At 70.6% G+C, this 57671-nt stretch carries 35 protein-coding genes and 3 pseudogenes (3 of these 38 only partly in view); 25 read left to right on the top strand and 13 right to left on the bottom strand.

Annotated elements, in window-relative coordinates; translation table 11 throughout:
* A protein-coding gene (locus ABD363_RS03740) for a helix-turn-helix domain-containing protein (RefSeq protein WP_344599893.1) crosses the window boundary here: on the top strand, position 1 shows a 1-nt sliver of it. Its footprint begins 845 nt before the window's first position; just 1 of its 846 coding nucleotides falls inside the window; its start codon lies off the left edge, out of view; its stop codon straddles the left edge of the window (only 1 of its three bases is visible, at position 1).
* A protein-coding gene (locus ABD363_RS03735; RefSeq protein WP_344599892.1) for a DUF397 domain-containing protein crosses the window boundary here: on the top strand, positions 1 to 201 show its 3' portion. The gene continues 3 nt to the left of window position 1, outside the view; only the last 201 of its 204 coding nucleotides appear in the window; the start codon falls outside the window, past its left edge; the stop codon is at positions 199 to 201. The genes ABD363_RS03740 and ABD363_RS03735 overlap by 4 nt, the downstream gene beginning before the upstream one ends.
* A 59-nt stretch (positions 202 to 260) precedes the next feature.
* Here the strand turns inward: ABD363_RS03735 and ABD363_RS03730 are convergent, their stop codons facing one another.
* The 4 genes from ABD363_RS03730 to ABD363_RS03715 all read right to left on the bottom strand — a co-directional run bounded on the left by ABD363_RS03730 (position 261) and on the right by ABD363_RS03715 (position 8942).
* The gene (locus ABD363_RS03730) at positions 261 to 3443 is read right to left on the bottom strand and encodes a type I restriction endonuclease subunit R (protein WP_344599891.1); all 3183 of its coding nucleotides are present in this window, start codon (positions 3441 to 3443) and stop codon (positions 261 to 263) included.
* Complete coding sequence (locus tag ABD363_RS03725) at positions 3440 to 4711, bottom strand: restriction endonuclease subunit S (protein WP_344599890.1); 1272 nt, start codon at positions 4709 to 4711, stop codon at positions 3440 to 3442. The genes ABD363_RS03730 and ABD363_RS03725 overlap by 4 nt, the downstream gene beginning before the upstream one ends.
* On the bottom strand, positions 4708 to 6699 hold the full coding sequence (locus ABD363_RS03720; protein ID WP_344599889.1) for a type I restriction-modification system subunit M: 1992 nt from the start codon (positions 6697 to 6699) through the stop codon (positions 4708 to 4710). The genes ABD363_RS03725 and ABD363_RS03720 overlap by 4 nt, the downstream gene beginning before the upstream one ends.
* Before the next feature lie 107 nt (positions 6700 to 6806).
* Positions 6807 to 8942: an N-6 DNA methylase gene (locus tag ABD363_RS03715; RefSeq protein WP_344599888.1), complete on the bottom strand. Its 2136-nt coding sequence runs from the start codon at positions 8940 to 8942 to the stop codon at positions 6807 to 6809.
* A gap of 277 nt (positions 8943 to 9219) precedes the next feature.
* Between ABD363_RS03715 and ABD363_RS03710 the strand changes: the two genes are divergently transcribed.
* From ABD363_RS03710 to ABD363_RS03670, 9 genes are all read left to right on the top strand, one after another.
* Positions 9220 to 10452 carry a DNA sulfur modification protein DndB gene (locus ABD363_RS03710; protein WP_344599887.1) on the top strand — a complete coding sequence of 411 codons (1233 nt, stop codon included), beginning with the start codon at positions 9220 to 9222 and terminating at the stop codon, positions 10450 to 10452.
* 306 nt (positions 10453 to 10758) lie between these two features.
* Entirely contained in the window at positions 10759 to 11592 is an 834-nt protein-coding gene (locus ABD363_RS03705) for a hypothetical protein (RefSeq protein WP_344599886.1), read from the top strand.
* Positions 11593 to 11752: 160 nt separating this feature from the next.
* Positions 11753 to 13402, top strand: a complete 1650-nt coding sequence (locus ABD363_RS03700) for an RNase H family protein (RefSeq protein ID WP_344599885.1) — start codon at positions 11753 to 11755, stop codon at positions 13400 to 13402.
* A gap of 1087 nt (positions 13403 to 14489) precedes the next feature.
* Positions 14490 to 16550 carry a hypothetical protein gene (locus ABD363_RS03695; RefSeq protein WP_344599884.1) on the top strand — a complete coding sequence of 687 codons (2061 nt, stop codon included), beginning with the start codon at positions 14490 to 14492 and terminating at the stop codon, positions 16548 to 16550.
* Positions 16547 to 17539 (top strand): hypothetical protein, encoded by a 993-nt coding sequence (locus tag ABD363_RS03690; RefSeq protein ID WP_344599883.1) that lies wholly within the window; start codon positions 16547 to 16549, stop codon positions 17537 to 17539. Before ABD363_RS03695 ends, ABD363_RS03690 begins: the two co-directional genes overlap by 4 nt.
* A 2-nt stretch (positions 17540 to 17541) precedes the next feature.
* Positions 17542 to 23001, top strand: coding sequence for a DEAD/DEAH box helicase (locus tag ABD363_RS03685; protein ID WP_344599882.1), 5460 nt, complete (start codon positions 17542 to 17544; stop codon positions 22999 to 23001).
* Positions 23001 to 24749, top strand: coding sequence for a hypothetical protein (locus ABD363_RS03680; RefSeq protein WP_344599881.1), 1749 nt, complete (start codon positions 23001 to 23003; stop codon positions 24747 to 24749). The genes ABD363_RS03685 and ABD363_RS03680 overlap by 1 nt, the downstream gene beginning before the upstream one ends.
* An 86-nt stretch (positions 24750 to 24835) precedes the next feature.
* Entirely contained in the window at positions 24836 to 25651 is an 816-nt protein-coding gene (locus ABD363_RS03675; RefSeq protein ID WP_344599880.1) for a hypothetical protein, read from the top strand.
* Positions 25648 to 27408, top strand: coding sequence for an Hsp70 family protein (locus ABD363_RS03670; protein WP_344599879.1), 1761 nt, complete (start codon positions 25648 to 25650; stop codon positions 27406 to 27408). Before ABD363_RS03675 ends, ABD363_RS03670 begins: the two co-directional genes overlap by 4 nt.
* 246 nt (positions 27409 to 27654) lie before the next feature.
* Here ABD363_RS03670 and ABD363_RS03665 read toward each other — a convergent pair whose 3' ends face one another.
* The gene (locus ABD363_RS03665) at positions 27655 to 29451 is read right to left on the bottom strand and encodes a coagulation factor 5/8 type domain-containing protein (protein ID WP_344599878.1); all 1797 of its coding nucleotides are present in this window, start codon (positions 29449 to 29451) and stop codon (positions 27655 to 27657) included.
* A 220-nt stretch (positions 29452 to 29671) separates the two neighbouring features.
* Here ABD363_RS03665 and ABD363_RS03660 point away from each other — a divergent pair, with 220 nt between their 5' ends.
* The 8 genes from ABD363_RS03660 (at position 29672) to ABD363_RS03625 (ending at position 38781) form a co-directional block, all read left to right on the top strand.
* Entirely contained in the window at positions 29672 to 30988 is a 1317-nt protein-coding gene (locus ABD363_RS03660; RefSeq protein WP_344599877.1) for an ABC transporter substrate-binding protein, read from the top strand.
* 5 nt (positions 30989 to 30993) lie between these two features.
* A complete protein-coding gene (locus ABD363_RS03655) occupies positions 30994 to 31983 on the top strand; it encodes a carbohydrate ABC transporter permease (protein ID WP_344599961.1) in 990 nt (329 codons plus the stop codon).
* Positions 31984 to 32000: 17 nt separating this feature from the next.
* Positions 32001 to 32840, top strand: a complete 840-nt coding sequence (locus ABD363_RS03650) for a carbohydrate ABC transporter permease (protein ID WP_344599960.1) — start codon at positions 32001 to 32003, stop codon at positions 32838 to 32840.
* A 29-nt stretch (positions 32841 to 32869) separates the two neighbouring features.
* Positions 32870 to 34228, top strand: coding sequence for a GH1 family beta-glucosidase (locus ABD363_RS03645; RefSeq protein ID WP_344599876.1), 1359 nt, complete (start codon positions 32870 to 32872; stop codon positions 34226 to 34228).
* 252 nt (positions 34229 to 34480) lie between these two features.
* Positions 34481 to 36373, top strand: a complete 1893-nt coding sequence (locus ABD363_RS03640; RefSeq protein ID WP_344599875.1) for a discoidin domain-containing protein — start codon at positions 34481 to 34483, stop codon at positions 36371 to 36373.
* Positions 36374 to 36565: 192 nt separating this feature from the next.
* Positions 36566 to 36964, top strand: a complete 399-nt coding sequence (locus tag ABD363_RS03635; protein WP_344599874.1) for a hypothetical protein — start codon at positions 36566 to 36568, stop codon at positions 36962 to 36964.
* 41 nt (positions 36965 to 37005) lie between these two features.
* Positions 37006 to 38127, top strand: coding sequence for an ADP-ribosylglycohydrolase family protein (locus ABD363_RS03630; protein ID WP_344599873.1), 1122 nt, complete (start codon positions 37006 to 37008; stop codon positions 38125 to 38127).
* 126 nt (positions 38128 to 38253) lie between these two features.
* A complete protein-coding gene (locus ABD363_RS03625) occupies positions 38254 to 38781 on the top strand; it encodes a DUF1648 domain-containing protein (protein ID WP_344599959.1) in 528 nt (175 codons plus the stop codon).
* A 113-nt stretch (positions 38782 to 38894) separates the two neighbouring features.
* On the opposite strand, the gene ABD363_RS03620 is transcribed toward ABD363_RS03625, so the two are convergent.
* On the bottom strand, positions 38895 to 39170 hold the full coding sequence (locus tag ABD363_RS03620; RefSeq protein ID WP_425577932.1) for a hypothetical protein: 276 nt from the start codon (positions 39168 to 39170) through the stop codon (positions 38895 to 38897).
* Positions 39171 to 39325: 155 nt separating this feature from the next.
* Positions 39326 to 40288, bottom strand: a complete 963-nt coding sequence (locus ABD363_RS03615) for a DUF2332 domain-containing protein (protein WP_344599872.1) — start codon at positions 40286 to 40288, stop codon at positions 39326 to 39328.
* Positions 40289 to 40486: 198 nt separating this feature from the next.
* Between ABD363_RS03615 and ABD363_RS03610 the strand changes: the two genes are divergently transcribed.
* Together ABD363_RS03610 and ABD363_RS03605 are read left to right on the top strand one after the other, a co-directional pair.
* Positions 40487 to 40870 (top strand): hypothetical protein, encoded by a 384-nt coding sequence (locus tag ABD363_RS03610; RefSeq protein WP_344599871.1) that lies wholly within the window; start codon positions 40487 to 40489, stop codon positions 40868 to 40870.
* A gap of 53 nt (positions 40871 to 40923) precedes the next feature.
* Positions 40924 to 41576, top strand: a pseudogene (locus tag ABD363_RS03605) (helix-turn-helix domain-containing protein); the annotation flags it as partial.
* Between the two features lie 163 nt (positions 41577 to 41739).
* Here the strand turns inward: ABD363_RS03605 and ABD363_RS03595 are convergent.
* Positions 41740 to 42063 (bottom strand): annotated as a pseudogene (locus ABD363_RS03595) (helix-turn-helix domain-containing protein); the annotation flags it as partial.
* Positions 42064 to 42238: 175 nt separating this feature from the next.
* On the opposite strand from ABD363_RS03595, the gene ABD363_RS03590 reads away from it, so the two are divergent.
* Positions 42239 to 42685: an ATP-binding protein gene (locus tag ABD363_RS03590; protein ID WP_344599870.1), complete on the top strand. Its 447-nt coding sequence runs from the start codon at positions 42239 to 42241 to the stop codon at positions 42683 to 42685.
* A 75-nt stretch (positions 42686 to 42760) separates the two neighbouring features.
* Here ABD363_RS03590 and ABD363_RS03585 read toward each other — a convergent pair whose 3' ends face one another.
* The 3 genes from ABD363_RS03585 to ABD363_RS03575 form a co-directional block, all read right to left on the bottom strand.
* On the bottom strand, positions 42761 to 43813 hold the full coding sequence (locus ABD363_RS03585) for a CBS domain-containing protein (protein ID WP_344599869.1): 1053 nt from the start codon (positions 43811 to 43813) through the stop codon (positions 42761 to 42763).
* Complete coding sequence (locus ABD363_RS03580) at positions 43810 to 45627, bottom strand: GmrSD restriction endonuclease domain-containing protein (protein WP_344599868.1); 1818 nt, start codon at positions 45625 to 45627, stop codon at positions 43810 to 43812. Before ABD363_RS03580 ends, ABD363_RS03585 begins: the two co-directional genes overlap by 4 nt.
* Before the next feature lie 451 nt (positions 45628 to 46078).
* Entirely contained in the window at positions 46079 to 48196 is a 2118-nt protein-coding gene (locus ABD363_RS03575) for a reverse transcriptase domain-containing protein (protein ID WP_344599867.1), read from the bottom strand.
* Between the two features lie 458 nt (positions 48197 to 48654).
* Between ABD363_RS03575 and brxD the strand changes: the two are divergent.
* From brxD to ABD363_RS03560, 3 genes and pseudogenes are all read left to right on the top strand, one after another.
* Positions 48655 to 50004 (top strand): annotated as a pseudogene (gene brxD / locus ABD363_RS03570) (BREX system ATP-binding protein BrxD).
* The gene (locus tag ABD363_RS03565) at positions 50004 to 52211 is read left to right on the top strand and encodes a DEAD/DEAH box helicase (protein WP_344599866.1); all 2208 of its coding nucleotides are present in this window, start codon (positions 50004 to 50006) and stop codon (positions 52209 to 52211) included. Before brxD ends, ABD363_RS03565 begins: the two are co-directional and overlap by 1 nt.
* Before the next feature lie 82 nt (positions 52212 to 52293).
* Complete coding sequence (locus ABD363_RS03560) at positions 52294 to 53907, top strand: competence protein CoiA family protein (protein ID WP_344599865.1); 1614 nt, start codon at positions 52294 to 52296, stop codon at positions 53905 to 53907.
* 202 nt (positions 53908 to 54109) lie between these two features.
* Here the strand turns inward: ABD363_RS03560 and ABD363_RS03555 are convergent, their stop codons facing one another.
* Entirely contained in the window at positions 54110 to 57106 is a 2997-nt protein-coding gene (locus ABD363_RS03555) for a hypothetical protein (protein WP_344599864.1), read from the bottom strand.
* 14 nt (positions 57107 to 57120) lie between these two features.
* Positions 57121 to 57671, bottom strand: the end of a protein-coding gene (locus ABD363_RS03550; RefSeq protein WP_344599863.1) for an ATP-binding protein. 571 nt of this gene lie beyond the right edge of the window; 551 of the gene's 1122 nt are visible here — the last part of the coding sequence; its start codon lies off the right edge, out of view; its stop codon occupies positions 57121 to 57123.

The following is a 57671-nucleotide window of genomic DNA, read 5'->3' as shown; positions in this document are numbered from 1 at the left end:
AGCGTCCGCACCGCGCACGCCCTGCCGGAAGCCGCCTGGTTCAAGAGCAGTTACAGCACGGGGGGTGGCGGTGAGTGTGTCGAGATAGCCGCTGCTCCTGAGACAGTCCTGGTCCGGGACTCGAAGCGGACCACCGGCCCTGTTCTGATGGTTGGCGTCGATGCTTGGTCGGCCTTCATCAGGCAGGCCGGGCGCGGCTGAGGCAGGCAGGCGCGTCCTGGGGCACCGGCACCGAGCGGGTGCCGGTGCCCCAGGTGCTGTCAGAAGTCGTCCAGCCCTTCCTCCCGGCGGATCATCCGCCAGGCCGCGCGGCGGGCGCTGCGGTCGAGGTTGGACTTGAAATCCCGGTCCGTTCCGAAGTACCGCTTGCCGAGCGTGTCGATCGTGGAGACGTGGTCCATCATGTTCTCCTCGAACTTCTTGTCGAAGACGACGCCGAAGTTCTCCTCGTCGTTGACGAGGGCGGCGGCCCGGACCTTCGGGTCCTTCTTCGTGGCGTTGAAGGCCGGGAGGACGTCCTCCTCGGTGAACTCCGTGCCGAACTTCGCGTTGAACTTCTCGATCAGCTCCGACAGCAACGACTTCTCGGCGTCCTTGCCGCCGCCGACCCCGTCGCCGAAGCCCTTGAGTTCGGCCGGGCCCTCGGACACGAGGGACTTGTCGTGCTCGCCGGTCTTCTCGACGCGCAGGTGGCTGAGGTCGACCTCGCCTATGTCGACGCCGCCGTCCGCGAGGCGGGGCAGCCGGTTGAGCAGGTAGCGCCCGTACAGGTACAGCCGTTCCAGGTCGGCGTCCTGATAGGGGACGATCTGCGCGAGGAAGCCGTACTTGCGGACGTAGTCGTTGAGGTGGGCCCGGAACTCCTCGGCGGCCTCGACGTCGTCCTCCTCCTCGCTCTCCAGGAGGGCGCTGAAGCGGGTGACGGCGGGGGAGAGGAGCCGGTACAGCTCGGCGTGCAGCTTCTCCCACTTGGCCTGGGAGCCGCCGGCCTTCTCCTGCGCCTCGAAGTACGCGGCGACGAACTCGTCCATGTCCTGCTCCGAGATGATCGGCGCGGACATGACCCGGCTCTGGGCCGTATAGAGGAGGTTCGGGTCGGAGGGCAGGGTGTGCGCCTCCTCGAAGTACGGGCGGAACGCGCCCTGGATGTCCTCGGCCTCGTTGACGAAGTCCAGGACGGCCAGGTCGGCCTGCGACTTGCGGTCGGCGGTGCGGTTGAGGCGGGAGAGCGTCTGCACGGCGGCGATGCCGGTCAGCGTCTTGTTGACGTACATCGTCGTGAGGAGCGGCTGGTCGAAGCCGGTCTGGTACTTCTCGGCGACGACGAGGATCCGGTACTCCTGCTGGCCCCTGCCGCCGGCCTTCGCGGCCTTGTCGTCGGCGCGGGTGTAGGCGAACGCCTTGGGCAGCGCGCTCTCCGGCAGACCGCCGTTCTCCTTGCTCTCGGTGGTCTCCTTGCCGTCGAGGGTGAGGGAGCCGGAGAAGGCGACCAGGACGCCGAGGTCCGGGTACTTCGTGTCGTACGCGCGGTCGGCGATGTAGCTCTTGATGGCGCGGGCCATCTGCACGGCGGACTGGCGGGACGCCGTGACCACCATGGCCTTGGCCCGGCCACCGAGCCGGCCGCGGGTGTGGGCGACGAAGTGCTCCACGATCACCTGGGCGTGCTGGGACACGGTGTGCTCGTGCAGGAGCGCGAACCGGGCGAGCAGGCTGTTCGCCTTGGAGGGGTCGACCTCCTTCTCGTCGCGGTTGAGGTTCGCGAGCTTCCAGTACGTCTTGTAGGTGACGTAGTTGCGCAGGGGGTCGAGGATGAAGCCCTCCTCGATGGCCTGGCGCATGGAGTAGGTGTGGAAGGGGCGGTAGACGGTCTTGCCGTTCTCCACCGCTTCCATGCCGAAGAGTTCGAGCGTCTTGGCCTTGGGGGTGGCCGTGAAGGCGAAGTAGGAGAGGTTGGCGGCCCGGGAGCGCTCGACGGCCTTCGCCTTCAGCTTGTCCTCGACGGTGACCTTGGTCGTGCCCTCGTCGTCCGAGTCGGCGTCCAGGCCGAGGTCACGGAGGGCGGACTTCACGGCGGTGGCGGCGTCGCCGGACTGGGAGGAGTGCGCCTCGTCGACGATGATCGCGAAGCGGGTGCCCTTGATCTCGGTCGGGTTGCTCTTGATGTAGTTCAGCAGCGCCGGGAACGAGTGCAGGGTGACCGTGACGATCTTCCCGGTGTCCCGGGAGAGCGCGCGGGCGAGCTGCTCGCTCTTCGCCCCGTGCTTCTCGTCGATCTTCACGACCAGGCCGTCGGTCTGCGAGAAGCCGCCGACCGTCTCCCGGAGCTGGGCGTCCAGGTTGCGGCGGTCGGTGATGACGATGACCTTGTCGAAGACGGGCTCGCCGGGCTTAATGCGGCCGGCGGCGACGGCCTCGGGGTCGAGGGCGGCCGGGTCGGTGTCGGCGTGCAGGTCGCTCAGGCGGTGGGAGAGCCAGCCGATCGTGTTCGACTTGCCGGAGCCGGCCGAGGCCATGACCAGGTAGTTCTGGCCGGCGCCGTGGGTGGCCGCGTGCGCGGTGAGCTTGCGGACCACGTCCCACTGATGGAAGCGGGGAAAGATCGTCGTCTTGGTGGTGCCGCCGCCGGGCGTCCTGTGCTTCTGCTGGTGCACGAAACGCTGGAGGAGGTCGAGCCAGTTGTCCCGCTGCCAGACCTCTTCCCAGAGGTAGGAGGTGGCGTACTTGCCGTGGGCGGTGGGCGCCGGGTTGCCGGCCCCGCCGGGCTGGCCGGGGCCGTTCGATCCGGTGTTGAACGGCAGGAACCGGGTGCTCTTGCCGCGGAGCTGGGTGGTGACGAAGACCAGGTCAGGGTCGACCGCGAAGTTCGCGATCACGCGGCGCGTGAAGATCAGCTCGGTCGGGTCGCGGTCCGTGCGGTACTGCTCCTTGGCCTGCTCGACGCCCTGACCGGTGAGCGGGTTCTTCAGCTCTGCCGTGGCGACGGGGATGCCGTTGAGGAACAGGGCCAGGTCGAGCCGGTGGCCCCAGTCGGCCTGCTTGGTGGCGTAGGGCAGCTCGCGGACGACGGTGAGGCGGTTGGCCCGGTAACCGTCGAGGACGGAGTCGGCGGAGATGAGGTTGGGCTTGAAGTAGGCGACGCGGAGACGGACTCCGCGGTCCTTCACGCCGTTGCGGAGGACGTGGAGTAACCCGTCGTCGGCGATGGCCCGGTCGAGGCGCTGGGCGAAGCCGCGCTGGGCCTCATTAGGGTTGCCGCCGTAGACGGTGAGCAGTTCGTCCCATTCGTCGGGTTGGGTCGCGCCGATGAAGGTGAACAGCTCGTTGGTGTCGAGGCCCAGGTCGGCTTGGTAGTCCTCGGGGTTCGCCTCGCGCCAGCCGCGCTCGCAGAGGGCGGCGACGATGGCGGAACCGAAGGAGGACTCGTCGTGCGCGGGGCTCATGCGGTGACTCCTTCGGTTACGTTGCGTCCGCTGGCGGTGGAGACGTCGAACTGGCCGGTTACGGCGGCGGTGATGAGGGATTGGCGACGTTCTTGGGTCAATTTCGAAGCCTGAGCTGCTGCTGCATGCAGCGCGCCTACCCGTTCAGCGACACAGTCCAGTTTCTGGACGACTGCTTGCTGAAAATCTGTGGGGGGCATGGCGATCGGGAACGACTTGAGGAAATCATTGTTGATGATCGGCAAAGTTGTGTACGGTGCTAGTTCACGGAGTTCCTGCGTGGCTGCCCACAACTGCCAGGCCAGAAATTTTCCGGAAACGCCACGCTCAGGCGTGAGTGCTGTGATCTGCTGGTTAGCTGAAGCGTCATGGTCGAGGTATGCAACCTTCCCGGCCGTGGCCCCGATCCCAATAATGAGCACCGACCCCTTGGCGAAGAATGGAACCACTCGCTCCTTTACAGCGGCACTTGGTAGATGCTTCACCGGAGTTCCCAAGTGCATGATGCCTTGGAAGCTGGATGGCCCGTACCATGGAATGGTGTCTGGATGTGTTCCTTCGGTCCAGGGTTCAGGCTCGGAACCTGGTGGGGTCGCACCGGTCTTGATGCCGCTTATAGCCCTACGTAGAGGGTAAGTCATCCATTCTCCGGAAGGCTCTTTGGCGCCCCGAATGAGAATTCGCCCCGTTTCCTGCTTGGCGAGTGATTCTAGGCGAGTGAAGGCAAGTTGAACTTGGCGCTCGCGCAAAGCGGAGAGGGAGTCGATACGGGCGGTCTCGGAGTCGAGGAAGTCGGCGATGCGACGCTGCTGGTTTAGGGGCGGCAAGGGGATCCTGAGAGAGCGGAAGTCATCCCGTGACAGGTACTGCTGGATAGCCCCCGTGGCATTTGCCTGAAGTTCCTCGCGCATTGCTCCCATGAGGTAGAAAAGGAAGCGAGGTTCGAGTTCCTTACCTGGCTTCAAGCCGATGAACGTCTGATTCGACACAAGTGGCTCGCGCACGATTGCCGTAGCGCCCATAGAGCAGCTGCAGCTGCACATAACCGTCCCGGGCTCAAAGACACGCAAGTTCATGGCGCGTACTTGTTCAGGCGTTACTCCCTGACCTGATTTAGATGCCCGAATATCCTGGCCATCGAAATCTTCGATCCGCACCCAAGGAATCGGTCCGGTCAACGGATCGGGCTTATCCCGTTGAGGTACCTGCGTCTCGACGAGGAATCCGAGGCGCGCTTCGCGCCAACTGGCCGGAAGTAGTCGCTTCATTTCGTGACCTCCCCGAGCAGCTCTTGAATCTTCGCCTCCAGCGCCTTCAATTCTGTGTCGATCTCCGCCAACGGCCGAGGCGGCTCATACACATAGAAGTGCCGAGTGAACGGAATCTCGTACCCGATCTTCGTCTTGCTGAGGTCGATCCACGCGTCCGGTACGTGCGGGTGGACCTCCCGTGCCAGGTACTCCTCGACGTTCTCGCCCAGCGGAACGTTCTCGTAGTCCCGCAGTTCCGCGTCCGGCTCGGGCTCGCCCTTGACGCGCTGGACCTCGCCCTCCGGGTCCCGCACGCCGACGACCTCACGCAGCGCCTTGTTGAACGGTGCCCCCGTCGGCCACGTCCCGCCGGCCTGGACCACCGCGTCCTTCAACGCGAGCCAAGCCTCCTGCTTCGTCGCCCACTTGGCGCCCAGCAGGGACTTGAACGCGTCCGCCAGGACCGCGGCCTGCGGCAGCTTCTGGATCGCCTTGGACGCCTCCAGCGCCGCCAGCGTCTCCTCCGTGATTTCGAACCGCAGCTTCAGCGGACGTTCCACCGTGATCCGCTGGTAGCCGAAGTCCTCGTTGCGGAAGACCTTCACCTTGCCGTGCAGCGGGTGCTCCGGGTCCTCCGCCACCGCCAAGGCCTCGCCGTACAGCTTGACGATCGTGGCGATGTGCTCCTTGCCCAGCTCCTTGCGCTTGTCGCCCAGCGACTTGCGCATCTTCTGCCACTGGTCGCGGGCGTCCAGCAGGACGACCTTGCCCTTGTGGTCCGGGCTCTTGCGGTTGGTCAGGATCCAGAAGTACGTCGAGATGCCGGTGTTGTAGAAGAGCTGGTCCGGCAGGGCGACGATGCCCTCCAGCCAGTCGTTCTCCAGGATCCAGCGGCGGATCTCCGACTCGCCCGAGCCAGCCCCGCCCGTGAACAGCGGCGAGCCGTTGAAGACGATCGCGATGCGCGAGCCGCCCCCGCCGTCCACGTCGACCGGCTTCATCTTGGAGATCATGTGCTGGAGGAACAGCAGCGAGCCGTCGTTGATGCGCGGCAGGCCCGCGCCGAAGCGGCCTGCGTCGCCGAGCGTCCTGTGTTCGCGCTCGACCTCGTCCTTGACCTTCTTCCACTCCACGCCGAACGGCGGGTTGGCCAGCATGTAGTCGAAGGTCCTGCGTGCGTGGCCGTCGTCGGAGAAGGAGTTGCCGAAGGCGATGTTCTCCGGGTTCTGGCCCTTGATCATGAGGTCGGACCGGCAGATCGCCCAGGACTCGGGGTTGAGTTCCTGCCCGTACACCTCCACCGTGGCGTCCGGGTTGAGGTCCGTGATGAGGTCGTCCATCGCGGAGAGCATGCCGCCCGTGCCGCAGGCCGGGTCGAGGACCGTGCGCACCGCGCCCGGGAGCTGGAGCGCGTCGCCGTCCGGGGCGACCAGCAGCCGCACCATGAGCTGGATGACCTCGCGCGGGGTGAAGTGCTCACCGGCCGTCTCGTTGGACTGCTCGGAGAAGCGGCGGATCAGCTCCTCGAAGATGTAGCCCATGTTGTGGTTGGGCACGACCTCGGGACGCAGGTCCAGGTCGGTGAACTTGCCGATGACCTGGTAGAGCAGCCCCGCGCTGTCCAGCCGCTTGATCTGCTGGGCGAACTCGAAGCGGTCCAGGACGCCGCGGGCGTTGTCGGAGAACGCCCCGATGTACACGGTGAGGTTCTTCGCCGCGTTCTGCGGGTCCGCCGCGATCTTCCTCAGGGTCAGTGTGGACCGGTTGTAGAAGGCGTGGCCCGAGGCCCGGCGCAGGAAGCGGTCCGGGTCGATGTCGCTGTCCTTGTACTGCTCCGCGATCTCGGCGACCTTCTCGCGGGTCGGTTCCAGTACGCACTCCAGTCGCCGCAGCACCGTGAACGGCAGGATGACCTTGCCGTAGTCGGACTGCTTGTAGTCCCCCCGCAGGAGGTCGGCGACGGACCACGCGTGGTTCGCCAACTCCGTGTGCTTGCTGCTGTTCAAGACTTCTTCCGTTTCCCTTCCGGGGCCGGTGTGGATGACTGTGAGTGCGGAGGGAGGGATGGTGGTTCCTCGTCCGTCCGTACCAGAGGTGGGGGTGGTCCCAGAGCCTAGACGGGCTCCGGCACCAGCTGTCCGCCCGTGAGCCCCCCGCTCACGAGCCGTGCCGTCTCCTCGGCCAGGTCCTGTGCGCGCCGCGCCTGTTCGCGCAGCGCCTCGACGTGGCGGAAGGCCTCGCCGTACCGGCGCTGCTCGGCCAGCGGCAGCAGCGGTACGCGCAGCCGTCCCGGGCTGAGGTGGAGCGTGGAGCTGCCGGTGGAGGCGCCGGCCAGGTTGGCCTCGGAGCTGAGGAAACCGAGGAGGAACCAGGGGTCCAGCCGGGCCGGGTCCGGCCGGAACAGGTGGACGCCCGCGCCGAGCAGGGCGCCGGCCTCCGCCTCGCCCGCGACCCGGGCCACGGCGCCGGCGCCGCCGACCAGGTTGCGCACCAGGACGTCGCCCACGGCGATCTCCGGCATCTGCTCGGCCTGCATGTCCGGGGCCCGACCCGTCGGCCCGGTCCCGCGGGCGATGTCGCCGCCCGTCAGAACGGGCCGGCGTTCCCCGCCGTCGGCGCCCGTCTGCGGGTCCTCCGCCTCGGCGGCCGTCGCCCGCGGCGAGACCGGCACCGCGCGCAGCACCTTCAGCGCCCCGCCCCGGGCCAGGTCCGACACCGTGGCCGTGCGCCATTCGCGGGCCGAAGCCCCCGCGGCGCTCCACGGCGCCGTGCCGGCCAGCTCGGCCACCGTCCGCGCCGCCGCCGCCAGCCCCTCGCGGACCGCGGCGGCCTCGCGGGCCAGTTCCTGCGGGTCGACGTCCGCCTGGGAGGCGCGCACCTGCCGGGCCGGGGTCACGTCGACGACCTCGTCGAGCAGGTCGACCACGCTCACCGCACGCGCCACCCCGGCCCGCGCCTCGAAGCCGTCCGGGTCCTCGGCGTACGCCGTCCACGCGGACACGATCCGTTCCGTCACCCGCGCCCAGTCCACCGAACCCGAACGGGTCCCGCCGCGCCCCGGCGCCGACGGCTCGCCCACCGTGTCGACGAACAGCACCGTCTGGTACGCGGGCCGGGTCGGCTCCGGGCGCTGGAGCACCCACACCTGCAGGCCGATGTGGAGCGGGATCGCCGCCCCCGGCGGCAGGGCCGCCACCGCCCGCAGCGCGCCGCTGCGGATCAGCTCGGCGCGGATGCGGCGGCCGGAGGAGCGGGACGCCGTGGCCGGCGGGAGGAGCAGCACGGCGTGGCCGCCCGGTTCGAGGTGGGCCAGCGCGTGCTGGACCCAGGCCAGTTCGGACTCGGCGCGGGGCGGGAAACCGTACGCCCAGCGCGAGTCGTAGGCCAGTTCGTCGTGGCCCCAGTCCCGGTCGCCGTAGGGCGGGTTGCACAGCACGGCGTCGACGGTGAGGTCCGGGAAGGCGTCGGCGCGCAGGCTGTCGCCCGTGCGCACGGTGACGTCCGTGCCCTCCTTCGCCGTCAGGGTCAGGCCGACCGCGGTGCGCCGCGCCTGGACGGGGAGGCTGTCCTGCCCGTACAGCTCGCGCGCGCCGCGCGCCGCGGCGGCCGCCAGCAGGGTGCCGCTGCCGCAGGCGGGGTCGAGGACGCGGGCGGGGGAGCCGGGGACCAGGCGGGCCAGCAGGTCGGCGAGCGGGGCCGGGGTGCGGTAGGCGCCGCTGGCGGCGCTGTCCTCCAGCTCCCGCTCCGCCAGGACGCCCAGCGCCGTCTGCGCGCCCTCGTCGCGGACGCAGAGCAGCAGGGCGCGCAGGGCCGCGGTGTCGGCGGCGGTGAACCGGGCGGGTTCGGTGTCCGGCACCACGTCCGCGACCTCGGCCGCCGCGTCGTTCGCCCGCTTCAGCAGGTCGTCGTCGGACAGCGCGAGCAGGCCGGTGAGGCCGTCGGCGGGGCGGCGGGCGGCTGCCAGGACCAGCAGGAGCAGGTCGGACGTGCCGACGCCGCCCGGTTCGCGCAGGCGCAGGGTGGTGCGGAGTTCGCCGCTGGGCGTGGCCGCCGTGCGCTGTCCGCGGGAGGCGAGCCAGGCGCGGACCTCCTCCAGGTCGTACAGCGGGCTGCTGTCCGTGCCGCCCGAGGGCGCGGGGAAGTCGTCGTGCCGGCGGCGCCAGTTGCTGACGGTGGCGCGCGTGACGCCCGCGATGCGGGAGATCTCGGCGGCTGTCACCTGGGCGGACGGTGCGGGTGGCTGCGGCATGGGTGTGGTCCTGGCTCCGATGGTCGACGTGGTCACACCCTACAGCACGAGTCAACTCATGGAAACTGTTGGACAGTGCTTTCAGTGTCGTGCTTTGATGTAGTTGCTTCCGGCGGTGAGCGGTGCTCCCTGGCGTGAAGCGTCGCTTCTCCTGCCACCGTCCTGTCCTTGAGCACCCGGCCCCCGTGCTGTCCCGATCCCTCCCGGCGAGATGCCGGGAGGCGGACGACGCCTCGGGACCGGCGACGGCCGATCGACCACCACCCAGGGGGAACCCATGCGCCTGACCCTGCCGAGCGGCACCCCGGAAGGAATCCCGCTCACCGTCATGCCGGTCCGCGAGGACGCGGTCATCGGCACCATGTCCCTCGCGACGCTGGTACGCCTCGTGCCGTCACCGCGTCAGGAGGAGGACCCGCGCGCCCTCAAGACCGCGTCCGGACACGACCGGCGCCGCGCCGAGCTGCGCGCGACCGTGCAGCGGACCCTGAAGTCCCAAAAGGGCAGGAACATCCCGGACTACGCCGAGTACATCGCCGCCGGCCTCCTCGGCAAGCACGGCTCCGCCTGGTCCACGCCCCCGATCACGCTCTGGCACGCGGGCGAGATCACCGCGATGAGCGACGAACTGCTCCCCGGCTCGGGCCTGCGGACGCTGACCGTCGCCCCGGACGCCATGGTGATCGCCATCGACGGCGAGACCCAGACCACCGCCTGGCACGACATCTACCAGGACCCGGAATCCTTCGGCCTCACCTACGCCGAGCTCGGCCGGCGGGTCCGCATCCCCTTCGAGCTCTACCTGGGAATCTCCCCGGCGGACGCGCGGCAGATCTTCTACGACCGCAACGTCAAGGGCGTCGACGTCGCCAAGAACCTGGCCATGTCCATGGACCAGCGCGACCTCGCCACCCGCCTCGCCCACACCGTCGGGGAGAAGCTCGAGGTCGAGTCGGACGGCCGGCGGACGCCGTTCGGCACGCTGGTCAACGCCGGCAAGCGGCAGCTCACCAGGACCGACAAGGAGGTCGTGACGCTGTCCGCGCTGCGGACGCTGATCGTCACCACCGTCTTCGGCGGCAAGGGCGTGCAGTACTCGGCGACCACCGTCCACGCGGGCGACCTGCCGCCCCACACCGACGCCGACGAGGTGGAGACGGTCGTCGTCCGCCTGGTGTCCCGGCTGATCGGGGACCGCTTCCCCGACTTCGCCCGGCGCAGCGCCATCACCGCCCCGGCCGTGATGGCGGGCCTCGGCGTCCTGCTGCACCGCGCGACCCCCTGGTGCGACCCCGGCGACGCCATGAGCTACGAGACGGTCCAGCACCTGCTCGCCGACGTCCGCTGGGAACGCGAACCCGCCTACTGGGACGGCGTCTGCGCCAGCGTCGGCTCCACCAGCCGGCTCAACTTCAGCGGCGGCGTGAAGGACTCCGCCGGCCGCGTCGCGGGCGCGCTCCTCGACCCGCACGGCGAACTCGGCCGGAAGATCCGGGGGCGGCGGAGCTGAAGAGGCGCACGGCGCGGGTTCCCCGACGCCGAGACCTTCTCAGCCGAACACCCCTGCCCGGACGACCCCGCCCGCGGGCACGGCCCACGGCCCCCGCACCCACGCAACCGCGGCGTCCGGGCCGCGATGCCGTACCCGGAACCGGCCCGGCCCGGCCCGGTTCGGTCCGGCCGGTCCGGACGCGGGGGCGGGCGCGGCGCGGCGGCTCCGCTTCCGCACACATGCGCACCCCTGCCTTCCGCCACCCGTCAGTCCCCTCAGTCCCCTCAGTCCTCTTCTCTCCGCATCCGCACAAGGAATGGCCTCATGAGCTACCCGAACATCTCCGGCACGCCGTCCTCCCTCCCCTCGTCCCCGAGCGCCGTCTCCGCCGCGTCCACGGGCAGTCCCCGGCACCGGACAACGGCCGGCCGGGTCCCGGTCACGGCAACGCCGGAGGCGACGCCGCAGGCAACCTCCGCTTCCGCGCAGCCGCCGGCCGGGAGGAGGGAGCCGTCGGGGCGCGGAGCGCGGCTCGCCCACGGTGCCTCGGCGCTCCTCGCGCTGATCACGGCACCCCCGGCCCGCCCGCGCAAGGCCGTCCTCGCCGTGGCCGCGACGGTCGCGGGCTGCTCCCTGTGCGCCTGCTCCACCACCGGCGGCACCGAGACCGGCACCGCGCCACCGACGGCCACCGTGAGCGCCTCGCAGGACACCCGGAGCGCCGAGAAGGCGCAGGACACCCAGGACGACGCCGACAGCGACACCTTCATCGTCGCCCTGGACAAGACCGCCACCTGGAACAACGGTGTCGAGGCGCGCCTGAGCGGCTTCAGCCGGGGCACCTCCGGCGAGTACGCCAGCCCGTCCGGCAAGGCCTACCTGGCCTTCTCCGTCACCCTGCGGAACGGCTCCAAGTCCGCGATCGACCTGAGCATGGTCAGCCTGTCCTGCCCGGACGGCGCCGAGGAGGTCTTCGACACGGACGCGGGCTTCGACGGCGCGCCGGACACGCACCTGCTGCCGGGCAAGTCGCAGACCTGGAAGGCGGCCTGCGTGTTCCCCGAGACGGCCAGGAACGCCCAGATCGAGATCACGCCGACCGACACCTCCGGCTCCGGCTGGTACCGCACGGCCATCTTCACCGGCCAGGTGCAGTAGCCCGGACCGCGGACGGGACCCTGCCGGGCGCCGCCGTCGTCTCCGCACGGCGGCGGCCCACGCCCCCCGCCGGCACCGGGACCACGGGCCCGCCCGCACCCGCACCCGGTCACACACCCCGTCGGCCCCGCTCCCCACCACCCGCGACTGGAAGGCCACCGTGACGATCACCGAGCACACCCAGCTGGTCCGCCGCTTCGCCGACGACTTCACCGCCCTGCAGGAGGCCGTCCTCGCCCGCACGAACGGGATCTGCGCTCCGGAGACCGCCGCGGCCCTGGACCACGCCTCGCTCACCGGTCCCATCACCGTCGTCCTCGCCCACGCCGACGTCCTGGCCCGCGGGGCCGTCCGGCGCGCGGAACTGTCGGCCCAGCTCCCCGAGCGGCTGCGACGGCTGCGCGCACACGCGCGCACGGTGCGACGGGCCCGCTCGCAGGCGGAGGCCCGGTACAAGGAGCAGCGTGCCCGCCGCGTCACCGGCCGCTCCCGGCCGGTGGACGCGCTGGAATCGAGGGTGGCGCGCAGGGCGTCCCCGGCGGCCTTCGCCGAGGCCCTGCGGCGGGAACTCCGCGACAGGGGACTGCCGGACGGCACACCGCAGGCGCCGGAGAGCGACCTCGCCCGGTGGGCCTGGGAGCGGAAAGCGGCGGACGGCGAACTCCCGGCGCCGGTGCGCGACCTGCGGGACTGCGACGACGACGCCTTCGTCCAGGCCCTCCTGCGCGATGCCCGGGAGGAGGAGAACCCGTACCTCCCGCACGACGCGGTGGTCGAACGGTGGAGCCGCCACGCCCGTACCGCGCTGGCCTGGGGCCGCTACGCGATAGGCCGGGCCGAACGGGACGCGCTCGCCTGCTCCCCCGCGACACGGCGCACCCGGCTCGACGCCCTGGACGACGCCTACCAGGACACCGCGGTTCTCGCCGCCCGCTCCCGCGAAGCCCTCCTCCGGGCCACGGACCTGCACGACCGGATGCGGGCCTGCACGACCACGGGACCTGTCGCGGAACTCATCGCGCAGTGCCGCGCCGCGGCTGTGGCGCGCTTCGCCGACGCCGAGCCCGAGGTGTGGCACCGCGTGCGCGAGCTGACCGCGGAACACCGGGCGCACTGCCCCGAACAGGCCGACGGCTGCCCGCACTGCCACCGTGCTCTCGCCGCCGTCCTCGCCGGCGCCCGTCCTGCCGGCACGGGCGAGGACACCGGCACGGACGAGGACGGAGACGGCGAACACCCGACGGCGACGGCTCCGGCCGACGTGGACCGCTACGCCCTGCTCGCCGACCTTCCCGACACCGCCGTCGTGGCCGTCGCCGACGCCGCCGTCGGCGACGAGTCCGCACTGTGCGGCTACGGCTGGGCCGCCGAGGACGGGACCACCGGACACGGCGACTCCCTGGCCTCGAGCAGCGGCGAAGCCGAAGTCATCGGTATCTGCGCCGCCGCCCTCAGCCTCCTCGAACACCACGAGGACGCACCCGTGGTCCTCCTGTGCGACAGCACCGAGGCGGTCGACGCCGTCGACACGGCCCTGCGCTCCGCCGACCCGGCAACCGCCCACCGCACCCTCCTCTTCCCGGAGAGCCGGCAGCTGCTGGACCGCCTGGTGCGCCACCGCCACCGCGTCCAGGTCCGCTGGCTGAAGGGCCATATCGGACACGACCTCAACGAGACCGCCGACGCCTTCGCCCGCCTCGCCCTCCGCCGCACCGGCGGCCGCATCCCTCCCTCCGCCGTCCGGAAGGAGGAGGCGCGGATCCTGCGCTCGCTCGGCTCCGGGGCCGGCCCGCTGTCGATCGCTGCCTGAGCGCACGGTCCGAGGCGGCAGTTGCCGAGCCTCACGGTTTCCTCTTTCTTCGCGCCGGAACAAGACGCGGACAAGCCGCCGGAGACGCGGGTCAGCCCTCGTCATGCCGTCTGCGGACAGCTCCACCTTCCTGAGAACCGGTCTTCCCATTCTGGATGAAAGCGAGCGACGCTCTTCATGGCCCCTTCCCGGCGGCACCACATCCCCATGGAGTCCCAGTGCCGTGCCTTCAAGGCGTTCGGCGAATGGAACGGCTCCAGCGGCGACCGCAGCGGCTCACTCACCCACATGTACAAGGCCTGGCGAGCAACTGCCTCTCCGGTTCAGCGTATTCGGAGAACCCACGGAGACGGGGAAGCGGCTGAGGAGCCGTCCGGCCAAGGGTTCCGGAAACCCTTGTGCCACCGTCGTCAGGCACTGCTTGTACGGCGGAGCCCTCGACCAATACGTCTGCACCCGGGCATGGGCAAAGAAGATCTTCCAGGAGATCGGGACGGTCGAAAAGTGCCGCGCGTTCTTCCGCAGGGAGCCGCGCATGAAGACGGGGGCCGCCGCGACGAGGAAGGCGGCGTGGAGGGCGTCGCGTGCCGAGGAGGCCGGACGGGTGGGACAGCAAATGCCCGGGTGATGGCCGACGGGGGCGCGGGCGACATGCGTCGCAGTTGTTTGACGCTCGTATCCGGAGCCGCCACCCGACAGCAGCGCAATTGCCGGTCCCCCTATCTCACTCGCATTACCCGCCCAGGCAGCCTCGGTTGTAGAGTGCATTGGTTGATGTACCCGGGTGATCGCGGGGGGTACTGCGATTGCTGCAGGTGCGTCGCCCTCGGTGAAGCTCTGGCCATCTCTTCCAGGTGGTTGTGTGAGCGCTGCGATGGACACTTGGGGAAATGGTGGGGGACAAATGGGATATCTCTGCGCGTTGTGTGCTGTTGGGCTGCGCCGGGCAATGGCGGTAGAAGGCTGCGCTCAGGAAAGTGCTCGGTAGTGGCCTGCTGCCGGTGACGAGTTCAGGGTGACGTGGAAAGCCGTTCCGTGCCGGGGAATTTCACGAACAGGGCATGGAAACCTCTCTTTTGGGGACAGAGTGGATCATTCTTACCAGGCGTGGCAGGAAGTGCTGGCCGAGGAGTTCTTCGGACAGCAGCACGCCGGCCACCCGACGCTGTTCTACGTCGATGATGACGTGGAGCGGGAGCTCAGGCACGGATACGGCCTGGAGGAGCCCCTCGCCCAGTGCGTGGGCAGGTTCCTGCGGCTGGGGACCGCGGAGCCGTACAGCGCGCTGGAGGACTACCGCTGGCGCAAGCGGCAGCAGGACAAGGACGGCGTTCCCGCCTTCCTGCCGCTGCTGGCCTGCTCGGTGATGGCCGCATCCCGGATGGTGAACGACCGGAACCACCGGGCCACCGCCTACCACGCCCGCTTCTCCGAGCTGCTGACCGGCGACGAGAAGCAACTGGGCAGCCACCACTACGAACCTGTCTCCCGCATGTGGCAGGTGCTGGCCTCCTGGCAGCACAGCCAGAAGGGCGCGCGGGGCCTGTGCACCCTTCCCGCCCCCGTCGACCTGCCCTCCAACCGCAGCATGATCGGGTTCGCCCAGTCCCAGACGCTCCTCAGCGGCACGGACCGGTCCTTCCTGCCGAAGTTCTTCCGGTCCTTGCGGGAACACAGTGCGACCTGGCCCCTGCCGGGGGAGACGCTGCTGGCCCAGATCGAGATCCGAGGCATGGAGCAGCGCTTCTCCAAGGGATTCCGCAATGCCCTGCAGGAGGAGGAGTTCCGCCCCATCCTCGCCAGGCTGATCGGCAACTACGCCGCTTCCTGGGACGGTTCGGACGAGCTGGTGCCCACCAGCGTCAGCCGGGCCGAACTCCTGGTGCGCCTGGACGCGGGGCGTCTCGGCTGGGTGGCGCGCCTGCGGTCAGCGGAGCAGAAGAAGCGCATCGAGTTCGAGGACGGCGTCGTCCTGGAGCAGCTCGGCGACACCGCCTACTACGAAGTGACGGGCCTGCCCGCCCCGAGCGCGGACATCCTCACCCGGGGCATCCGCTGCGGCGGGGACAACCTGGTGCTCCGCCGCCCCTCCTGCTCCGTCCTGGTGCTCGCACGGGACGACGTGCTCGGCGTCTGGACCGACACTGACGGCTTCCGCCCGGGAGAGGCACACGTGGTACTCGCCGCCCCGACCGCGCAACGGGACGTACAGCGGCTGCTGGACAAGGCCGCGACCACGGGCCGAAGCGCCGACACCGGCAAGCTGGCCTGGGTACCGCAGGGCTGGTCTCTGCACAAGCCCGTCACCTTCGACGACGCGGTCACCCTGCGCCGGGCGCTGAAGGAGGTGCAGGGCGCGGTCGGCCTCCTGCAGCCCCCGGCCCAGTTCAAGCTACGCCTCGAGGGCGGACTGAAGCTCACGCCCTCGCTCAGTCCCCACCTGTACCTGCGGGGAGGTGAGCCCCAGGTGATCCTTCCGGACACCACGGAGGGCACGGGCGCCCTCCTGATCGACGGAGAGGAGCGGCCTGAACTCAGACAAGCGATCGCCGCGGGCCGCCCCGTCCCCCTGGCCGTGCTCCGGCTGGAGCCGGGCCGCCACACAGTCAGTTACGCAGGCGTGGAGATCGGCTTCGCCACCGCGGACCAGGCCTCCGTCGAACCGAAGATGACCAAGGTCTGCGGCTTCACCGTCATGAGCGGCAAAGCATCGGCGTCGCCCTCCCTCCTCGACGGGCAGGCCCCGTCGGCCGGCATCACCGGCGCCGACTGCACGAACGCCACCACCCGGGACGCGGCAGCTGCCATGGAGCTGTGCCGTCGGGACGCGGACGAGGTGCTGTTCGCGGCGGCCGACGGACGGCTGTGGACGCTGGAGGCCCCGGAACAACCGGACTGGTGGACGGAACGCCTCCCCGATACCCCCGCCCCGCTCCGCTTTGAGGCCAGCTTCCACGGCATCGGCGGCTGGCTCCTGGAACGCCTGAGCGGACGCTGGAAGGGCCGCCCGGTGAACCCCGGAACGCCGAAGCTGAAGAACACCGGCAGCCCGCGGGCCTGGGCCCGCGCCGTCCTCAACGCCCAGCAGGCGTCCGCCGAGCCCTCATGGGCCGCGTATGTGCAGGCAGCGAAGGAGCTGGACCGATGACGGGACCGACGAGCAGCACCGAGTTCGGCGGGATTCTCTTGCGCTGGCTGAGCGAGAGCCGAAGCGGCAAGGCGTCCGCGCTGCGCGACGGAGTCCGCAGCCAGGCCCAGGCATGGGGTCTGGAGTTGAAGGAGTACGCCGACTGGGACTGGATGCGCAAGGCCGCCGCCCTCGGCTTCATTGACGTGGACCTGCACGCCGACCGCTGGTCGGTAGCCCCACCGGTGCTGACCCGGCTGCCCCACGCCGACGGCCTCGCGTTGCTGACCGGTGCGCGCACCGCGCGGATCAGCACACGCGTCGCGGAGGCAGCACAGGAGTGGATGGAGCTGATCACCGTCCCTCACCGACCGGAGGCCGGTGAGGCCCCACTGCCGGACACCCTCCTGTTCCAGTATGAGGACCCGCGGACCCTGCAGGAAGCCGCAGAATTCTTCGGGGCCTGCTACGTCCCCTGCGCCGCTCTGCAGCTGATGGAGCTGCTTCCGCAGGCGGCGCCGGGCCCCGAGTCCGCGCCGCCCGGTGGGAGCACTGCCAAGACATTGGAGAAGTACGAGCCGCGTCTTCAGCGGTTTGTTCCCGTGGCACGGGACGACGAGGACGGCCTGTACCGGTGGCGCGGAGCTGACTACGCGCGCCTGACCCGCATCCGCCGCAACGGTGTCTTCTACGCGGTGGAACGTGAGACGGGCGTCTACCTGGAGCTCGCCCGTCACCGCACTGGCGCGATGCGCTGGCGGCCGGAATCCGCCCAGGGCCGGGCCGGCATCGGCCGGCTCTTCGTCGACCGGTACACGCCTCTGCCCGCCCTGCACGAGCGTGTGGCCGTCCTGTGCAGCGGCTTCCCGCCCTCGACAGGCAAGCAGACACAGACCCGCGCGTACGACAACGTGCCGAGAACGCTCGCCGAGGCGATCGCGGCCTCGCTGCAGCAGAACCTGGAAACCATGCCGCGACTGGCAGCGGCCACCGGCGGGAGGACCGAGTGAGCGTGGAACAGCAGACAGCGGCGGTGACGAACACCGATGTCCAGGACGTCATAGGCACTTTCAACGACCTGCGCAACGCGCTCTTCCGCTACTACGACACCCCGTTCAGCGTCGACGACCGTTCCGTTATGGAGGAACGGCGTAACCTCCTGGACCGGGACAACGGGGCCTGGCGCGACCCGTTGATCGAGCTGCGTCCGCAATACGCCTCCCGGGACGTCGGCATCGCGGAGTCCTTCGCCGAAGCAGGGGCCCATCCCGACGCGGCCGAGTTCGCCCGCTTCACCCTCCCCGACGGCGTGACCAGCCTCTACCAGCATCAGCACGACGCCCTGGTCGCCGCCTGCGCGGGCAAGGACTTCGTGGTCACCGCGGGCACCGGTTCCGGCAAGACGGAGTCCTTCCTGCTGCCGGTCCTCGCCGACCTGGTCGCCGAGTCCGCCCACTGGCAGGGCACCCGCGCGGTGCAGAGGGAATGGTGGCAGGGAGACGGCGAGTACGTGCCCAGCCGGCAGAGCGAGCACGGGCACCCCGCCGCCCTGCGCGTGCTAATTCTCTACCCCACCAACGCCCTCGCCGACGACCAGCTGGTCCGGCTCCGGAAGTCACTGGACAGCCGCGAGGCCCACGCCTGGCTGGACCGGAAGCGCAACGGACACCGTTTCTACTTCGGCCGCTACACCGGAGCCACCCCCGTCTCCGGCAGCCGCGATTCCGAGCCGGCGGCCTTCCGTCTGAGGCAGTATCTGCGGGAGGTCCAGGAACGGCAGCGCAAGGCCGACGAGAAGCTCAGCGAGGAGCTGCGGCCCTTCATCCCGCGCCTCGGCGGAGCGGAGATGCACGCCCGCTGGGACATGCAGGCCGCGCCGCCGGACATCATGGTCACCAACTACTCGATGCTGAACATCATGCTGCTCCGCAAGCAGGAGGAGCACATCTTCAGTGCCACGAGGAAGTGGCTGGAAGAGACCCCTGGCGCTCGCTTCACCCTGATCCTCGACGAGCTCCACATGTACCGCGGCACGGCCGGGACCGAGGTGGCCTACCTGCTGCGTAACCTCCGTCACCGTCTCGGCCTCGACAAGAGCCCCGAGAAGCTGCGCGTGCTCGCCGCCTCCGCCTCCCTGGAGGCAGGCCGGGACGACGAGTTCCTCGACGGATTCTTCGCCCTGCCCGGCTCCCGGCGCGTGATCACCCCCGGAAAGACGAAGGAGATCCGTGGCGGGGGCGACCTGGCCGCACACACCGAACGCCTCGTGCAGGCCGCCAAGGTCCCCGTCGCCCAGGACGAAGCCGCCGCCCTGGCCCGGGAGGTCGGCCTCGGCCCGGCGCTTCAGCGCGCACTCGCCCCAGGCGGCAAACCTCGTACCCTGCCCGCCCCCGAACTGGCGAAAAACCTTTTCCCGGACGTCCCCGATGAACAGCGCCAGGACGCTCTCCACGGGACGCTGCGCGTACTCGGCTCCGCCCAGGATCCCGAGCTTCCGCAGCTCCGAGCCCACTTCTTTTTCCGGAACATCGAGGGCATCTGGGCCTGCTCCGACCCGGACTGCCCCGACATCCCTGGGGAGCACGGTCCCGAACGGCGGGTCGGCCGGCTCTTCGCTGAGCCCACTTCCCGCTGCACCTGCGGCGCCCGCGCACTGGAGCTGCTCTACTGCCAGGCCTGCGGTGACCTCATGCTCGGCGGGTACGCCAGCCCCAAAGACACCCAACGGCGTAAGTTCACTGGCGCCCTCCACACCGACTTCCCGGACCTGGACCTGCTCCCCGACGAGGCCAGCGGTGCACCTACGGCGGCGAACTACGTCGTGTACTGGCCGCGCACCAAGGGTCTCGGCCTGGATGACCCCGACTGGCACGCAAACCTGTCCGACGGCGGGCCGCAGATCGGGTTCGAGTTCCGCCGCAGCGCCTACCAACCCGCCACCGGCCGCTTGGAGAACCGGGACGTCCGTTACACCGGATGGTCATTCCACATCTCCGTGCCCCTGGACAAGGAGGGCAAAAAGCCGGCCTACGATCCGGCCCGTCTGCAGCCCTTCCCCACCCGCTGCCCCGCCTGCGGTGATGACTGGGAGATCAAGTACGACCGGGACGGCCGTTTCATTCCGCTGGAATCCCCCGACCGGCTGCGCAACGCGCCGGTCCGGCGGATGCGCACCGGTTTCCACAAAATCAACCAGGTGCTGGTGACCGAGATCCTCGGCCATCTTCCCGACGGCCAACGCAAGGCGATCGCCTTCTCCGACAGCCGTGACGACGCCTCCGAACTCGCCAGCGGTCTCGCCCTGCGCCACTACCAGGACCTCCTCCGCCTGCTCAGCGCCCAGGCCGTCGAGAACCAGGGTGATCCGTTCGAAGACCTCCAGCTGGTGAAGGCCTATTACGCCGGGGAGCCGGTCGACCGTGCGGATGCCCGTGCCGCCATGGAACGGTTGCGGGACCGCGATCCGGCGGACTGGGGGCGTCTGAAGGCAATCCTCGCCGACGACCTCGACGCGGAACCGGAACTCCTGCCCGAACTGGAACGGAAGTTCTCCGAACTGCCCTCGTTGGACGATCTCGCCGCCGACCTCGAAGGCATGCTGCTGACGTACGGCACCAACCCCGCCGGTCCCGCGGCCTCGCTCCAGCAGACCTCAGCCGGACAGCCCTGGACCGCGCTCTACAACTGGGAGCGAGACAGGGAAGCGGTGGTGGAGACCCAGGCGCAGGAGGAACTCCTCGACCGGATCCGCTCCCGCCTCCGCCTTGAGACCGTCGCAAGCCTTTTCTCCGGCAGCGGCCGTGACTTCGAATCGCTCGGACTCGGCTGGCTCTGCCTGCGCGACGACCGCTCGCCCCTGGAGACCGGCCCGGACAGCGATCAGGCCTTGGCACGTGCCAGTTTGCGAATTCTCGGCTTGATGCGGCGCTTCACCCGGATACGTGCCTCCCTGCAGAGGCCACCCGCACCTTTGAAGCGTTTCTGGAAGCAGGTCGCCGAACGCCAGGGCACCGATGTGCAGACGATCGAGGACCGGGTGCTCGGCGTCTGGAAGGACGCCGTGGTCGACTACGTCATCAAGCCGGAGAAGGTGGCGCTCCGCCCAGGCGAGAACAAGACTTGGACGTGCCGCTCCTGCCACCGGCCGCACCTCCACCCGGGCACCGGGCTGTGCACCAAGTGCCTGACTCCGCTGCCCGCGATGCCCCAGCAGTACAGCGGAGTCCTTGAAGACGACTATTACGCATGGAAGGCTGCCCACCGCACCGGTGACTTCCCCCTGCGCGCCGCAGAGCTGACCGGCCAGACGGACCGGCTGGAGGCCCAGCGCCGGCAGAGCCTTTTCCAGGATGTCTTCCTCGACGACGACGATGTCCCGCAGGCGGACGGCCTGGAGCTGCTCTCCGTGACCACAACCATGGAGGCCGGTGTCGACATCGGCCCCCTCAACACCGTAATCATGGCCAACATGCCGCCTACCCGCTTCAATTACCAGCAGCGGGTGGGGCGCGCGGGCCGACGCAACAGCCCGGTCGCCGTGGCCCTCACCGTCTGCCGTGGCCGCAGTCACGACGAGCACTACTTCGCCCGGCCGGAAGCCATCACCAACGACCCCACTCCGCCGCCCTACCTGGTCCTTGGCATGGTCTCCGTCTTCCGGCGGATCCTGCTGGCAGAGGTCCTGCGCCAGGCCTTCGAGCCCTTGCAGCCGGAAGACCGCCGGAGGGGGCCGGACATGACGGCCAACGTCCACGGACAGTTCGGCCTCGCCGCCGACTGGCCGACGCACCGGGGTGCCGTCCACCGCTGGATCGCCGAGCACCCAGACCGCGTCAGAGCCGCTGCCGCCGCCCTCCGGGCCGGAACACCGGAGAGCATCACCGCCATCGATCCGGTGGCCGCCATCGATGAACTCCTCGGCCAGGTGGACGAGGTGGCAGCCCGAACGGTCGGCCACTCCGACCTCAGCCAGCGCCTGGCGGAGGCGGGACTCCTGCCCATGTTCGGCTTCCCGACCCGCTCCCGCCTCCTCTACCGGAGCATTCCGCGGAAGACCTTTCCCTGGCCGCCGGCCGACTCCGTCAACCGCGACCTGGCCATCGCCCTCAGCAAGTTCGCACCGGGCAGCGAAACCCCGCAGGACGGCCGGCTGCTCCGCTCCAGCGGAGTGGTCTCCCTCGTCCCGAGCGGCCGCGGAGTACAGGCCGCCGAGGACCCGTTCGGGCCGGAACAGCTGGTCGCCATGTGCCGGATCTGCTCCCATGTAGATCCGCAGGCCGTCGTCGACCCGGAAACCGGGGGCGCCGGCGCCTGCCCCGCCTGCGGCGCGGAGAGCAAGTACTACAGGGCTGTCCCCTTCCGGGAGCCTGCGGGCTTCCGGGCTGCCCGCGAAGCACGGGACTACGACGGATACCGGGAGCTCGGCTCCAACGCCACCAGCGCACGGACCGCCACCGACCTGGAGAAGACAGCCCCGCGTATCCACCGCGCCGCCGACGACTGGATGGTCGTCCACACCGGCAGCGGCGACCGCTACATCGTCAACACCAACGCCGGAAAGCTCTTCCGGTTCGCCAAGAATAACGGCCCGTGGCGCGGATACCTCGCTCTGGACAATCCCAGGGCGGAAGCCGACCTGGAGATCGCCCTCGGCGCCACCCAGCACACCGACATGCTCTTCATCGGGGCCAAGGGCGCCCTCGACACGAGCCGGGGCCTGCGCTTCGACATCTCGAAGTCCCAGCAGACCGACGGCTTCCCCGAGGCCTACCACGGCCGGCGCGCCGCTTGGTACTCGCTGGCGGCCCTGCTGCGCCGTGCCGCCGCCCCGCACCTGGACGTGCAACCGGACGAACTCCTCAGCGGTATCCACGGCTCCGACGCTCCGGTGGCCGCTCCCGTCATGGCCTACCTGGCGGACAGCCTCGACAACGGTGCGGGCTTGAGCACCCACCTCGGTTCGGAGGAACACATCGAGGGTTTCCTCCAAGCGGTCGACCGCTACGTGCACGACCTGGAGGCCGACCATCATGCGCGGAACTGCCGCAGCTCCTGCTATGCCTGCCTGCGCGACTACTCCAACATGCGCCTCCACCCGCTGTACGACTGGCGGCTCGCTCGCGACCTGACCGACGCCCTGCGCGGCCGGAAACTGCGGCTGGATCCGGACGAGCACGCCGTCCTGCTGAAGGGCTGGGCGGACGAGGAACCCAACGTCAGCCTGAAGGAGACCGCCGCCGGACCGGTGGCGCTCTTCACCTCGGACTTCACCGGCGAGCCCGTCGCGGTCGCCGTCAAGCATCCGCTGGAGTCCGCCGGCAAGGAGCGCAGAAACGAACGGCTCCAGGCCCTGCGTGACGAGATCCGTGCCGGAGGCCTTGCCACCAGGATCGCCTTCGCCGACTCCTACAGCCTGGACCGGACCCCTGCCGCGGTGATCGAGCAGGTACACATCTTCGCGGAGGAGCTGTGATGACGGCAGGAATCCCGCTGGGAGCGGGTCAGGACGAACAGGCTCGCCGGGAGGAGCTGCGGCAGCGCGAAATCGCCCGCCGCCTCGCGCTCCGCCAGATCCGAGTCCAGGGCCGGGCTGCCGGAAAAGCTCCGCAGGACGTGGAAGCCACCGGCGGCCCTGCTCCGGTCGTTCCGTCGCGGAAGCAGCCGGCGCCGACCCCGGAACCGGTCATACCCCAGCCAGTCCCCGAAGGGTTCGCCGACCGGGAGACCTGGGAGCGGGCCCGCTCCTTTGCCGAGCACATGCTGCCCGGCGCGCTGAAGGCAGGGACCGGAACGCTCTCCGCGCAGAAGCTGGCGCGGGCGGCGGCCGATGCGGCGTCCCGGCAGGACAACCCGGTCGAGGGCGTCTCCCTGCTCGTCATGGCACAGGACCACGGGCTGGACGTCCTCAACGGCCGGCTCTACGACCGCGCTCGCGCCCTGCTGGAGGACAAGCCGCTGCCGCTCCTAGGGGAGCCGGGCAGCATGTGGCAGATCTACCAGGATGACCGTCGCCTGATGGAAACCAACCTGCCGGCCCCTCGGCAGAGGGCGCTCCTGGCGAAACTTCCCCGGCCGCTTCTCGACGACTACATCGACGAGGAGTGGATCGGTGCCGTCCCCGAGCGCGACGGCACCTCCCGTGCCGCCTACTTCCGCGCCCGCCTGGACCCGGCGTCCCTCACTGACGAGGAGATGAACCTGCTGGCCTGGCCCCTGGAACGGGAGCGCCGGGAGGCCGGCCCGGGAACCAAACCCGGCCGTGACTGGCCGCAGGACTGGCGCCTGCTGGTGAGGTTGCAGGCCGGCGACGCCAAGGCCATCGCCGAGGAATGGACCGACCTCCTGCCGCCGACGCGGAAGCTCCTCGACGTCCTGCGCGAGGTGCGGCGGACCGGAGAGGTCCCGGACGACCTTGTCACCGACGAGCGGCTGTGGGTTCTCCTGGAGCGGATCGACCCTCGCGTGCGCAGCGCGAGCAACAAAAGGTTTAACGGCTGGATCGGCGTACGAACCCTGATCAGGGTCGTACGGCAGATGCACCGTGCCCTTCTCTGCGGGGATGACGAGACGGCGGACCAGCGGAGGAAAGCGGCGCTCACCATGGCTGCGAGACTCCGGCACCATTCGCAGCCGGTGCGCTGGGAAGCCCAGAACGTCCAGGCCTACCTACGCGCCGGCCAGGAGATGGCGGAGTCTCTCAAATTCCTGGAGCAGGACGCTGAAGGCCGTCCCCCGGTGCGAGACCAGCTCGGCGGAGGTGTCATGGCCACACTGCGAAGGAATCGGAGCTTCCTTGAGGACCGTCCGCTCGGAGAACGCGACCAGCCGCTCAACCCGTACCTGGTGCTCGGCGTGCCCGACGGGGCGAACGATTGGAAGAGGGCCTGGCGAGCCTTGAGAAAGGAGCTGGACGACAGCGGCCGCGTCCGGATCAACCGCGCCAAGGACATGATCGAGAAGGCCGAGCGGGAGCAGCAGGAAGCGCCCCGGTTCGCTGTCCCGCTCGCCCCGCACCGCTGGAAGGACCCCACCGGCACGAGCCACCGGCTGGAACTCCCGCCCGAACCCCTGCAGAGGCTTACCGAGCCGCCCACGGACAGCGACCGCGAGTGGTCTCGCACCGAGGCGGCGCGAGAAATAATCATCAGGGCGACAGAATGCCTTTCCCCGGCTGCTGAAGACACCGCAGCCCTTGAAGACCCAGAGAGCAGCACATCGTGAGCAACGGAGCCGGTAAAGGCGACAGGAGTTCTGCCCCCCGTGACGGATCCCGGCAGAAGCAAGGACGCGGGCCGAACAGCGGAAGCGTGCGCAGTCGTGGTGAGCGCAGGGCGGCCGAGGCCGCTCCCTGGCGGTTCACCGACAGCGGTTTGCCCGAATTCGCCCCGGGGGCGCTGGACGCCGCCGCGATCCTGAAGTCGGTCAACGAGAAGCTCCTGCCTGTGGTGGAGAAGGAGTTGGAGGAGGCGACGGAGAAACTGGTTGCAGCGCTGGCCGACAAGGAGACCGAGGCTGATCTGGTGTCCGTCCTCCGGGCCGAGCTGATGCGCCGCGTGCTTCCCCAGTTCACCGAAGCGGTACGCAAGGGCGTCATGGAGAGCATCCGCACGCGCCAGATGCACCTGGCCCAGCTGGCCGTCCTACACAGGCAGGCGCTGGACGCGAAAACCTTGCAGGTGGTGCTGACCCGCCTCGACCACGAAGCGGCGAAGGCCGGTCTGCAGATCATCGGCGACACCGGCGATCAGTCGCTGTTCAACGTCGTGGAGGACCAGCCCGGCGTGATGAAGGCAGGCCCGGTCACCTTGGAGCTTGTCGCGCCGGCCTACGTCGACAAGGAGTCCGGGAAACTCGTCGAGCGCGGCTGGCTGCGGGCCGTTGCTGAGGCACCATTCTCCCAGGCCAACAAAATGAAACCCGGGCAGAAGCGCCGGGCGAACCACGCAGAAGCCGATAAGAAGCAACTGAAAAAGGGCGCTCCCGCACAGCCAGGGAGAAAGAAGCACCACCGGGGCCAAGACCCCGAGAAGCAGCAGAGAGGCAACGGGGGGCGAAACAGCGCGTCCCACCCCCGGCCTGGGGAGAACGGGGACCGCAGGATGAAGCAAAGGGGAACGCGATGATCTTCGGTATCGATTTCGGCACCAGTAATTCCGTGGTGGCCCATTGGAACGGGCACACCACCGAAGTACTGCCGGTCGACGGTGGCAACGTACCCGCCCAGTGGCAGATGTCGGAGTTCGAGCAGCTCTTCCCCTCCGTGCTGTCTGTCCGTGACCTCCAGCGCACCCTCTGCTTCGGCTGGGAGGCGAAGACCGGCACCAGTGAGCCGCTTGACGCCGTGAAACGCATGCTCGGCACCCGCTCCGGCGCCGAGAAGGACGGCGACGCCGACGGCCTCGAGGGCGCCGCACAGCTCGAGGAACATCATGTCTGGGTCGGCTCGGAGAAGTTCCACAGCACGGTCGCGGCCGCCTCCCTCTTCAGCCGGATGAAGGAAGGTGTCTCCGCCCAGCTGCTCGACCTCTCCGCCGCGGTCGTCACCGTTCCCGCCAACGCCACGGGCGGCGCTCGCTACCGCACCCGTGCCGCGGCCGCGCTCGGCGGCGTGAAGGTCCGGGCCCTGCTCAACGAGCCCACCGCGGCTGCGATTTCGTACGTCCACGACGTCCCGATCCCCGGCCGTTTCCTCGTTTTCGACTGGGGTGGTGGCACCATCGACGTCACCGTCCTCGAATACGACGACGGCCTCTTCGAGGAGCAGACCTCCCGCGGTATCACCGCTCTCGGCGGCCTGGAGTTCGACAACGCGCTGGCCCAGCTGGTCCAGCGGAAGATCGGCCTGACCGCGGACCAGCTCACCAAGGCGGAACGACGCCGGTGGCGCCGGTCGGTCGAGCTGACGAAGATCGCTCTGTCTTCTGTGCCGCTGGACGGCGCGCTTTTCTTCGACCTCCCGGTCGGCCTCGCCCCCTCGATTTCGAGACGTGAGGTCAAGATCACCGCGACCGAGTACACCGAGGCGATCACCCCGCTCATCACCCGCGCCCTGGAGCCGGTCCAGCAGGCCCTGGAAGACCTGGCCATCACCCCAGACGACATCGACTCCGTCCTGATGATCGGCGGCACCTCGCAGATCCCCCAGGTACGTCACGCCCTGGGCGAGCTCCTCGGTCACGACCGCATCGTCGACAGCGGCCTGTGCCGGCCCATGACTGCCGTCGCCCGGGGTGCGGCCATCTACGCGGCCTCTCTCGACGGCGAACTCGGCGACGACAGCGACTTCTCCCTGGTGACCAGCTACGACCTGGGAACGGCCGTGAGCGCGGGTGAACAGAAGGGCTTCCGCGCCATCATCCGGCGCAACGCCACGCTCCCTGCGGAAGGTTCGGCCAACTTTTACCCGGACACGCCGGGCGCTTCCTTCGTGCGCGTGCCGGTGATCGAGGGCGAGGTCGGTTACCCGGCCGACAGCGACCGCGCTTTCCCTATGGCCAACATCGAGGTGAAACTCCCGACCCGCGAACAGGACACCCGTCGGAACAAAATCGAGATCAGGTTCCGCTACAACGAGAGCGGCATTCTGCGCTTCACCGCCACCCACGCGGAGACCGGCGTGGTGCTTGCCGAGCGCGAGATCGACTCCTTCGGCCCTGACGGCACACCCCTGCAGCACGGCCTCGACGATGAGCTGACCCGACTTTTGGCCCACACCGTCCGCCCGTTCGCCGACGGTTCCTCCAACGTTCGACACCTCTCGGCAGCCGAAACGGCCAACGTCCGCCCCGCACCGATCGACATGTCCGTGCGCATGGTGGAGACCGACCCCGCGGTAACGGTCAACGGCGAGCCGCAGGGAGTGGTAAAGGGGGGACTCTGACCAGCCACTGGACTCCGTTGCGCAATCTCCGGATGCGCCCATAGCTCACGCACCGCCCGCACCCGGCGGCGCGCCTCCGTGCCGGTCACGGCGGCACCGGCGCGCACGGCGGCGCCGGCGCGGCAGCGCCGCGGGCGGCCCCCTCCCGTCCCCGGAAGGAGCCGCCCGCGGCACCCGGCCGTCAGACCGTACGGCCCTCGGTCCGCCCCGGCGGGCGGGCGCCGGGGAACGCCTCGGGCGAACCCCTCAGGGGAACGACACCACCGTCGACGGCACCGTCGACGTGCCCGACGTCGGCGCGCCCGTGTCGTTGATGACGTGCGCGTACTGTCCGTTGCCGCCCAGCGACACCACCAGCAGGCCGTGGAAGCGCACCCCGGGCCGGACCGGCGCGGCGAAGCCGTGGTGCTGCACGATCGTCGGGTCGACGTTGTAGTAGCAGTAGCTGCCCAGGCCCCAGCCCTCGTGCGCGGTCACGTTGTCGCCGACCTTGTAGGCGGCGTAGCCCCGGATCGGGCCGTTCTGGATCGCGGCCTGGTTCGGGGCGTCGTAGGCCTTCTCGTTCTGGAAGAAGATGGTGCGGCCGCGCTCGCCGAACCACTGCACGTCGTACTTGTTGAAGTGCTCCACGAACAGGCCGGTGGCCAGCACGTCGTGGCCGTTGACGACGACGCCGTAGTCGGCCCGGTTGGTCTCCCAGCCGACGCCGTCGCCGTGGTCGGCGCGCCAGACCCAGGTGTGGTCGACGATGGTGTGGCGACTGTTGATCACCATGCTGGTGGTGGCCTTGCCCGCGCCCGCCCCGCCGATCCGGATGAACACGTCCTGCACGGTGGTCGGGTTGGCGGAGTGGTCGCGCGCGGCGCCCCGCGGGCCGACCTCCAGCAGCGTCGCGGAGTTGACCGGCCCGGCGTCGATCAGGAACCCGGCCAGCCGTACGCCGTCGACGTCGGCGACCTTCAGCGCGGTCACGCCGTTGTCGGGGATGATCGTCGCGTAGCCGAGGCCGAGGACCACCGTGTCCGGGCGGTCGACCCGGATCGGCTGGTCGACGTGGTAGATGCCCGGCGTCAGCAGCAGGTGCAGGCCCTGGGCGAGCGCCTGGTTGAGCGTGGCCGCCGACACGCCGGGTCTGGCGACGTAGAACCGCGTCAGCGGCAGGGAGGTGCCCCGGGGGGTGCCGTTGCCCCAGGAGACGCCGCGGGCGTTGGTGCGCTTCTCCGGCAGGAAGACGCGGAACTGGTCGCCGTCGACGTACAGGAACGGCTTCTCCCGGGAGACCGGGGTGGTGTCGAGCGTGGTGTACGGCGGGTCGGGGAAGCCCTGTGCGGGGGCGCCCTCGACGCCGGAGAACACCATGTTCCACACGCCGTTGAGCCAGCCGCCGATCGCGCTGTCGCGGGTGTACCACTGCTGCTGCGAGTAGGGCTGGACCTGCCCGTCGATGCGGCTGTCGGCGATGTAGCCGCCGCTGGACCAGCCGTAGCCGGCCGGGGCGAGGTTGAGGTTGCCGCGCACGTGCATCCGGCGGAACGGGGCGGCCTGGGAGACCGCCCAGCGGTTGGTGCCGTTGACCGGGACGACGGCCAGGTTCTCCGCCGAGCGCCAGAAGTTCTGCGTGGCGTTGCCGCCGAACCAGCCCGCGTCGACCGTGACGTCGCCGTTGATGGTGGTGTCGTCGGGGGACAGGCCGAGGCCGGCGATGGAGGTGTAGAAGCCGATCTGGGCGTTGAGCCCGTGGTAGGTGCCGGGCTTGAACAGCAGCGCCCAGCGGCCGGTGCCGAACTGCGCGGATTCCTGCTGCCGGAAGATCTCGTCCAGCTTGGCCTGGATGTTCGGCGTGGACGGGTCGAAGACCAGCACGTTCGGGCCGAGGTCGCCGCCGCCGGGCAGGGCGCGCGGACGTCCCCGGGCCGGGGCGGCGGCGGACGCCGGCGTGGCGGCGAGCCCCGCGACGGCGGAGGCGGAGGCGGCGGCTGCGGCGCCGAGGACGGTGCGGCGGCCGAGCGAGGGCAGCCGGGAGGACGGGGAGTCGGAAGGCATGGGGCGGCTCTCCTGGTTCAGGAAGTGAACGAGGTGGGGGTGAGGGGAGCGCTCTCTCGCCGCTGAATGGTTCATCCGCGAAACGAATGCGTCAAGAGCTGCGACCAAGTTCGATGAGCGTGTCCAAACCCTTGACGGGCCCATCCATCGGGGTTTAACTCACGTCCTAAATTAAGCCATGAGGCACTTCCCGTGTCTCCCGGAAGGGACTCCAGGAGCCATGCGCAGCATCCGAGCCGCGGCCACCGGCGCCGTCACCCTGTCTCTCGCCCTCGCCGCCTCGGCCTGCGGCGGTGGTTCGCCCACCGGCGGCGGGTCCGACGACTCGCCCAGGACCCTGACCTACTGGGCCTCCAACCAGGGGGCCAGCGTCGAGGCCGACAAGAAGGTCCTCCAGCCGGAGCTCGACAAGTTCGAGAAGCAGACCGGGATCGAGGTGAAACTGGAGGTCGTGCCCTGGTCGGACCTGCTGAACCGGATCCTGACCGCGACCACCTCCGGCCAGGGCCCCGACGTGCTCAACATCGGCAACACCTGGAGCGCCTCGCTGCAGGCCACCGGGGCGCTGCTGCCCTGGGACGAGAAGAACTTCGACAAGATCGGCGGCCGGGACCGCTTCGTGGACTCCGCGCTCGCCTCCACCGGCGCGCGGGGCGAGGACCCGGCCGCGGTGCCGCTGTACTCGATGGCGTACGCGCTCTACTACAACAAGCGGATGTTCGCCGACGCCGGCATCGCCGAGCCGCCGGCCACCTGGGACGAGCTGGTCGCGGCCGGGAAGAAGCTGTCGAAGGACGGCAGGTGGGGCCTGGGCGCCGAGGGGTCCAACCCCTCGGAGAACGTCCACCACGCCTTCGTCTTCGCCCAGCAGCACGGCGCCGACTTCTTCACCGCCGACGGCAGGCCCGACTTCACCGACGACGGGGTGGTCGCCGCGGTCGAGCAGTACGTCGACCTGATGGCCGAGGACGAGGTCATCGCGCCGGGCAACGCCGAGTACGCGCAGAACCAGTCGGTGAGCGACTTCGCCAAGGGCAGGACCGCGATGCTGCTGTGGCAGTCCGCGTCCGCCAACCTCAAGTCCCAGGGCATGAGCGAGGACGCCTACGGCGTCGCGCCCGTGCCCGTGCAGTCCGGCACGCCGGGCCCCGGCAGGCAGGCCAACTCGATGGTCGCGGGCATCAACCTGGCCGTCTTCAAGAACACCGACAACCTCGACGGCGCCACCGAGTTCGTGAAGTTCATGACGAGCGACGCCGAGCAGAAGATCCTCAACAAGGCCTACAGCACCATCCCGCCGGTCGAGTCCGCCCAGGCGGACCCCGCCTTCGACACCCCGGCCAACGCCGTGCTGAAGGACACCCTCGCCAAGAGCGCGGTCGCGCTGCCGCAGGTCGCCGACGAGTCGCAGTTCGAGACGGCCGTCGGTACGGCGATCAAGGAGCTGTTCGCCGACGCCGCCGCCGGACGCCCGGTCACCGCCGAGTCCGTCAAGGCCCGGCTCGGCAAGGCGCAGCAGCAGATGCCGGCGAAGTGAGCACGATGACCGCCACCGTCGAGACCGCCGGGCCGCCGGTCCGCAAGAGCTCCCCCGGCGCGGCGCGCGGCCCCCGCCGCCGCACCGGGCGGATCCGCCGTGTCGGCCTGCCCTACCTGCTGCTCCTGCCCGCCCTGCTGCTGGAACTCCTGGTCCACCTGGTGCCGATGGTGATCGGCATCGTGATGAGCTTCAAGCAGCTCACCCAGTTCTACATCCGCGACTGGGGCGCCGCCCCCTGGGCCGCCCTCGACAACTACCGGGTGTCGGTGGACTTCGACGCCCCCGTCGGCGAGGCCCTGCTGCACTCCTTCCTCGTCACCGTCGCCTTCACCCTGCTGTCGGTCGGCCTGTGCTGGCTGATCGGCACCGCCGCCGCGGTCTGCATGCAGGACACCTTCCGCGGCCGGGGCCTGCTGCGCGCCCTGTTCCTGGTGCCGTACGCGCTGCCGGTCTACGCGGCCGTCATCACCTGGGTGTTCATGTTCCAGCACGACAACGGCCTGGTGAACCACGTCCTGCACGAGCAGCTCGGCCTCACCGACAAGCCGGCCTTCTGGCTGATCGGCGACAACAGCTTCGTCGCGCTGCTGACGGTGTCGGTCTGGAAGGGCTGGCCGTTCGCCTTCCTCATCGTCATGGCCGGCCTGCAGAACATCCCCCGGGAGCTGTACGAGGCAGCGGCCCTGGACGGCGCCGGGACGTGGCAGCAGATCCGCCGCATCACCCTGCCGTCGCTGCGCCCGGTCAACCAGGTCCTGGTCCTGGTCCTGTTCCTGTGGACGTTCAACGACTTCAACACCCCGTACGTCCTGTTCGGCAGGACCGCCCCGGAGGCCGCGGACCTCATCTCGGTCCACATCTACCAGGCGTCCTTCGTCACCTGGAACTTCGGCACCGGCTCGGCGATGTCCGTGCTGCTGCTGCTCTTCCTGCTCGTCGTGACGGGCGTCTACCTCGTGCTCACCTCCCGCGGACGGAGGACCGCCCCGTGAAACCGCCCCGGTCCCCGATGGCCCCGCCCCGCTCCTTCCTGTGGTCCCGGCGGATCTTCCTCACCCTGCTCACCGGCTTCGTCCTGCTGCCGGTGTACGTCATGGTCTCCAGCTCGCTGAAGCCGCTCGCGGACGTCACGGGCGAGTTCCGCTGGCTGCCCAGCGAGCTGACGATCCGCCCGTACATCGACATCTGGTCCACCGTCCCGCTCGCGAAGTACTTCGTGAACTCCCTGATCGTGGCGGGCGCCGCGACCGTCTGCTCGGTGGTGATCGCGGTCTTCTCCGCCTACGCGGTCAGCCGCCACGACTTCCCCGGCAAGCGCGTCTTCACGGTCACCGTGCTGTCGACGCAGATGTTCCCCGGCATCCTCTTCCTGCTGCCGCTCTTCCTCATCTACGTCAACATCGGCAACGCCACCGGCATCGCCCTGTTCGGCTCGCGCGGCGGCCTGATCCTCACCTACCTCACCTTCTCCCTGCCGTTCTCGATCTGGATGCTGATCGGCTACTTCGACTCGGTGCCGCGCGACCTGGACGAGGCGGCGCTGGTGGACGGCTGCGGCCCGCTGCGCGCCCTGTTCAAGGTCGTCGTACCGGCCGCGGTCCCCGGCATCGTCGCGGTCGCCGTGTACGCCTTCATGACCGCCTGGGGCGAAGTGCTGTTCGCCTCGGTGATGACCAACGACACCACCCGCACGCTCGCCGTCGGCCTCCAGGGCTACTCCACGCTCAACGACGTGTACTGGAACCAGATCATGGCCGCCTCGCTCGTGGTGAGCGTCCCCGTGGTCGCGGGTTTCCTGCTGCTGCAGCGCTACCTCGTCGCCGGACTGACCGCCGGAGCCGTCAAGTGACCGGCTCCCCCCGCCCCGAAGGGACTCACGTGACCATCGACTACGCCGCACTCCCGCACGACTTCCTGTGGGGCACGGCCACCTCGGCGTACCAGATCGAGGGGGCCGTGGCGGAGGACGGCCGCGCACCGTCGATCTGGGACACCTTCTCGCACACCCCCGGCAAGACCGCCGGCGGCGACCACGGCGACGTCGCCTGCGACCACTACCACCGCTGGCGCGAGGACATCGACCTGATGCGCCGGCTCGGCACCAACGCCTACCGCCTGTCGATCGCCTGGCCCCGGATCGTCCCCGGCGGCGACGGCCCGCCCAACCCCAAGGGCCTCGCCTTCTACGACCGGCTGATCGACGGCCTGCTGGAGGCGGGCATCACCCCGTCCGTCACCCTCTACCACTGGGACCTGCCGCAGGCCCTGCAGGACCGCGGCGGCTGGCCGGAGCGCGCCACCGCCGAGCACTTCGCCGCGTACGCCTCCGTCGTCGCCGAACGCCTCGGCGACCGCGTCACCCACTGGGCCACCCTCAACGAGCCGCTGTGCTCGGCGTGGATCGGCCACCTGGAGGGCACGATGGCCCCCGGCTGGACCGACCTGACCGCCGCCGTCCGCGCCTCCTACCACCTGCTGCTCGCCCACGGCCTCGGCGCCCGGGCGATCCGCGCCGCCGCCCCCGGCGCGCAGGTCGGCATCGTCAACAACCTCTCCACCGTCCACGCCGCGAGCGGGCGCCCGGAGGACGTCGAGGCCGCCCGCCGCATGGACGGCCACACCAACCGCTGGTGGCTGGACCCGGTGCACGGCCGCGGCTTCCCCGCCGACATGCGCGAGGTGTACGGCGTCGACCTCCCGGAGAAGCCGGGCGACCTGGAGACCATCGCGGCCCCGCTGGACTGGCTCGGCCTGAACTACTACTTCCCGCAGACCGTCGCCGACGACCCCGCCGGCCCGGCCCCGCACGTCCGCACGGTCCGGCGCCCCGGCGTCCCGCGCACCGGCATGGACTGGGAGATCGACGCGAGCGGCATCGAGACGCTGCTGCTGCGCCTGACCGAGGAGTACGGGGCGCGCCGGCTGTACGTCACCGAGAACGGCTCCGCCTTCCCCGACGTGGTCCGCCCCGACGGCACCGTCGACGACCCCGAGCGCCAGGACTACCTGGTGCGGCACCTGGCGGCCTGCGCCTCGGCCGCCCGCAGGGGCGCGCCGCTGGCCGGCTACTTCGCCTGGTCGCTGCTGGACAACTTCGAGTGGGCGTACGGCTACGACAAGCGGTTCGGCCTGGTCCACGTCGACTACGCCACCCAGACCCGCACCATCAAGGGCGCCGGCCACCGGTACGCGGACATCATCCGCGCCCACCGGGGCCAGGTCCGGCGCGCGGCCTGAGGACCGCGGCGGCCCGGCGGGAGTGCGGAGACGGGACCCTCGCGCCCACCGGGCCGCCGCCGGGGCACCGCCGAGCGCCGCGGCAGGCGAGTGCCGCGCGCGGGCGAGTGCCATGAGCACGTGAGAGCCATGGGCACGTGAGAGCCATGGGCACGTGAGAGCCATGGGCAGGCGGGCACGGCGCACGCCACCCCGCATATGTCATGAACACGCAAAGCCCCGCAGGGAACCCCACTCCCCGAGGAGAGCCGCATGTCATCCAGAACCCCCCGCACCCCCCGCACCCTCCTGACCGCCCTCGCCGCACTGACGCTGCTGTCCACCGCCCCCGCCGTCCCGGCCCTCGCCGCGCCCGCCCCGCGGCCCGCCGCCGCGGCGGCCTGGGACACCGACCGGGCGGGCGCCGCCTACGCCGCGAACCCGGCCGCCGTCACCGCCTCCGGCAGCGAGAACGCCGGCCTGGCGGCCGGCGCCGCCTTCGACGGCAACGGTTCCACCCGCTGGTCCAGCGACTTCGCCGACGACGCCTGGATCCGCGTCGACCTCGGCTCGACGATCCGCGTCGACCGCGTCGTCCTCGACTGGGAGGCGGCCTACGGCAAGAAGTACGTCCTCGAAGTGTCGAAGAACGGCACCGACTGGACCCCGTTCTACACGGAGACCGACGGCACCGGCGGCACGGTCACGGCGCACACCTACCCCCAGGAGGCCACCGGCCGCTACGTCCGCATGCGCGGCGTGCAGCGCGCCACCCCCTACGGCTACTCCCTCTACTCCTTCCGCGTCTACGGCGGCGAACCGGCCCCCGCGTCCACCACCCGCACCAACCTCGCCCTCCACCACCCGGCCTACGCGAACTACTACCAGCACGCGGGCAACTCCCCGGCGTTCGTGACGGACGGCGGCCTGCCCGCCAACCTCAAGGACGACGCGACGCGCTGGTCCAGCGACTGGAACGCCGACCGCTGGGTGGCGGTGGACCTCGGCGCGACCTCCACGATCGACACCGTCGACCTGTACTGGGAGGCGGCGTACGCCGTCGACTACGAACTGCAGGTGTCCGACGACAACCGCACCTGGCGCACGGTGTACCGCCCGTCGGCGAGCGAGGTCGCCGCCCGCCGGGCGAACGTGAAGTCCCCGGCGGAGGCGACGGGCGTCCACGACTCGATCCGGCTCCCGCAGCCGGCGCAGGGCCGCTACGTCCGGATGCTCGGCAAGGAACGCCGCTCCTTCTACAACCCGGCGCCCGCCACGGCCCAGTTCGGCTACTCCCTCTACGAGTTCCAGGTCTGGGGCACGGGCGGCAGCGCGTCGGCGGCCTACCCGCCCCTGCCCGGCGAGCAGCAGGGCACCTACCAGACCACGTTCTTCGACGACTTCACCGGCGCCGGCCTGGACCGCTCCAAGTGGCGCGTGGTCCGCACCGGCACCGAGATGGGCCCGGTCAACGGCGAGGCACAGGCGTACGTCGACTCCCCGGACACCGTCCGCACGGAGAACGGCAACCTGGTCCTGCGCGCGAAGCACTGCAAGGGCTGCACCCAGGCGGGCGGCGGCACCTACGACTTCACCTCCGGCCGCATCGACACCCACACCAGGTTCGACTTCACCTACGGCCGGGTCAGCGCCCGCATGAAACTCCCCGTCGGCGACGGCTTCTGGCCCGCCTTCTGGCTGCTGGGCAGCGACGTCGACCACCCGTCCGTCTCCTGGCCGTCCTCCGGCGAGACCGACATCATGGAGAACGTCGGCTACGCGGACTGGACCAGCAGCGCCCTGCACGGCCCCGGCTACTCCGCCGACGGCAACATCGGCGCCCGCCAGACCTACCCGAACGGCGGCCGGGCCGACCAGTGGCACACCTACGCGGTGGAGTGGACCCCGACGGCGATGCGCTTCTACGTCGACGACCGGCTCGTCCAGGAGACCACCCGCAACAAACTGGAGTCGACCCGCGGCCAGTGGGTCTTCGGCCACGACCAGTACGTGATCCTCAACCTGGCCCTGGGCGGCGCCTACCCGGCCGGCTGGAACAAGGTCACGAGCCCGTACTGGGGGCTGCCGCAGTCCAGCGTGGACCGGATCGCGGGCGGGGGAGTGCAGGCGGAGGTGGACTGGGTGCGGGTGGAGCAGAAGCGGTGAGGCCCCCGCGGTGACCTGAACGCCGCTCGGAGTGTGCAGCCGTCTCCTCCGAGGAGACGGCTGCACACCCGCCCGGACCGCCCGGGCTCGAAAATGCGTACGCGCATCAGCCGGGATCCATGGCACCATGGGGCGCCGCACCGCTGTGTGTCGCGTCGCCGTGGGCCGTGTGTCCTGATCGAGGGGGAAGCCGTGACGGACTGGATCTACATCCTCAACCCGCACCGGGACACGCTGGACAGCGAGCCGTTCGGCAAGGAGACCGTCCGCCGGCTGGCCGAGGAGGAACCGGAGCTGGAGCTCTGGCTCGGCCGACGCAACCGTATGCGCCCGGGCGACCGCCTCTGGTTCTTCTTCACCAGCCCGGACGCGGCCGTCGCCGCGGTGGCCGAGGTGGACGAGGAGCCCTGGGAGGAGCCGGACGACCCCGACGTCACCTACCTGGTCGCCGCGACCCTGCTGCCCGAGGCGACGAAGGCGCTGTACCGCGACCCGGTGAGCCGCGAGGAACTGGGCCTCGGGCAGGTGCGGTCGGTGCAGAAGGTGAAACCGGAGGCGCTGCCGGTGCTGCTGAAACGGGCAGGGCTCTGAGACCTGCCCTCCTCGTCCCCCACAGGAAAGACCGCGTTCCTTTGCCCCACGAGAAAGACCACCAGAGGAACCTCTTCGCCAGGCAGTCCCGCGTACGCGGGATGATGCTCGGCCTGGCGCTCGGAGACACGCTCGGCGGAACCCGGGGCGCGCCGCCCGACGCCGGCCCGCTGCGCGCCGGTGTCAGCACCCAACTGGCCTGCTTCACCGCCGAAGGCGTCATCCGCGCGCAGGTGCGCGGAAACCACAAAGGGATCTGCTACGCGCCCGGCGTGGTCCTGCACGCCTACTGTCGGTGGGCCGCCCTGCAGGGCATCGAGGCCGAGAAGATGCGGCGCCGCTGGAATCCGCAGGGGACCAGGGCGTGGCCGGACGGCTGGCTGGCGCGTGTGCCCGCGCTGGCCGAGCGGCGCGGCAGCGCACCGGCGACGGTGACGGCCCTGTCCCGGATCGAGGAGGGCCAGGAGCGGATGGCGACCCCAAGCCGGGGCTGCCACGCGCTGACCCGGTGCCTGCCGATCGCCGTCACCGGAGCCGGCGGCATCACCCAGGTCGGCGCGGTCGCCGCCCTCACGCACGGCGACCCGGCCGCGCAGAGCGCCGCCACCCAGGCCGCCGCACTGGTCCACCACTGCCTGACCCACCCCGCCCCCGCGGGCGGCCCGCCCGCCCCGTCCGCCCCTTCCGCCGAGACCGTCCGGGAAGCGCTGCACGCGGGCATCACCGCCCTCCCCGCCACCGCCCGGCACGTCACCGAGCACGAGTACGGCCGCCTCCGGGCGGCTTTCCGGCTCGCGGCCGACGAACCGGCGAACGCCGGACACCTGGCACACCTGGCACCGGACGCCACCGCGCCCTCGGCCCTGCTCGGCGGCCTCTACGCGGCGGCCTCCTTCCCCGGACGGGCCGGCCTCCGGGCCGCGCTGGAGTTCGCGGCCGGCGCCCCGGACGGCGCATCCGTCGCCTGCGTGACCGGCGCGCTGCTCGGCGCCGTCCACGGGGCCGACGCCCTGCCCGTCGACCTGGTCGGCCGTCACGAACTGGCCTGGGTCCTGGACGCCCTGGCCCGCGACCTGGTGCTGGAACTCGACGACTCACCCAGCGGCAGCGAGTACGTCAAGGGGTGGGACCCCGAGTGGTGGAGCCGCTATCCCGGCTGGTGAGGCGCACCGGTGGGCCCCGGAACCACCGCCGAGGACCGCCTGACGGCGGCAACTGCCCCGCCCCGGAGCCGACTTTCGGACAGTGACCTCTTCCTGGCCTCAGCTTCTCATCGGATGATCAGTGTCATGGTGTTCTCCTCCTCTCTGCGATCCTGGCTGTTCCCCAACGCCGTCCTCCTCGCCGTGATGGGCGTCTGGGGCGCGATCCGTTACCCCCACCTGCCGGCGCGGATACCGGAGCACATCGGCGCCGACGGAGTGGACGCCTGGACGGACCGGTCGATCGGCAGCGCGTTCATCCTGGTCTTCTTATACGCGGGCATGACGGTGCTGATGACCGGCTGCGCCGAGCTGACCCTGCGCATGACACCACGCGACGAACTGGCGGACACGGGCAAGCCGTCGTCCGCCGCCGGGTCGTTCTCGTTCCTCCTCAACAGGCCCGGCAGCCGCGCGTCGGCACGCCGGATCGCGCGAGCCCTGCTGCTGTTCAACACGCTCATCGGGCTCTCCCTGCTCATGGGCTGCGGAATCCTGTGGCGTTCCGCGCCCGACCCGGACGTGCCCGGATGGCTGCTCGCCGCGATGACGACGCCGCTCCTCGCCGGCACCGCTCTGACGGTCGCCGTGGCCCTGGCCGACCGGAAACACTGAGGCCCCTCCGGCCCCGGGGTCAGCCGGCGGAGCACGGGATGCCCGAGGAGACGAGCCTGTGGGAGGCCGTCTCCGAGGACGCGACCGGTGTCGTCACTCCCGCCCGGCAACCGTCACAACCCCATGACCACCACGCGGTCGCCGCACGACTTGCGCAGGTCTTCCTCGTCGGACGTGAACACGGTGACCAGCCCCGGCTGCCGCAGGGCGACGGCGGCCAGGGCCGCGTCGATGGCGTACTTGTGCCCGTGGAGACCGGCCTCCTCGAGAAGGCCGACGGCCCCCTTGGCGATCTCCTCGGTCACCGGCTCGACGTGGATGCGGGAGAGCGCCCCGTGCCAGGCTGGAATGTACGTCCGCATGTCGTACGCCTCGATCACCGTGCCCAAGCTTGGAGAACTGGCAGTGGCTGGGGCAGCAATACGCCTCCTACCAGCGCGGTTGGCGCGGATAGGGGGCCTCGCGCGAGTCTCGGGGGTGCCGGGACACCGGGGACCGGCATCGTCCCGGGTACCGGGAGGCGGCGTGACGCCGGCTGCACGTGCTACATCCAGCGGATCCAGTCGCCGTGCGGGTGGGTGAAGGCGGCAGGTGCGCCATCGACGGTGAGGACGAACGGCGAGGTCTCGAACCGGGGCGGTGTGACGTCGGCGACCACGCCCGGCGCCTCGTTCGCGATCCAGACGACATCGAGCTCGCGGGTCAGCCCGGCAAAGTCGGCGCGGAGCCGCGGCCCGACGTATGCCAGCACCGCCGAGTGGAAGACCACGACACGCGCGTTCCGGGGCGTCTGCTCGACGAGGGCCGGCAACGCTTCGAGCAGGTCGCCCTCGTGCACAGGCACAGGATGGCGCTGTGCGGTCGCCAACGCGGAAACGAGGCGTTCACGGCGGGCCGTCTGCCCCGGCCACACCAGGCACTCGAGCCAGGCCCGGTCCCCGGGATCCGACGGATCGAGCGGGTTGAGGTCGATGCCGGCCGCCCATGCCACCTCGGGCATCCGCAGTCGCGGGTGCGGTCCCTCAGCCCGGCACCGGAGTGTCGGCGCCTGTGGGTCACGGCCGGTCAGGTACGTGTGGCCGTAGTCGTAGGAGTACCGGTCGACGTGCAGGCACAGTCCGGCGCTCGCGCCGACCTCGATCAGAGCAAGCGGCCCATCGAGCGCGGCCAGTGCGGGCAGAAGCGTTGCGCAGCGTCCCGGTTCGTTGGTCTGGGTACGCCGCGACAGCATCGTCGCCCGCAGTTCCCCGGCCCGCGTGGCCACCAGCTCCCGCAGCGCGTCCGCGTCGGGCACCTCGCGGAGCATGTGGCGGGCCGCGGCGAACAGCAGGTTCGGCTGGCGTTTGTCGGCGGGCAGGATGTCCAGGAAACCCAGCACGTCCGGGTCGGACGCCACCGCGAGGGCCAGCGTCTCGTAGGCGGGGGATCGTCCCGCCGCCTCGTGCTCGGCGAAGCGGCGGTAGTTCTCCGCCGTCGTCATCCGGTCGTCCAAGCCCGTCATCGCCATGGCGTGATCGTATGAACCGATCCGGGGATTCCGGTAGATGTGCGGACCACGTGACCACGGGAGACCGCCACGCGTTGAGCGGCTGGTGCCGCATCGGTCGACGTCCGCCCCTTCGGACGTCGACCGGTAGTCGGCCGGAGGCCCGCATCCGGTCGTGGGAACGGAACGGTGGCGGCGGTACTCACCTAGGATGCCTGGGTGTTCAATCGGCTTGAGATCAGTGTGTTGCCGCCAGGCCCCCGATGGCCTGCCCAGTTGTCCCTCCGGGTCGATGGCGCGGAAGTGGCGGCGGCGATGATCGAAGAGGGAGGCCGCGGCCCGTTCGCGGAGGAGGCGCTGCCGGCTGAGGGCCAAGGTCCCCTCTGGGCGACCGACGAGGGACGACGTGTAGTACTGGGCGAGCCCGAGTGCACGGGCGGATGCTGTGGCTACCTGTCCGTGTTCGTGCAGCGTCACGGCGAGATCGTGGAGTGGTCCGACTGGCAAGTGCCCGCTGATGAGGCGCGTCCTCCGGCTTTTCACTTCGACGCCGATCAGTACGACGCCGAACTCACCCGAGCGCTTACCACATTCGCCTCGTGACGGTCCGCCTCGTTGGGTGGTTCCCTGCTCGGCGGTCGGGCCGGAACGACCACGTGGCCGGACGTTCACCGGCTCGTGGGATCGATGACGACGAGGGCCGGCGGCTGCTGCGGATCATCCGCAGGGGCACCGGGTCGGTGGCGGCAAGGCGGCGGGCCCGGATGGTGCTGCTGTCCGCGCGAGGCATGCCGGTGGCGAGGATCGCCGAGGTGTCGTCCACCAGTGGCGACCGGGTCGGAGGCGTGATCCGCGACTTCAACGCGGACGGCTTCGACTCGCTGTATCCGAAGTGCAGGGGCGGCCGGCCGAAGACGTTCACGCTGACCGAGCGACGTGCGATCAAGAAGATCGCCAAGTCCGAGCCCACCGAGCACCACCTGCCGTTCCCGACATGGAGTCCGACCAGGCCGACGGAACCGTGAGCCCCGTCGGCGGCGCCGGGCGACCTGCAACCGCTACGGCGGAGTGCGCCACCTGTCCGCCGCCATGGACCCGGCCGAGGACAAGCTCTACGGCCACATCAAGCCGGTCAAGAGACGGACGCAGTTCCTGGAGTTCTGCCGCCACCTCCGCAGCCTCCACCCGCCCCAGGTTCGCATCGCAATCGTTGGTGACGACTTCCCCCCCGCACCCGACCACGAAGAAGTGCGGGCGCGTCGGCACCTGGGCGGCGGCGAACAATGTCGAGATGGCCCACACCCCGACTTGCAGGTCACCTCATTTGACGTGGTCGGTAGTCCGCGGGTGTGACGCTCGTGGAGCGACTGGTGCCGGACGAGCTGTGGGAGCTGTTCCAGCAGGTGGCACCGCCCGCCCCGACCCGGCCCCGGGGCGGTGGCCGCCGCCGGCACGGCGACCGCGAAGTCCTACTCCAACAATGCGAAGTCCTGAAAGAACAACGGCAGTTTCGCCCGGTCCACGTCCTCCTGAAGCACCCGCAGCGCCCCACCCGCCCCCAGCACCCGCTCCGCGGCCTCCGTGAACGCGGCCTTGGCCGGGCGTCGCCCCTGCTCCACCGAGGCGACCTGCTCCAGCGAGTACCCGATGGCATCCGCGAGGGCCTGCTGGGTGAGCCCGGCCCGCTCGCGGAAGAGGCGGACCAGCTTGCCGTAGGCGCTCCACACCGCGGGGTGCTCCCGGCCCGGTGAACGCCGCCCGGTCGTCCGGCACTCCCGCTCGCCCGCCTTGCCCATCGCGCCCCCTGCCCGCCTCAGTGTCCCGTGCCGTCCCCAACGACCCTGCCGGTCGCCCGGTCCCGGGCACGGCCCCGTACAGATGCCGTACCGACCCGTACAACGGGCGTACCGCGCCACCGGGTACGGCCGCCCGACCTGGCCCGGACCGCCCGGGCGACGAGACGGTCACTCCATGAAGTCGATCGACGCGCAGACCGGGGCGCCCCCGAACACCCCGCGGTTCACGATCCGCCTCAGCAGCACCGGACGCGGGGCACGCCTCGCCCGGCGTCTCGTGGCCCAGCAACTGGCGGCCTGGGGAGTCCCGTACGGCACCGAGGCGTCCGACGCCGCCTGCGCGGTCACGGCGGAGCTGGCGGCGAACGCCGTCACACACGGCCGGCTGCCGGGGCGGGACTTCAGGCTGGCCCTGCTGCGGTTTCCGGGCCATGTCCGCGTCGAGGTGACCGACGCGCGTCCCGAGCGGCTGCCACCGACAGCCCTCCCCGCCGGGCCTCGCCCACTGGAGGCGGACTCGGGGCGCGGGCTGCTCCTGGTGGCCGCCTACGCCGAACGATGGGGATGCGAGGTGCGGGACACCTGCACCAAGACGGTGTGGGCCGAGATCGCCTGCCCCTAGGAGGAGGGGATCCGGGGCGCCGGATCGTGCATCCGACCCGCCTTCGCCCCGGACCACCCCATGCCGTCCGCTACCTCACGGCGCGAACGCCCGCAGTACCTTCGCGAAGGTCGTCAGCTCGTCGAGCATCTCCTGCGGAAGCGGCTTCTCGTCGAAGTGGGCGATCCGGTTGCGGATGTCCTTCACCCGCTTCAGCAGGCCGACGAACTGCTCCCGGGGCATGTTGGGCCACTTCAGCGCCTCCCAGTTGCGGTCGGCCCGCTCGGCGAGGGACTGCTTCGTCTGGTCGCCGTCCAGGAGCTTCAGGTAGTCGCCGAACATCAGATCCGACACCTGGCCGGTGCGGCGCTCCGGCTTCCTGTTCGTCTGGACCGCCTTGATGGCCTCCGCGTCCAGGGCCGCGCCCAGGCAGCGGCGCAGCAGCGACTCGATCTCGCCCACGAGGAAGAAGGGCCGCGCCGCCCCCTCGAAGCGCTCCGTGACGTCCGCGGCGGTGACGATGCCCGACAGGCAGCCGTCGTCGCCGCGGACGAGCAGGTAGCCGTGCTCGCGGATGACGGGGAGGGCGGTGAAGAACTCCTGGCGGGCGTCGGCGACGGGCAGCGAGTCCTTCTCCATCGCGTTGTCCAGCGTGGCCGGCTTCCCCGCCTCGTACATCTTGGCCACGGACCCCCAGGTCACGACCCCGTGGACCTGCGCCATGCCGGTGGTCACCGGCACCTGGGAGAGGCCCTTCGTACGCATGAGGAAGGTCGTCTGGGACAGGGGCGTCCCGGGACCCACGGACACCACGCCGCGCCGCGCCGACGGAATGTCGCCGAGGAGCAGCCGCTGCGGCAGGGCGTGCGAGGGAAGGGCCTCGTCCGTCGCGTCGGCCTCGTCGTCCGCGTCGACGGGCGCGCGCTGCGCGGGGACGGACGCCAGCGGCACGACCTCGACGGTGCTGCGCAGGCCGCACACGGCGAAGTCCGGCAGCGTGGTCAGCCCGGCGTCCGCCAGCGCCTGCGAGATCCGGTGCACCGAGCGGTGATCACGGACCCTGACCTGGAACAGGTCGAGGATCTCCTGCACGGACACGGTCCTGCCCTTGAGCGAGGAGACGTCCCGCTCGTCCGGCCTGGTCGTCATCGGACGTCGCCCTCCGGCAGGTCGCGGAGCATCGTCCTCTTGCCCATGGCCGAGTGCACCAGTTCCTGCAACTGCTTGGAGCGGTCGCGGTAGAAGCGCTCGTAGTCGTTCTCCCGCAACGCGTCCGGATCGATCAGGTGAGTGGACAGGACGTCGTCGAACCACTCGGGCCGCATGTCGGACGCGGCGATCATCGTGGACAGGTACGACGACGGCGCCCCCGTCATGTCCATCGCCGCGCGGTAGGACAGGGGGGTCTTGTTCACGATCGAACTCGTGGGCAGACCGTGGCTGTCGCCCCGCCGGAACCACGTCCTGGGGAAGATCTGCCGCACGTCCACGCTGTACTCGTCCAGCCTGCCGGGACTGAGCGGGGCGTCCGTGTAGTGCCAGTCCACCGCCCCCTGCTTGATCAGCAGGGCGTAGATGCCCTTGTAGGCGGCGCTGTTGCGGGTGGTGAGGGTGTCGAGGCGATCGTTGAAGAAGAACGCCTCCGTGACCGTCTCGGGCGCCTTCTCGTCCTGCGCGATCCAGGGAACGAGCTGTTCGACGTCCTTGGTGAAGCGCGTCTCCGTGGAGCCGCCGTACATCTCCCCGAGCACCCCGCACCAGTACCACTGCTCGATCTTCTCCTGCGCACCCAGGCTGTCGGTCGCCGTGTCGAGGATGGCGCGGACGGCCGCGAGCGGGACGAGCTGCGTCTTGTACGGCAGGTCCGCCGGGCGGACGATGCACTGCCGCTCCAGGAAGTCGCCCACCCACGCGAAGGCGTCGGCGAGCTTGGGCGCCAGGCGGACGAAGTCGGCCAGGGGGAGGTCCAGCAGATCGCGGCGCTTGCAGGACACCGTCGCCCCGGCGCCCGCCTGCTTCCGCTCCCAGGTGCGCACCAGCGCGATGGCCTGCAGGAAGTCGATGCTGCTCAGCCCGTTCTCCAGACCGCTCTCCAGGCGGCCGAAGACCGGGTACTTGCTCGCCAGCGCCTGCTTGATCTCCCGCCACACCTCGGGAAGCTGGTAGTAGTCCCCGTTCTGCTCGACGTAGTCGCGGTCCCCGGCGTAGGTCGCGGTGAGCAGTTCGAAGACGTTCAGGGGCACACCGCCCGTGTTGACCCGCTCGAACACCGCGCAGACGGCGTCCATGGAGGTGGAGGCCCCCAGCCGGATCATCGGCACCTGGAAGGCGCGGACCTGCTGGAGGACCGCCTCGTCGAACTGGCCCCACAGGTCCCAGTTCCGGTCCTCGTCCGCCTTGATGTACGCCTTCTTCCACTCGTTCACGCGCTGGGCGTCGAAGACGAAGTGCAAGGGGAAGAGGCCGGCCGCGCACTCGGCCTCGGTGGTGCGCAGATCCAGCACCACCGTGCGGTTGAAGTCCGTCCGCAGCACCTTGTCGGCCGGGACGGACACGATGGCCTCGTCGCGGTCCGCGGACGGCCCGACGGCCTTGGCGATGTCGACGTAGTACCACCGCTGGATGGGCTTGCCCCGGGCGTCCGCCGTCTCCACCGGGGCGTCCAGCCACAGGGCCTGGAAGAGGGAGGTGAGGCGCTGCTGCCCGTCCAGCAGCAGGAGGTCGGCCGCCGGGTCCCCGTCCGGCCGTGCGCCGGTCAGGGTCCGGGAGCGGAACCGGGTGGCGCCGCCGGTCTGCAGCGTCATCACGACACCGAGCGGGTAGTCCAGCGTGACCGTCGCGATGATCGCCCGGATCCGGTCGTCGTCCCACTTCCAGTTCCGCTGGAAGTCGGGCAGTTGTAAGGAGCCCGAGGCGACGTCCGCCAGTACGTCCTTGAGCTTCACGTTGTCGAGGGCCGCCATGTGACTCCGCTTTCCGTCTTGCCGCCTGTACGGAGAGTGATTTCATCAGCGCTTTGCTGTAATCGTCAACCGATTCGCCGGAGAACGAGAGCACCACGGGTACCGTCCGGCCGAGGCTTCAAGATCACGACTTTGAAGGAAGCGGCGGGGTGCGCTGCGGTCCGTGCCGAACGACGAAGACAGGGGCGGCCGCCTTCCAGCAGGCCGCCCCCGAAGGCGTTACACGTTGCGCTTCGCCTTGCCGCCCACTCCTGCGTCAAGCCGACCGGTCGAGGGGGACGGTCGAACGTCGCCGATGCAGTGTCCTGACTATGCCCCGCGGCTGGGCGGGCACCCAGCCGCAGGGCGTGCGCAGGACTGCTCGGCCACTGCACAGCAGTACTCGAGGCAGGATTTCGGCGTGGCCCGGCCTCGCTCTTTCTGATCGTGTGGGGCCGGCGGGGGCGAGGAGTCACTTCCGGGGCTTCCGGAGCTTGGTGGCGGCGAGGCGCTTTTTACCCATATCGATGATCAGACCGGCGGCCTTGAAAGTGAGGTTGAGAGCGACGGACTCGGGAACCTGCTGGTCAGGGCCGAGGTGTCCGGTGATGTAGTCGCCCATCCGGACATCCGGGTCCAGACGTTTGAGAACCATGTAGGCGATGGACTCGGCCTCGACCTCTTTGCGTGCGTGGGCCTTCACGGCCCCCTCCTCCGGGGAGAGTCGCGAGCTCCGGTCGGGCCATGTTCCCTCGGGCCCTGCGCCGAGGTGTCCGCAGAACAGGTGGCCGAGCTCGTGGGCGAGCGTGGCGTAACGGTCCAGCAGGGACAAGTTCCGGTTGACCTCGATCTCGAACAACGTCGGGTATGCCTCCGGCCGGTCCCCGGGCCTGCTGCCAGGACGTTCCACGAACGTGCCGGACCTGCTGCGGTACGCCCGCCCACAAGAGGAGGCCCCATGGTCGACCAGGGTGAGCCGGATCCCCAGGGGCGCGAGATTCGTCTCGGTGTGGTGCCAGACCTTGGCGACTTCCTTCTCGTCGGCCCGGGAGGACACCGACACCGGAGCAGTGATCCTCTTGGGCAGGGGCAGGGCCCCGGGCAGGGCTTCGGTGTCCCCGACGTCGTACACGAGCATGTAGGGCCCACGGGGCTGGAAGATCAAAAGCGGCTGGGCGCCGGGCCTGAGCACCCGCCGGTACTTCGACTCCCACTCCGCGGAGGACAGGACGTAGCGTGCCCCCGGCTTCTGGATGTGGACCACCATCGCGTTGAACGGCGCGTACCGCTTGAACCGGCCGACGAACTCGAGCATCTGCAGGTAATCCGAGGACGAGCGGTAGCGCTGGGCGCCGCGGACGAGGTCGTCGATCGACTCCTTGGCCAGATCGGTCTGGAAGACCTCGACATCCTCGTCCCAGGGCAGATCGAGCCCGTGCTGCACGAGCACCGGTTCCTCGTGCTCCAGGGGAATCTCTCGCAACCGCTTCCAGTCCGCGAGTTGTCTCTCCGCCCAGTCGGGCTCGACCATGTGCGCGAACGACAGCAGACCGGTCACGTGGGCGTCCAGCTCGGCCAGGTCCTTGAAACCCTGGTGACGCTGGTGCTGTTCGACACCGAACGACGCAGCCCCTCGCACATGCTTGGTGATGCGGCGCTTGTACTCGCGCGTCAGGCGAGGCGTGGGACCGTCGACGAGAATGCCCAGCACGCTGCGGCGTGCGCCGGGACGGGCCACGTAGGTCTTCTTCGTGTTGAGCCTCATGCGCAGCGGTTCCAAAGCGTCCTTCACCCCAGCGACGAGACGGTCGACGTCGTCGTGGTGGACGAGCCCGCGGCTCGAGAAGTACATGTCGTCGCTGTAGCGGGTGTAGCGCAGTCCCAAGGACTCGGCGTGGTGGGTGACAACGTCGTCGACGTCACGCATGACAAGGTTCGACAGGTACCCGCTGGTAGGAGCGCCCTGCGGCAGGAACCCCTCGCGGGTGTGCCGGTAGACCAGGCGGGGACGGCGAACGGAGAACTCCTGCCCGGTGGCCTCCAGAAGCACGCAGCGACGCCCGGTGCCACGGTTCGGCCAGGTCTGGTTCGGCTCGGGCGGCGACACGGTGACCAGCCGGGCCACTGTGTACGTGTCCAGGGTGCGGCCGGTGCGACGGAGGCCGATCTCCTGGCGACCGTCGTCGTTGGCCACGAGATCGATCCGATATTCGCGCTCCGCCGGGTGAGTCCAGGCGTCCTTCAGAGCGGCGTGAACGTGCCGTTCGCGGATACTCCCGAAGAAGTCGGCGATGTCCAGGCGGATCACGGTGTGGGCCCGCAGATGGACGGCGGCGCAGTCCACGACCGAGCGGCCCCGCCGGTAGGCGAACGCTGCCGGGTGCGGCTGGAAGCCGGCCGGAAGAGCCTCCAGACGGGCCAGGATCTCCTGCTGCATCCGGGACAACCGCGGGACCGGGGCGTGCAAGGTTCGCAGCCCGCCGAGGGGCTTTGGAACCCGGTGTTCGGTGTAGGGGTGGATCGAGCCGCTGACCACCGCCTTGACGAACTGCGCCGGGGTGAGGTCCGCGAAGTCGCCTGCCGTCGTCACCGAACCGCCTCGTTCCCGCTTGTGAGGCGCAGTCGACGAGCCTCACCTTGTGGTTTTTCCACGCCCGACAGGCGGGCGGTCCGCTGTATCCCTCCGCCACCCTGTGCAAGCACAGGGACCGATCCCCGGCCCACGGTGTGATCAGCACCGGAGTGCCCGGACCGGAGGGCCCATCGCAAGGGATGGGTTCCTGAGACCCGCCGACTGCGTTGATCCGGATCGTAGCCTCCCTACGCATCGAACTCACAGGCAGCTCACCTGATGACACATCGAACTGCGGTGTTCCTCCCACCACTTGGCAGCACGGTGACGGCCGCAGCGTCGATTCGTGCGTGACCGTCCTGAACGGCGAAGGTGGCGGCTGTGCGGTGACGTGCTCGGACCCACATGGTTACGAACCGGACATCATGACACTTCACCGAAGCCCCGGTGCGCAGGGAGATGGAACACTGATCCCCGTGAGCACCACCGGATCCAAGCGCCCCGCCCACGTCAGCGCGGCCCGTCGCCGCACCGTCATCGACGCCCTGCGCCGCGGCGCCGTACCCGAGAGCGGACTCGACCTGCTGGCCACCGGGCTCGACCGGTTCGAGGCGGCCCTGGACGCGGAGTTGGACGCCGTGGCGTCCGGCGGGTCCGTGTTCAAGGCCGTGCGCGGCGAGTAGGGCTCCGGCAAGACGTTCTTCACCCGCTGGCTGGGGGAGCGGGCCAAGCGGCGCAACTTCGCCGTGGCCGAGATCCAGATCTCGGAGAACGAGACGCCGCTGCACAAGCTGGAGACGGTCTACCGGCGCCTCACCGAGCGCCTCACCACCTCCAGCTTCCCGCCCAGCGCCCTGCGGCCGGTCGTGGACGCCTGGTTCTACGCCCTGGAGGAGGACGCCCTCGCGGCCGGCGCGACCGAGGCCGAACTGCCCGGCGAGGTGGAGAAACTGCTCGTCGCACGCCTCGCGGAGGTGTCCCGGCACGCCCCGTCCTTCGCCACCGCCCTGCGCGGCTACCGGGCCGCCCTCGCCGACGGCGACGAGACGACCGCCGCGGCCGTCCTGGCGTGGCTCGGCGGCCAGCCCCACGTCGCCGCCTCCGCCCGCCGGTCCGCCGGGGTGCGCGGCGACCTCGACCACTTCGGGGCGCTCGGCTTCCTGCAGGGGCTCCTCACCGTGCTGCGCGACTCCGGGCACACCGGTCTCTTCGTCGTCCTCGACGAGGTGGAGACGCTGCAACGGGTCCGCTCCGACGCCCGCGACAAGGCGCTCAACGCGCTGCGGCAGCTCATCGACGAGGTCCACTCCGGCCGCTTCCCCGGCCTGTACCTCGTCATCACCGGCACGCCCGCCTTCTACGACGGGCAGCAGGGCGTGCAGCGACTGGCCCCGCTCGCCCAGCGGCTCGCCACCGACTTCACCACCGACCCGCGCTTCGACAACCCCCGCGCCGTGCAGATCCGGCTCCCCGGCTTCACCCAGGAGTCCCTGGTCGGCCTCGGCGCCACCATCCGGGACCTGTACGCGGACGCCGCCGCGTCGCCCGAGCGCGTGCAGACGGTCGTCGACGACGCCTACGTCGCCGACCTCGCACGGGCTGTCGGCGGGGCACTGGGCGGGAAGGTCGGCGTGGCTCCCCGGCTGTTCCTGAAGAAGCTCGTCGGGGACGTCCTCGACCGGGTGGACCAGTTCGACGACTTCGACCCCCGGCAGCACTACCGGCTGACCGTCGCGAGCAGCGAACTCACCGACGTGGAGCGGAACCTGGCCGCCACGGTCACCGGCGGCTCCGCGTCCGCCGACGACATCGACCTGGAGCTGTGATGGCCGGCGCCGACAACCCGACCGGGACGGACCCGGCCGGAGGAGGGGCCGACGTCCTGGACCGGCTCGACCCCGTCGTCCTGCACCACATCGTCAACACCCTCGGCTGGCCCGACCTGCGCCCCCTCCAGCGGGCGGCGATCACCCCGCTGATGGACGGCGAGGACGCCGTCCTGCTGGCGCCGACGGCCGGCGGCAAGACGGAAGCGGCCTGCTTCCCGCTGCTGTCGGCGATGGCCGAGCAGCGGTGGACCGGCACCTCGGTGCTGTACCTGTGCCCGCTCAAGGCGCTCCTCAACAACCTCGTCACCCGTGTCGACACCTACGCACAGTGGCTGGGGCGGCGCGCCGCCCTCTGGCACGGCGACACCAAGGAGTCGCAGCGCCGGCGCATCCGCACCGAGGCGCCGGACATCCTGCTCACCACGCCCGAATCGCTCGAGGCGATGCTGATCGGCGTCAAAACCGACCACGCGCGGCTGCTGGGGAGCGTACGGGCCGTCGTCGTCGACGAGGTGCACGCCTTCGCGGGCGACGACCGGGGCTGGCACCTGCTGGCCGTACTCGAACGGCTGGAACGGGTCACCGGCCGATCCATCCAGCGCGTCGGCCTGTCCGCGACCGTCGGCAACCCGGAACAGCTGCTGCACTGGCTGCAGGGCGCGAGCGCGGGCAGCCGCACCGGGCGCGTCGTGGCCCCGGAGGCGAGGCCGCCCGCGTCCGGCGGGACGGGCGACGGCCCGAACACCGCCGCTCAGCGGCACCCGCGGCCGGCGGGCGAAGTGGAACTCGACTACGTGGGCTCCCTCGACAACGCCGCCAAACTCATCGCCGCCCTGCACCAGGGAGAGAAACGGCTCGTCTTCTGCGACTCACGTCGCCAGGTCGAGGAACTGGGCGCCGCGCTGCGCGCCCGCGAGGTGACCGTCTTCCTCTCCCACGCCTCCCTCTCCGTCGACGAACGCACCCGCTCCGAGCGGGCGTTCGCCGAGGCGCGCGACTGCGTCATCGTCTCCACCTCCACCCTCGAACTCGGCATCGACGTCGGCGACCTGGACCGCGTCATCCAGATCGACTCACCGGCCACCGTCGCCTCCTTCCTGCAGCGCATCGGCCGCACCGGCCGCCGCCCCGGCACCGTGCGCAACTGCCTGTTCCTCACCACCCGCAAGGAAACACTGCTGCAGGCGGCCGGGCTGTTGTTGCTGTGGTCGCGCGGCTGGGTGGAACCGGTCCTGCCGCCGCCCGAGCCGCGCCACCTCGTGGCCCAGCAACTCCTCGCCGTCACCCTGCAACAGCACAAGCTCGGCGACCGGTTGTGGGACCGGCAGTGGAACGGCCTCGCCCCCTTCGACCGGTCCGCCGCCCCGATCCTGAACTTCCTCACCGAGGAAGGCTTCCTCGACAACGACGGCGGCCTGCTGTTCGTCGGACCCGAGGCGGAACGCCGCTTCGGCAAGCGGCACTTCATCGAACTCACCGCGTCCTTCACCGCGCCGCCCCAGTTCACCGTCCTGTCCGGGCGCACGGAGATCGGCCGCACCGACCCGAGTGTGCTCACCGAGGAACGCCCCGGCCCCCGGCGGCTGCTGCTCGGCGGACGCAGCTGGCAGGTCACCTACATCGACTGGCTGCGCAAGCGTGTCTTCGTCGAACCCGCCGACGGCGGGGGCGTCGCCAAGTGGATGAACGGCGGCGTCGCGGGCCTCTCGTACGCCCTGACGCGCGCCATGCGCGAAGTGCTGCTGGGCGCGGACCCGCCGGTCGCCCTGACCCGGCGCGCCGAGGCGTGCCTGGCCGAGCAGCGCGAGACCGACGCACCCGACACCGTGCACCCGGGCGGGACCCTGATCACGGGCGCCGGAAGCGACGTGCGCTGGTGGACCTGGGCCGGGTACCGCGCCAACGCCACCCTCGCGGCCACCCTCCCGTCGGTCGCCGACCCCTTGCAACGGCCCGCCGACTGCTGGGTACGCCTGCGGGCGGACGTCACCCCGGCCGACTGGCGCGCGGCCCGCGAGGGCGTCGGCGAGAACCTGGTCCTGCCCGACGTGGACCGACGGGCCGTACACGGCCTGAAGTTCTCCGCGGCCCTCCCGGAACGCCTCGCCGCCGCCACGGTGGCGGCCCGGCTGGCCGACTTCGGCGGCGCCCGTGCGGCGTTGTCGGAGCCGGTGCGTCTCGTCGGCTCAAGCGGTTCCGCCTGATACCTGAAACACGCGTTCCGCAAGGCGCGAAGCGGACCTTGACGGGACCGTCCACGCGCCCCACCACGCCCGGAGTCCGACCATGCTCTTGCCCGCCGGGGAAGAAGACACCCGCAAGGTCCAGACGGCCGTCGCAGGATCCCCCGCCGCCGACCACCCGGTGTACCTGCCGATGGACGCGGCCGAGTACGACCGCTTCATCCGCGAATACCCGGCCCGGGAGTTCTACTGCGGAACACTCCTCGGCGGATGCGGCAAGAAGCTGTCGGCCCGCAAGTACCGCGACAAGAAGTGCCATTTCGCGCACGTGGCTGCGGGCACCTGCCGTCGCGCCTCGACGAACGAGGCCAGCGCCGACCACCTGTACATGGGCCGGGCGATCGCGGTCTGGCTGAAGGAACAGAAGTACGGGCACGTCCAGCCGCGGTACAAACAGAAGGGGAAACAGGACCTGCGCGACTTCGTCGACGTCCGGTACATGCACCGCGAGGAACGGCGGGAGCGTCTGGTGCGCGTACAGCTCACCAGAAGGTCGAAATCGGAGTGGGAGGAGACCGACACCCGCCTCAGGGAGCAGTGGGCAGGCATCGAGTGGCTGTTCGGTCCGGACAGCATGCTCGCCAACTGGCAGATCGACCGCCGAGGGTACGCCCTCCGCATCCGATGCCGCCCGGCCGGCATCACGCGCGTCGTGGAGGTCGGCGTACAGCTCCCCGACACTCCCATCGACTGGGTTCCTCTCACCGAGTGCCGCATGACCGCCCACGGCATCCGGCTGCCCGGACTGGAACCCACCGCCGACGGCCTCGTGCCGCTCGGCGGACGGGCACCGTCCCCCGCTTCCCGCAGCATCCCGACCCCGGCGACGGTCGGTCGGCGGACGGACCGAAGCGGTGAACGCCGCCCCCTGGAGACCCCCTCACCGCCTGCCTCCCCACCCGGGGGCGATGAGCCGAACCGGCGAGCGGCGGCACCGGCGGATCCGCAGCCGCATCCCGAGAAAGCGGACGTCTTCACGGCACCGGAGACCGCCCCCGGCAGCGGAGAGGGCGCAGAGGGAACTCTCCGCACCCCGCCTGCCCGTGTCTCCCCGCGGGAAATCCAGGCGTACCACGACAAGAAGGCGACCGAGGAGATGATCCTCCTCCTCGACCACCTGGACCTCGTGGGGGACGAACTGCACCTCGATCAGCTCCAGACGGTCCTCCGCGGCATCACGACCCGTGAAAGGGCGATGTGGCGTGGGCCGGGCCCCGAAGTGCGCAAGCGCGTCCGTGCCTGGCAGGCCCACGCGGACATGCTTCTCGCTCGCCCGACCTTCCGCGAGATATGCGCTCACGCCGATGCCGTTCGGCCGCTCCTGTCCGTGGCCGCCCGGACGGTACGACCCCTGACCTGGACGGAGCTGGGCACCCGACTGGACGGCCGGCTGCCCGCCCTCCACCCGGACGACAAGGTGGCCGTACTGGTCGAGACCGATCGGGCCACGTCCCCCGACCGGCCGCTCCTGTCGGCTCTGGTGGCCGCCCGCGGGCACCGGGTGCATCCGCTGTACGCACGGGTGCTGGACCATCTGGACCGTGCGGTTCCCCGTCCGTCTGACGCGCAGGCCGCCTGGGAGGAAGACCTGCGACGCCATCGGCCGTCACCGGACCCGCGGTACGCCGTCAGACGGGTTCGAGCCTCTGACATCTGAGTCGATGCGCCGGTGGGGAGCCGTGCACCGGCCTCCCGCGGCCGAACCATCCGGTCGGCCCTTCACGTCCGAACCGCCGATGCGGATTCGCGTCTGTCCGCGCCCGCATCCGCATCGCAGGTGTCCGCCCGCCCGGGAATTCAAGCGAGTCCGCTCCGGTCGAGGCCGGGGTCCCTGGCGAAGCAGGCCCCGGCCTCGGCTGTCACATGTCGGCGAGGAGAACCTCCACGGCCCTGGCCGTCTCCGGATGCCGAGCCGCGAGTACGGCGCCCTCCGACGGGGAAGCACCGGCCGCCACCGCCCAGTCGCCCGCACAGCCCAGCAACCCCGCCACCGCGTCGCACGCCGCCGGATGCGCGGACAGCAGCGTCGCGCCCGACGGGGCCGGGGCGTCGGGCTGCGCCCACCCTTCCGTGCAGCCCAGCAGTTCCGCCAGCGCGTCGCAGGCCGCCGGGTGGGCCGGGAGCAGTGCGGCGCCCCGGCGGACGTGCTCGCCGGGCCGCGTCCCGCGGGCCGCGAACGGGTCCGCCGGGGGCGTGCGCCACGGCGGCACCCACGCGTCCAGCGCCGCCAGCCGGCCCGGGAAGATCCGCCCGGCCTCGCGGATCAGCCGCGGGGCGAGGTCCGCGGCGCCCGACCGCAGGGTGGTGATCAGGAGCGGGAGCCACGGCAGCAGCACCGCGTCCGGCAGCCGTCCGAACGCGTTCGACACCGCCTCCACCACCACGTCCGCCAGTCCCGGCACGGGCTCCAGCGCGTGCACGAAGCCGCTGAGGTAGCGCGGGTAGGCGGGCACCACCAGCGGGTTGTCCAGCAGCGCGGCGCAGCGGGCCCGCAGCTCGGCGCGGGACAGGGTGCCGAGCTGCACCTGCGCCGCCCACAGCAGCGCCGTCTTCGCCGGATCCTCGGGATGCGACTGGGCGACCGCGAGTTCCAGCTGGGTCCGGTCGCAGCCCAGCGACAGCGCGAGGCTCTCCATGGAGAACAGGAAGCCGAGCATGGCGGCGACCTGCCCCACCGTCGCGTCCTCGTCCCGGAACGCCGTCGGCAGCAGGGTGCAGTAGTGGGCGTAACCGGTCCTGGCGAAGGACTCGATCCACGCCGGCAGCGCCGGCTCACTGGTGCGGTAGTACGCCAGCAGCGCACGCACCCGCCGCAGCACCTCCGGCGCGCCGTCGACGCTGCGCTCGGCGGCGAGCACCTTCAGCGCGTGCGTGCCGAGCTCGTCGGCGAGGCGGCGGCTGCCCAGGTACAGGACCGCGTCCTCGACCGCCGCCAGCACGCTCGCCGCGGTCGCCCGCGGCCCGTACGCCTCGCGCCGCAGCCGCTGCTCCAGGACCTGCTCCAGGCTGACGCCCTCGTAGCCCAGCTCGATCAGGGCCCGCTGGTGGGTGCCGAGCGCCAGGTCCCACGACTCCTGGATCGACCGCTCGCCGAGCCGCCGCTCGCCCATGACCGGCCGTGCCGCGCCGTGCGGCATCAGCCGCCGCAGCATCCACAGCACGTCGGAGCACGCCCGCAGCTCCGGCCGGGACGCCATGTCCAGCAGGGCCCGCTGCACGCCGCGCTGCTGGAGCTTCAGCTCCAGCGGCGCGAGCCGGTCGTACACGTCGCGGGCCAGCGGCGGCAGCGCCTCGTAGCCCACCTGGCCGATCCGGTCGCCGCCCATCATGATCTCGACCAGGCGCCGCACGTCCCGCCGCCCGGGGACGGCGTCCTTCTCGATGCAGGTGACCGCCGCGTCCTGGAAGTCGTACGGCGTGGGCTTGGCCCGGTCCCGCATCCCGGCCAGCAGGATCGACGTCTCGAAGACCGCGATGGCGTCGGCGGTGGAGGCGAGGTAGCCGTTGCGCCGGGCCGCGCGCACGATGTCCACCGACCAGCCGAGCAGTTCGGCCTCGTCCAGGGCGTCCAGGACGGGCGGCCGGCGCAGGAAGCCGGACAGCCGGTCGGTGGCGGCCGGCGCCTCCCGGTCCGGGACCGCCACCTGTGCGCCCCGGGCCTTCTTCGCCGCGGTCTTCCTCGCCCCCGCCTGGCCCGCCAGCCGGTACGGCTGCACCCGGGTGCGCTTCAGCGCCTTCGCCCACTCCGTCGCGGCGATCGACACCGAGCCCGAGGCGAGGCCGAACTGCGCCTCGATCGCCGCGTGGCTGGACGGGATCAGCCCGTACTGCCAGGTGGTGGCGGTGCGCGGGGAGATCTCGAACGTGCCGCCGGCGCCGTGCAGGCCGAACTCCTCGACGCGGCTGGCCGCGTGGAACGCGCCGCAGACGTACAGGCAGTCCTGCGGGTCGGTGCCGGTCGCCGCCAGGTGCTCGCGCATCCGGGTCCACATGTACCGCTCGCGGTCCTCGTCCACCCGGACCCGGTCGCCGTCGCCGGGGGCGAGCCGCCGGAAGAGGCTGCCGATGAGGAACATCACCTGGCGGTAGGTGTCGTGGTCGCTGTCGCCGAGCGGCACCTCGACGTACTGGTGCCACCACTCCGACCAGTGCCGCACCCGGCCGTGGCGCAGCAGGTGCTCCTCCAGTTCGGCGAAGCGCGGCCGCAGGTCGCCGATCTCGACGCCGACGGCCTCGCCGTGCAGCGCGGCCTCCGCCTCGGGCGCCTCGGACGGGGCCGTGCCGGGGCCGCCGGCGGCGTCCTTCGCCGTCCGTTCGTTCCTCGGGGCCCACTGGAAGACGTGGTCCGCGGACCGGTCGACCAGGACCAGTTCGACGCCCGGGGTGTCGAGCGCGTAGGCGATGGCCTGGTACTCGGCGGACGCCTCGGTGATCGGCGCGACGACCGACAGCGGCGCCCACTCGGCGGGGAAGCCGTCGACGTCCCCGGCGAACGCCTGCACCGCCACCGGCAGCCGGCAGTTGCGCAGCTCGGTCAGGAGCGGCGCCATGTCCTCGCACAGCTCCAGGTAGACCACCTTGGGCTGCTTCTCGCGCAGCCGGCGGGCCATGGCCAGCGCCGAGGCGGGGGAGTGGTGGCAGACGGGGAAGATCTCCAGCGGCTCGCGCACCGCGCGGTCGACGTCGTCGACCATGCCGAGGAGGATGCCCTCCAGGGCGTCCGGCCCGCCCGCGAACGCGGCCGCCGCCTGCTGCAGCTGGCCGCGCAGCGCGGCGAACGTGCTCCCGGCGCTCCCGGTGTTCTCGGTGCTCCCGGCGCTCCCGGTGTTCTCGGTGCTCTCGTGGGGTCCGCTCATCGTGTCCGGCCCGTTCACGACAGGGTGGCGATCGCGTCGCGGCCGCCCTCGAGGAACTCGGGCCAGGAGCCGCCCTCCTCCTTGCTGCGCGGCTCGACGACGCCGTGCAGGTACTTGTTGAGGATGGCCAGGTCCTCGGGTTCGCGGCGGGCGAGGGAGCCGACGAGCGAGGAGGCCAGGGTGCGGGCGGTCAGGGTGCGCTCGCCGAAGAAGTTGCTGTGCAGCACGGCGTCCTCCAACACGCCGATCTGCTCGGCCGTCGACAGCGCGGACTCCAGCTTCTCGTCGTCGCTGCCGGCCGCCGCGGCGGACGCCCGCAGGTCGGCGAAGCTCTGCAGCAGCACGTCGAGCAGGGTCGGCGGCACGTCCAGGTCGATGGCGTGCCGGCGCAGCAGCTCCTCGGTGCGGAAGCGGACGATCTCCGCCTCGCTCTTCTTGTTCGTCACCACCGGGATGCGGACGAAGTTGAAGCGGCGCTTGAGAGCGGAGGACAGGTCGTTGACGCCCCGGTCGCGGCTGTTGGCCGTGGCGATGATCGAGAAGCCGGGCTTGGCGAAGACGATGT

Source organism: Streptomyces glaucus (assembly GCF_039533365.1).
Lineage (GTDB): Bacteria > Actinomycetota > Actinomycetes > Streptomycetales > Streptomycetaceae > Streptomyces > Streptomyces glaucus.
Note: the sequence above shows the minus strand (reverse complement) of the source record. Positions and strands in the feature narration are given on the sequence as shown.

Bases quoted from the DNA above. Each gene is read 5' to 3' on its own strand.
- ABD363_RS03715 (WP_344599888.1), bottom strand. From the start codon at position 8,942: ATGCCGCAGCCACCCGCACCGTCCGCCCAGGTGACAGCCGCCGAGATC.
- ABD363_RS03680 (WP_344599881.1), top strand. From the start codon at position 23,001: ATGACGGCAGGAATCCCGCTGGGAGCGGGTCAGGACGAACAGGCTCGC.
- ABD363_RS03585 (WP_344599869.1), bottom strand. From the start codon at position 43,813: ATGACGACCAGGCCGGACGAGCGGGACGTCTCCTCGCTCAAGGGCAGG.
- ABD363_RS03725 (WP_344599890.1), bottom strand. From the start codon at position 4,711: ATGAAGCGACTACTTCCGGCCAGTTGGCGCGAAGCGCGCCTCGGATTC.
- ABD363_RS03730 (WP_344599891.1), bottom strand. From the start codon at position 3,443: ATGAGCCCCGCGCACGACGAGTCCTCCTTCGGTTCCGCCATCGTCGCC.
- ABD363_RS03625 (WP_344599959.1), top strand. From the start codon at position 38,254: ATGGTGTTCTCCTCCTCTCTGCGATCCTGGCTGTTCCCCAACGCCGTC.
- ABD363_RS03710 (WP_344599887.1), top strand. From the start codon at position 9,220: ATGCGCCTGACCCTGCCGAGCGGCACCCCGGAAGGAATCCCGCTCACC.
- ABD363_RS03555 (WP_344599864.1), bottom strand. From the start codon at position 57,106: ATGAGCGGACCCCACGAGAGCACCGAGAACACCGGGAGCGCCGGGAGC.
- ABD363_RS03665 (WP_344599878.1), bottom strand. From the start codon at position 29,451: ATGCCTTCCGACTCCCCGTCCTCCCGGCTGCCCTCGCTCGGCCGCCGC.
- ABD363_RS03615 (WP_344599872.1), bottom strand. From the start codon at position 40,288: ATGGCGATGACGGGCTTGGACGACCGGATGACGACGGCGGAGAACTAC.
- ABD363_RS03655 (WP_344599961.1), top strand. From the start codon at position 30,994: ATGACCGCCACCGTCGAGACCGCCGGGCCGCCGGTCCGCAAGAGCTCC.
- ABD363_RS03705 (WP_344599886.1), top strand. From the start codon at position 10,759: ATGAGCTACCCGAACATCTCCGGCACGCCGTCCTCCCTCCCCTCGTCC.
- ABD363_RS03580 (WP_344599868.1), bottom strand. From the start codon at position 45,627: ATGGCGGCCCTCGACAACGTGAAGCTCAAGGACGTACTGGCGGACGTC.
- ABD363_RS03660 (WP_344599877.1), top strand. From the start codon at position 29,672: ATGCGCAGCATCCGAGCCGCGGCCACCGGCGCCGTCACCCTGTCTCTC.
- ABD363_RS03650 (WP_344599960.1), top strand. From the start codon at position 32,001: ATGGCCCCGCCCCGCTCCTTCCTGTGGTCCCGGCGGATCTTCCTCACC.
- ABD363_RS03670 (WP_344599879.1), top strand. From the start codon at position 25,648: ATGATCTTCGGTATCGATTTCGGCACCAGTAATTCCGTGGTGGCCCAT.
- ABD363_RS03640 (WP_344599875.1), top strand. From the start codon at position 34,481: ATGTCATCCAGAACCCCCCGCACCCCCCGCACCCTCCTGACCGCCCTC.
- ABD363_RS03565 (WP_344599866.1), top strand. From the start codon at position 50,004: ATGGCCGGCGCCGACAACCCGACCGGGACGGACCCGGCCGGAGGAGGG.
- ABD363_RS03560 (WP_344599865.1), top strand. From the start codon at position 52,294: ATGCTCTTGCCCGCCGGGGAAGAAGACACCCGCAAGGTCCAGACGGCC.
- ABD363_RS03690 (WP_344599883.1), top strand. From the start codon at position 16,547: ATGACGGGACCGACGAGCAGCACCGAGTTCGGCGGGATTCTCTTGCGC.
- ABD363_RS03590 (WP_344599870.1), top strand. From the start codon at position 42,239: ATGAAGTCGATCGACGCGCAGACCGGGGCGCCCCCGAACACCCCGCGG.